This window comes from Paraburkholderia phytofirmans (assembly GCF_046028095.1).
Taxonomy (GTDB): domain Bacteria; phylum Pseudomonadota; class Gammaproteobacteria; order Burkholderiales; family Burkholderiaceae; genus Paraburkholderia; species Paraburkholderia phytofirmans_A.
Genome location: NZ_JAQQDJ010000006.1, coordinates 1 through 57307, shown reverse-complemented (window position 1 = coordinate 57307; position 57307 = coordinate 1). Strand labels below are relative to the sequence as shown.

Genomic DNA, 57307 nt, shown 5'->3' with positions numbered 1-57307 from the left:
CATCGCGTCGGTGGTGGCGTTCCTCGCCGGTCCGGACGCGGGCTGGGTCAATGGGCAGATTCTGCGTGCGAACGGCGGCATTGCTTGAGGCGTTTGACTCGCATCGCTCCGGGCAGGCTATGAAGGCCGCCCCACTCTCATCGAATCGGAGAAGAAAAATGCAGAAGAAGATCATTCTCGTAACGGGCGCCGGTACGGGTATCGGCAAACTCAGCGCACAGTCTCTCGCCGAAGCCGGACATATCGTCTACGCGACGATGCGCGACGTCGAAGGACGCAATAAGCCGCGCGCCGACGAAATGCGCGAGCTCGCCAAAGCAAAGGGCATCAAGTTGCATCCGCTCGAACTCGACGTGTTGTCGCAAGCATCGGCCGATGCCGCGGCGGCGACGATCGTCCGCGAACAGGGACGGCTCGACGTGGTGATGCAGAACGCCGGCCATCTGGTGGTCGGGCCGAGCGAAGCCTTCACGCCCGAAGAAATGGTGAAGGTGTTCGATACCAACCTGTTCGGCGCGCAACGCGTGAATCGCGCCGTGCTGCCTTATCTGCGTCAGCAGGAAGCGGGCTTGATGCTGTGGGTCAGCAGCTCGACGAGCAAGGGCGGCTTTCCTCCCTTCCTCGGCCCGTATGGCGCCGCGAAAGCGGCGATGGATTCGCTGGCGGTTTCGCTCGCGTATGAGATCGCGCGCTTCGGCATCGAGACCTCGATCGTGGTGCCGGGCGCGTTCACACGCGGCACCGCTCACTTTCCGAGCGCGGGCAAGCCGGCCGATACCGAACGGGCCGCAGCCTACGCACGCTACGACGGTGTGATGGATCAGATCGGCGCTCGCTTGTCCGAACTGACGCCCGACGACGCCGATCCGCAAGCCGTGGCCGATGAAATCGTGCGGATCGTCGGCCTGCCTTCAGGCGAGCGGCCGATGCGTTCGGTGATCGACTTTGTCGGCGATGGCGCGCGCGAGGTGCTCGAAGTATCGGAGCGTGTGCGGATCGAATTTGCCAGGCGAATCGGCATGGGCGATTTGCTGGAAGCGCGGGTTCGGCGTTGAACGTGACGACGGCGAGGCACCACGCAGTGAGAGCCATCACGCTGATCGCATGCGCTGTTCTGCTGCCGGTTCTCATCGGCGCATGCGATGCCCAGACTCAAACTTCCGACGCGTCCAACGCGTCCGGCGCATCCGTCACGACGAGGAGCACGACCATGAAACCTTCGGTTACGTACCTTCATTTGCTGAAGCACACGCCGTTCTTTACGAGCCTGACGACGGATCAGCTACGCTGGGTGATCGGCCATTCGCATGAATGGGAAGCGCAGGCCGGCACGGTCGTCGCGCAATGCAACGACAGCGCGACAACTGCCGGGGATCAACCGATGTGGATTCTGCTGGACGGCGGCTGGCAAGTTGAAGCTGGTCAGCACGTTTATCCGGCGGACCACGCAAGCGCGGGCAAGTGGTTCAGCGCGGGAGCAGCGGCGACGACAAGCGCCGCGTGCCGCCTCGTCACCACCGAGCACAGCTACGTGATGAAAATCGAACGCGCCGACTTCGACGCCATGCTCGCGCAAGGTTTCGCGTTCGGCCCGCATCTCGATGCCGGCCGCCGCTACTACAACGAACTATTCGCCGCCCCGGCCGAACTCGCGAAATGAGTCCGAGCCGGAGCGCGTGTCGAGCAGTGTGCTTTCACATGAAAGCGCGCTCACACCGCCTTCGGATTGCGCTCCACGAACCCTTCCTGATGCCAGTACGGATAAGCGGGACGCACGGCGCTCGCCGCGTCGAGCTTGGCCACCTGCTCGGGCGTCAGATTCCAGCCCACCGCGCCGAGGTTCTGCCGCAACTGTTCCTCGTTACGCGCGCCGATCAGCACGGTCGACACCGTCGGCCGCTGCAGCAGCCAGTTCAGCGCGATCTGCGGCACGGTCTTGCCCGTTTCGGCGGCGATCTCATCGATGGCATCGAGCACGCGGAACAGATACTCGTCCGGCACCGGCGGCCCCATGTCGGCGGTTTTATGCAGGCGGCTCGAATCGGGCAGCGGCTGGCCGCGCTTGATCTTGCCGGTCAGGCGCCCCCAGCCGAGCGGACTCCACACCACCGCGCCCACGCCCTGATCGACGCCGAGCGGCATCAGCTCCCACTCGTAATCGCGGCCGACCAGCGAGTAGTAGGTCTGATTCGCGACGTAGCGCGGATAGCCGTAGCGGTCCGCCACGTCCTGCGATTTCATCAGATGCCAGCCGGAGAAATTCGACACGCCGGTGTAGCGGATCTTGCCCGCGCGCACCAGATCGTCGAGCGTGGACATGACTTCGACGACCGGCGTTCTGGCGTCGAAACCGTGCAGTTGAAACAGGTCGATGTAATCGGTTTGCAAGCGCTTGAGCGCCGAGTCAACGGCCTGGATCAGATGGAAGCGCGACGAGCCGACGCTGTTCGGGCCGTCGTCGAAACGGAAGGTCGCCTTGGTCGAGATGATCGCCTTGTCGCGCTTGCCCTTGAGCGCTTCGCCGAGCACCGACTCGGACGCGCCGCTCGAATAGATGTCCGCGGTGTCGAACATGGTGACGCCCGCATCGAAGCAGATGTCGAGCAGACGCCGCGCCTCGACGACGTCGGTCGCGCCCCAGGCCTGGAAGAACTCGCCCTTGCCGCCGAACGTGCCCGTGCCGAAACTCAGCACCGGCACCTTGAAACCGGATGCACCCAGATGTCTGTATTCCATTGATGACTCTCCATGGCTTAGCCGTCGATAAACGGACGTTTAGTCTACGCGCGTCCGCGAGATTGCGTCGGCCAGCGCGCAGGGATTGTGGCGGCTGCGAACGAGGTCTTTATCGTGTATGCGCTGCGCCCGTAACCATTGCGTTCAGCGCATCACGCGCGGCCATCATCACACTGTCCCAATCGCCGAGCGCCGCTTGCCTGAACAACCGGGCCCGCGGATACCACGGCGTATCCGTGCGTTCCAGCATCCACCGCCAGCAGGTGTCGAAGCGGTTCAGAATCCAGACCGGTTTGTCGAGCGCGCCAGCCAGATGCGCGGTGGACGTGTCCACGGAAATCACCAGATCGAGGTTCGCCACCAATGCCGCGGTGTCGGCGAAGTCGTCGAGTTCTTCCGTGTAATCGATCACAGGTTCGCCGCGCGCGGCGCTTTCGAGTTGCTGTGCCGCCGGTCCCTTTTGCAAGCTGAAGAACTGCACGTTCGGCACGTCGAGAAGCGGCGCGAGTCGTGCGAATGCGATCGAACGGCGCGCATCGTTCTTGCGAAGTTCGGCGACATGCGGACGGTTTCCGCCTGCCCACACGAGTCCGACTTTGAGGCGCGCGTCCGCTTGCGCGTGAAGCCGCTCGCGCCATTGGCGAGCCGCTTCGGCGTCCGCGTAGAGATAAGGCGTTGCCGATGGAATGCTGTCGAGGCCGGTCTTGAATGCGAGCGGCAAACTCAGCAGCGGACAGTGACAATCGAACGATGGCAGCGTTTGCCCGGTTTCGATCAACTGATCCACACCGTCGAGCGTGGCCATGAGACGCATCAATTCGCGCGGCACTTCGAGCACGACCTTCGCGCCGAGTTTCGACACCAGCGCGGCATAGCGGCAAAACTGCAGCGTGTCGCCGAGGCCCTGCTCCGCGTGCAACAGAATCGTCTTGCCGTCGATCGAAAAATCGCCGAGCCAAAGCGGTTGCGCAAAACTGCGCCGGCTCGCCTTGATGCGGCTGCGCTCCCAGCGCCATTCATATTTTTGCCAGCCGGCTTCGAGCTGTCCCATTTGCAGCAGGCACAGTGATTCATTCCAATGTGTTTCCGCGGCATCAGGATTCACGGCCAGAGCGCGTTCGTAACTCACGAGCGCTTGCGCGTGCTGGCTGAGATCGATCTGCGTGAGGCCGAGGTTGTTCCAGGCATCGGCGAATGCCGGCGCCAATTCCAGCGCGCGACGGTAGCAGCGTTCCGCTTCTTCCGGCTGGTTCAGGTCGCTGAATGCATTGCCGCGATTGCTCCACGCGTCGGGATAATTCGGTTGCAGCGCGAGCGCGTGATCGCAGCTTGCGAGCGCATCGGCGGGACGGCCCAGATCGCGCAGCACGCACGCACGATTGTTCCAGGCTTGCGCGAAATCCGGGTTCAACGCAAGCGCGCGATCGAAGCTGCCGAGCGCATCGAGCGGCCGGTTCAGGCCGGCTTGCGCGTTGCCGCGGTTGTTCAGTGCGTCGGGGAATTTGGGCTGCAAGGCGAGCGCCCGATCGGTGCTCGCGAGGGCTTCGTCGAAACGCTGCAGGACGTTCAACGCATAGGCGAGATTGGAATGAAGCGGCGCCTGTTTCGCGTTGACGGCAAGCGCTTTTCTGAGTAACTCGACGCCCTCTTGCACGCGGCCCGCTTGCAGCGCCAACGCGCCGAGCAATTGCAGCGCGTCGAAATGACGGGGCTTGAGTTCGAGAATCTCGCGGTAGAGTTCTTCGGCCTCGGCGAATGCGCCGTTCTGCTGAAGCGCGACGGCTTGCCGAAGCATGTGGTCCAACTGTTGCGGCAAATTGGCGGGCTTGCTCATGCGGAGAGCTTTGATCGAATGCGCGTGAAAACCGTGGGAGCTTTCGAGTTGCGGAGCGCCGCGCAAGACCCGGCGCGCAGCGGACTCGAAAGAGCGAAGCCGATTATCGCCGAAAACCACGCATCGGGAGGGCCGCGCGTCACGCCGCAACGTGACGCGCGTTCAACCGCTTACTGCGCGGCCGGCAGATGCTTACGCTTGGCGAGATCCTGCGCCATTGCGTAGTGTTCCTGGATCGTCGGCAATGCCTTCTTCGCCGCGTCCTTCAACTGCTCGTCGCGGCCCGACGCGATTTCCGCCTGGAATGCCGACAGCGCTTTCTGTTCGCCGGCGAGCGCGACCTGTTCGATATAGGCCTTGTCGAATTCGGCGCCACGCAGGTTGTTGATGCTCGCGAGCACCGCCGCGTCGGGATCGTTCTTCGGCACATCGACGCCGCGCGGGCTCGCCGCGCGCAGTGCGTCCGAGATTTTCGCGTTGTCGGTCGAGACGCGCTCGGCGAAGGCCTTGACGTCGCGGTCGGTCGAGCGCGAGGTCGCGATGCGCGCGGCGTCGCGTTGCGTCGCGACGGCCTTGGTGCCGTCCGCGATGAACGTCTGGTCGGCGGCATGCAGACGGCCGGCGTCTGCCGCGGCCGCTGCCGGCGCCGCCAGCGTAGTTTGAGCGTTGGCCGCGCCGGCGACGACGAGCAGTCCAGCCATGCAGGCGCTGGCGATGGTGGCGAGAGGCAAGCGGATCATACGTTCTCCTTGAGGTGGAAGCGAAACGACGGCGATGCGTGTGCGCCTCAGGCGTCGGGCCGACTGCGCGCTTTCCTTGCAGTCAGCTTGCGGGCCGCTGACGGCGCCACGCTTTAATCGCTGTGAATTCTAGGAGCCGTGCCCTGCGGCATGTGATACGACGCTGTCGCTTCTGTAACGTTAGGTAACCTTCATATGAATGCCTTGACATGCCTGTATTGCGGCCCATGTGCTCGCGCCGACTCATGCCCTCAATATCGGTTGCGTGTTAACCAGAGCATGCGAGGAAAACAGTGCGGAATCGCTGAACTTTCCGTCCGCCGCGCCGATAACAGAAAGGTAGGGCGCGCGCCAGGATCGAACGACACGGTTGGGTGGCGCATCACACGCACCGTAATCCTGGAGAGATTCGATGGCAGTAGACAACCGCGCGAACGATGAACGCAGCAACCTGACGAGTTCCAACAAGTTCGAGTTGCTGCTGTACCGCCTGGGCTCGGTGCCCGGTAGCGACGCGCACGAGCTTTATGGCATCAACGTCTTCAAGGTGCGGGAAATCTCGACGATGCCCACGGTGACGCCGATTGCCGGTTCGTCGCCGTTCGTGATGGGCGCCGTGGATATTCGCGGGCAGATCATTCCGGTGATCGACTTGCCGCGGTTGATGGGGTGTGAGCCGTCGCGCGGACTGAATATTTTGCTGGTGACGGAGTTTGCGCGGTCGACTCAGGCGTTCGCGGTCGAGGAGGTCGACGATATCGTGCGGCTGGAGTGGAATCAGGTTTTGTCCGCCGAAGGTGCGGCTGGGGGCAATCTTGTGACCAGCATTGCGCGGATCGATGGGAATACCGGGGATTCGCGGTTGGCGCAAGTGATCGATGTCGAGCAGGTGCTGCGGGATGTGTTTCCGTCACAGCATCCTAGTGTGGATCCGACTTCCGTTGGAGATGCGTTAGGGATTCCGCGTGGGGCGAAGATTCTTGCTGCTGATGATTCTGGGTTTGCCCGGAAGCTTATCGAGCAGGCTTTGAGTGCTATTGGCGCGGATTATGTGATGACCAAGACTGGGGAAGAGGCATGGAATACCTTACAGCAGGTTGCGCGTGAGGCGCAGGCTAATGGGACTCGTGTTAAGGATAGGATTGCGCTTGTTTTGACGGATCTTGAGATGCCTGAGATGGATGGGTTTATGCTCACTCGGCAGATCAAGGCTGATGAGCGGACTCGGGATATTCCAGTCATTATTCATTCTTCTCTCACTGGCGCTGCTAATGAGGCGCATGTGAAGAATGCCGGGGCTAATGGGTATGTGGCGAAGTTTGCCGCTTCGGAGTTGGCGGATGCTATTCGGAATGCGATTGGGGTTTTGCCTTCGGCGGTTGCTGCTTGAGTGGGTTTTTTCTGGGGTTCTTTGTTTGTTGGCCTTTCCTTGAATTCGTGGGGGTCTATTAGCGTCGCCCCTATGCGGGGCGGCACTTACTTTCTTTGCCGCCGTGCAAAGAAAGTAAGCAAAGAAAGCGGCTTTGCACCGCTAGCTCATAAGCGGGTCCCTCGCACAGCCGCGGTAGTGGTGCATCTGGAATCTGTGTTCTCGCACATTCCGCTCTCGTGACACAGCAGTCATTCTTCCGGCGGCGCTGCGCGCGCCGCTGCGGTCGTTCATTCTATGGTGGCTTGCGGTGCGCGGTTGAGCGCGACCGAGTACGTTATTCGGCTCGTTTGGATGCCCATTGTGTTCAACATCCTCGGTGCGTGGAACGTCGCGAGTTTCGCTCGTTGTTCCGGTGTGCCGATGTCCAGCAACGCTAGCAGTTCCGTTACCACCGCATACAGTACGGCGACGTTGCCGTCCTCGATTTTTATCGCGAGGCCCAGCGCGCCTTGCGCGCCTGCCCTCTTTGTCTGCTCGGATGCTCGTACGCCTATCGCGTAGCTGCCGTCCGCGCCGACCTTGCCGACCAGCGCGCCGTCGAATGCCTCCATCAACTGCGTGCAGAAGCGGCCCTCGCCCGCTACCCATTCGGGATACGTTGTCATCGCGCGGTAGATTCGGGCGAGCGCTGACGTGCGCGATGTGACTGGCCGTGCGTTCGACGATACCTCGTCTTCCGCTGCGGCCAGCTTCGCGAACAGGCGGGCGAGGCGATCGAGCGGAAAAGCCGGCGTCGGTAGATTGCAGCCGTCGGTCGCCCATTGCACTGCTTCGTCAGGTAAGTCGCAGACGTCCGCAACCGTGTGTTTTACTCGCACCTGCAATGGATGGTCGGGTCGTTCATACCCCTCTATCGAAGCCCCGATCGATTGCGCGCCGGCCAGCATACCCGCGTGTTTGCCGGAGCAGTTGCTGCATACGCCGCCCCGCTTGAAGTCGCGTTTGAGCCAGTCGATATGGACGGCGTCGGATAACGGTGGATGGCCGCCGCAGCGCAAATCGGCTTCGCTCGCCTGCGCCTTGGCCAGCATCTGGCGCGTGCGCTCGATGTGGCGCGCCTCGCTGCTGTGCGAGCCGCACATCAGCGCAAGGTCCGCTTCGTCGAAACCGAAACGCTCCAGTGCGCCAGTCTCCAACACCGCCAACGCCTGCGCAGGCTTCGCCGCGGAACGCGCCAGCGTCATGCGTGACGGATCGCCGAATGAGGCCAGCAGCCGGCCACTCGCATCGACCACCGCGACGTGCGCCACATGCGTGTTCTCAATCGAAGCGCCACGATAGACAGTCGCCGCAATCGGCCCGGTTTCGCGCGTGCTCATGCTGGTTCTCCTCGTCACTGATCGAATCGATGGGACTGCATTGAATCATGAATTACGCGGGCAATTCCACTTTCGTCTCGCGCGCGGTGGCTCTCATCCGGCATCGAGCGTGTCGTGAAGATGCTCGGCGAGGTAGTCGATCAATGCCCTCACCTTCGGCGGCAAGAATCGATTCGGCGGATAGAGCAGCCACACCGAACCGACGTAAGCGCGCGCTTCGAGATTCCAGTTGTGCAGGACCTGCACGAGTTCGCCGCTCTGCAGTGATTCCGCGGCCGCGAATTCCGGTACGCACGCAATGCCGAAATCCTGCAGCGCGGCTTCGAGTCGCGCGCCGGCATGATTGGCGATGTAGCGGCCCTTCACGTCGACGCTCTGTGTCTCCGTGCCGCGGCGAAAGCGCCAGCGGTTGTCGTCGGCGGTCTCGCCCAGGTAGATGCAAGCGTGCTTCTGCAGATCGCGTGGCTGCGCCGGTGTGCCGCGCTCACGCAAATACGCCGGCGTCGCCACCAGCAGCCAGCGCACCGCGCCCAACCGGCGCCCCGCGAGTCCCTGCGGTGGATGCTCGGTCAGGCGGATCACCAGATCGACATCTTCGGCGAGCGGGTCGACGTCGTGATCGGTGAAGAGAAGCTGCAGGTCCACTTCGTCGTAAGCGCGCAGGAAGCCGGCAATCAGCGGGTGAATCACGGACCTCGCGAACTGGGTCGGCGCGCTCACGCTCACCTTGCCTTGCGGTCTGCCGGCCAGTTGCCCGGCGGCGTCGACCGCGCCCGACGCGGCGCTCACCATGTCTCGACAGAATCGCACCACCTGAGCGCCCGATTCCGTCACCCGCACCGTGCGCGTGGAGCGCTCGAGCAAACGTGTTGCCAGCGCGTCTTCGAGCCGCTTGATCTGACGGCTGACCGTCGACGGCGTGCTGCCGAGTTGCCGCGCCGCCACCGAGAAGTTGCCGGCGTCGACGACGCGCGCAAAAACCGCCATGTCCGGCAGCAAGGCAAAAAGCTCGGTTGGGGTCATCGTTCCGGGTCCATGAGTGTGGCCAGGCATTAATGCATTTGCGACATAAACGCTGTTCGCAGAGACCCGATTATCACGCGAGACGCAAAGTTCGACAATACGGCCTTATTCGCTCGAGGTCCGTCCATGTCGAAACAAGAACGCCTGCTCATGTTGTCCGATCTGATGCTGCTCGCCGTCGCCGTCGTGTGGGGCACCAGTTACGGCGTGGTCAAAAGCGCGCTGGTGTTTTATCCGGTGCTGGGCCTGCTCGCGCTGCGCTTCGGCATCACTTTCGTGATCCTGTCGCCTGCCCTGCGGCACCTGCGCGCCGCCGACGCCCGCACGCTGCGCGGCGTGCTGGCCTCGGGCGCGCTGCTGCTCGGTATCTTTCTCTGCGAGACCTTCGGCATCCTGATGACGCGTGCGGCTAACGCCGCGTTTCTGATCAGCTTGTGCGTGGTGTTGACGCCGCTCGTCGAATGGTTGCTGCTCAAGCGCAAGCCGAGCCGCGTCGAATGGCTGGCAGTGGCGCTTTCGCTGCTGGGCGCATGGCTGCTCGCCGGCGACGGTGAACTGAGCCTCAATCCCGGCGACGCGCTGATTCTGCTCGCCGCCGTGCTGCGCGCGTTGACGGTGTGTGTGACCAAACGCGTGATGCGCGATTCGGCGCTGCCGCCGCTGTCGGTGACTGCGGTTCAGTCTGGCGTGGTGGCATTCGGCAGCGCCGCGGCCGCCTGGCTGTTTGCGCCGCAGCAGTGGCAGCCCGTGCCCTCGATTGCTGAACATGCGGCGTTCTGGGGCTATGTCGGCTATCTGGTGATTGCGTGCACGCTGTTCGCGTTCTTCGCGCAGAACTTCGCGATCAGGCGCAGCAGCCCGACACGCGTCTCGCTGCTGATGGGCAGCGAACCGGCGTTCGGGGCATTGTTTGCGTGCATCTGGCTGGGCGAGCGAATTTCGGTGACCGCGTGGGTCGGCGGTGCATTGATCGTCGCGGCGTCGATTCTGGCGACCGTGCGATGGACCGCGTTGCGTGTGAGCGCCGCGCAGGCCTGAAGCAAGGTGTTGCGTCGATCAAGGGCTCGGCGCCAGTTCCTCTTCGCGCTCCAGCGAGCGCGTGCGTCTAAGTTCCGGGAAGAAGCGCATCCAGAGCAAGGCGACCGCGACGGTCGCCACGCCGCCCACCAGCACGGCCGGTTGGGCGCCCCACCACCCCGCCGTCACGCCGGATTCGAATTCGCCCAATTGATTCGACGTCCCGATGAAAAGCGAGTTGACCGCGCTGACGCGTCCCAGCATTTCGTCCGGTGTGCGCAGTTGCACGAGCGACAGACGCACGACCACGCTGATGGTGTCCGACGCGCCGAGCACCATCAGCGCGATGAGCGACACGAGAAATTGATGCGACAGGCCGAACACGACCGTGGCCGCGCCGAACGCAATCACGCCGCCGAACATCGCCGCGCCCGGCCGGTTGCGCAGCGGGAAATGCGCGAGCCAGACAGTGCCGGCGAGTGCGCCGATGGCGGTGCCCGAACGCAACAGCCCGAGACCGAGCGGCCCGGTGTGCAGAATATCGCGCGCGAAGATCGGCAACAGCGCGGTCGCGCCACCGAACAGCACGGCGAACAGATCGAGCGACAACGCGCCGAGAATCACCGGTTCGCGGCGAATGAAGGCAATGCCCGAGAACACCGATTCAAGCGTGACGGGTGCGCGGTTCGCCGGCTTTGTCTGTAGCGAGATGCCCGACACCGCTGCGGCCGCGGCCGCGAACGACAGCGTGCAGGCGAGATAGGCCGCGCCAGGGCCGATGCCGTAAAGCAGACCGCCGAGCGCCGGGCCCGCGATCTGCGCGGTCTGATTCGCCGAGGTAGCCCATGCCGTCGCTTTTGGCAGTTGCCCGCGCGGCACGACGCCCGGCAATAGCGAAGCCACCGCGGGCGATTCGAAGGCGCGCGCCGCACCGACGCATGCGGCCAGCACATAAATCACGGGTGCGCTGATCCAGCCGCTGAAAGTGCCGACAGCGAATAACAATGCAGCGACGCTTTCGAGGCTTTGACAGATGGCCGCGATACGGCGTCGGTCGTAACGATCGGCAACCTGGCCGACGACGAGCGTCAGCACGAACATCGGCAGAAATTGCGCGAGGCCGACGAGGCCGAGTGCGAAAGCGCTATGCGTGAGCGCGTAAATGTGCCAGCCCATTGCCACGGCGAGCATCTGGAACGACAGCGACGAGAGGATGCGGGTGCACCAGAAACGTTGAAACGCGGGGTGTTTCGGCAAACTAACGGATGAGGAGCCGGGCGGTTCGGCGGGCGCTGGAGGCATGGCGTTCGTGCTCTTGACTGGGCGGGCTTGGGCGGCCGCTAGTGTAGAGCAAGATGATTTATTTTGGTTTACGGCCTTGCGCGGCATGCGTCGCCGGCAGCGACGAAACGGCTCGTCGCCTTCAGGCGAGAACCGCCGGACGCGCCCGGGTGAATCGGGATTCGACGAGCAGGTACGAGAGGCTGCCGAGCGCCGCGGTCATCACGACGCCGGCCAGTACCGCAACCAGATACGCAAGCCTGATGTCCGTGAAATTGCGTTGCGCCAGCAGCGCGATGGTGGGATAGAACGGCACGTGCCAGATGTACAGGCTATAGCTCGCGCGCCCTATTGCAGCAAGCGGCTTGAATTCCAGCGCACGCACGATCGGCGAGCGCGGAGGCGAATGGATGACCCGGTAAATCATCAACGCGACTGACACGGCTAGCAGCGTATATCCGAACGTCTGGAGCCAGGCCAGGGTTTTGAATGGGACATCTGCACATGCCAACGCTATCCAGATCGCCATGAATATCGCCACGCCGAGCACGCCTGCCGCTGCGGACTGCCTTGAACGAAGATGGGAAGGCACCAGTGCCAGCAGGCAACCTACTGCAATCGAGTCGATCCGGCAAAGCGTGAAGGTATAGATGCCGTTGTCGGAAATCCCGGCAAAATGGCACACCACTCTGAACGATATCGCCACCAGCAGGAGCGCCACGGCTGGGCGAAAGTACGAATGGAAACGGGCGACGAGAATCGGGAACACGATATAGAAATGCCATTCCACCGCCAGCGTCCAGAAATGCGCCATGGTGAAATGTTGATCGGCCAGCGCGACCCGGTCGCCGAATAACGACTGCAGGCTGGCAGTGAATGTCCATAGCAGGTATTCGTTTTTCAAGACCTTGCTATGCGGGTCGATCAGCAGCACGACAAGCGTGAATATCAACAGGCTCGCGACATAGGCCGGCAGCAACCGGATTGCCCGGCGTTGGATGAATTTCGCGTAGGACGCGACTGAATTGACGGGCCGCTTTAATAGCGTCGTGGTGATGAGAAAGCCCGAGATCACGAAAAACACGTCCACGCCTATCCAGCCGGTCGACGCAATCCGCACGATGCCGGACCATGCGCCACCCAACTCTGAGAGGCGGCTGGAAAAATAGCTCGTGTAGTGGAACAGGACGACCAGCATCATCGAGATGGCTCGGAGCCCATCGAGGCCGGTCACGTAGCGCAAGGAGCTTGCGTCTCGGATGCTATGTGTTTCCATTTGCGCATTTTACAGATTACGGAATGTTTGCGGCGGGGAGGTTTGGCGCGGCCGGCAAGAAAACAAAAAGCCGTTGAATCCTTGGGGATTCAACGGCTTATCATTCGTTCCTGGCGGAGAGACGGGGATTCGAACCCCGGATAGGTTATTAACCTATACACGCTTTCCAGGCGTGCGACTTAAACCGCTCATCCATCTCTCCGGCGGGGAGCCGAATTATAGCAAACTTCGCGCGCCGCGCCATACCCATGCGTGAACCGGCCTAAGGATGCCGGATATAGTCCACCAGCGCCCGCGTATAAGCGTCCGGTTTCCGGTCGATCAGACTCACGCCGATCGCCACCAGAAACCCCGCCGGCACGCCGAATACGCCGGAGCTGATCGGCTCGATCCCGAACCACCTCGCGCCGGCAAAACCCGTCATCTGCGTGAAGAACGGGTACGTGGAGACAATGTAATAGATGCACACCACCAGCCCCGCCACCATGCCCGCCACCGCGCCGAGCCGCGTGGTGCGCTTCCAGAACACGCCCAGCACCAGCACCGGAAACAGACTCGAAGCCGCCAGCGAAAACGCCGCGCCCACCAGAAACAGAATGTTCCCCGTATTCAGCGACGCCACATACGACGCGAACAACGCCACCCCCAGCAACAGAATCTTCGAGATCGTCACGCGCCGCTGGCTCGACGCGTTCGGATCGACCATGTGGTAGTACACATCGTGCGACAAGGCATTGGCGATGGTGAGCAGCAAACCGTCCGCGGTGGAGAGCGCCGCGGCCAGAGCACCCGCCGCTATCAGCCCCGACATCACATACGGCAGCCCCGCAATCTCCGGCGCGGCAAGCACGACCATGTCGGGCTGCATCTGAATCTCGCTCCAACGCACGATGCCGTCGCCGTTCGTATCGGCAAGGCTGATCAGGCTCGGCTCGACCTTGCGCCACTGCATGAGCCACTGCGGTAAGTCGGAAAAGTGATGGCCGACCAGGTTGGTCAATATCTCGTACTTGATCAGCACCGCCAACACCGGCACCGTCAGATAGAACAGCGCGACGAAGAACAGCGTCCATCCGACGGAGCGTCGCGCCGACGCGACCGAAGTGGTCGTGTTATAGCGCGTCAGAATATGCGGCAGGCTCGCCGTGCCGAGCGACAGGCACAGCAGCAGCGAAAGAAAATTGCGTTCGTGGATGCGCCGGTCTTCATCACTCACGGCGGGGAACGGCTCATGCATCGGCACCGGTGCGGCGGCGCGCATCAGCATTTCATCGCGTCGCTGGGTCCAGACGATCTGCGCGGCGGCGGCATCGCGTGGAAACTGTTCGAGCGACCGCTCGCGCTCCTTGATCTCGCGCAGCGGGCCGTTATGGCGGCGTAGATCGGCGACTTCCTGCGTGAGACGCAGCTTCTCGTCGACGAACGATTGCGGCAACGTGTCGAGCCGCATCTGCATCAACGCGGCACGGCGGCGATAATCGTCGCGCACGGTCTGCTCGAGCGGCGCATCGCGCACCTGCTTCTCGAGGCCTTCCACACGCTCCATCAAGCGGCCGTAATTGAATTGCGGCACCCAGCCGAGGCCGTCCTTGTGCGCGATCATCGACACGGGAATCAGAATCGCCGCGATCAGGATGATGTACTGCGCGACCTGCGTCCACGTCACGGCACGCATGCCGCCGAGAAACGAACACACCAGAATGCCCGCCAGTCCGCAGAAGATGCCGACGGCAAAATCCACGCCGATAAACCGCGTCGCAATCAGCCCGACGCCTTGGATCTGCGCGACCAGATAAACGAACGAACACAGAATCGCCGCCAGCGCGGCAAGGCCGCGCACGGCGTTGCTCGAAAAACGCGTGCCGAGAAAATCGGGAATCGTGTAGCGCGCGAGCTTGCGCACATACGGCGCGAGTAGGAACGCGACGAGACAATAGCCGCCGGTCCAGCCCATCAGATACGCGAGACCGTCATATCCGGTCGCATAGATCGACCCGGCGAGGCCAATGAACGAGGCCGCCGAAAGCCAGTCGGCCGCCGTCGCCATGCCGTTGAATGCGGACGGCACGCGCCGCCCCGCCACATAGTATTCGACCAGATCGGAAGTGCGCGACAGCAGGCCGATCACCGCATACACCGCGATCGGCACGAACAGGAACACATAGCCGATCCACACGCCAGGACCGGTGGTGCGCTCGATGCGCCACATCACATAGATGAAAAGCAGGAAGCCGAGCGTGTAAAGGGCGTAGGAGCGGATCAGCCGGTTCGTGAGCTTCATCGGCTCAGTTTCCGCGCGCGACGGACGCGTCGGCGCCGACGCTAGCGCTGGCGTCGGCGTCAAAGGCGCGTTTCAGCTGCCGGTCGGCACGCTGCATCAGCACGATATACACGACGATGAGCGCCAGATAGATCAGGATCGCGCCCTGCGCGCCGAAGTAGAACGGCAGCCTGAAGCCGCCGATCCGCACCTGCGCCAGGGCTGGCGCCATCAGCGGCAACACGAACGACACGATGAAGCCCAAGGTCATCAACGTCGCAATCAACGCGAGGTTGAAGCGCCAGTACTTTTGATGCGCGCGCGCCATCGCTGGCGAGACCGCGGGCGGTTCAGGCAGGGGATTGAGCGTAGCGTGAGATGAGTGGTGCGGCGCGGCCATGCGCCTATGTATCAAAAAGCCACCGGGCAGGCAATCGGGATTGTCCGCCCAGTGGCTTCAATAACGCGGCTTCACGACCAGCAATCTGCGTGGGACCAAGGATCTTGGTTCGATGCGCCCTTGCTCGTCACACAGACTCATGCAAGCTTAAAGCGACTCGCCGAGCTGATCGAGAATCGCCGGGTTCTCCAGCGTCGATATGTCTTGCGTGATTTCCTCGCCCTTCGCGAGCGAGCGCAACAGGCGGCGCATGATCTTGCCCGAACGCGTCTTCGGCAGGTTCTCGCCGAAGCGGATGTCCTTCGGCTTGGCGATCGGACCGATCTCCTTGCCGACCCAGTTGCGCAGTTCGTTGGCCAGCTTCACTGCTTCTTCGCCTTCCGGACGCGCGCGTTTCAGCACGACGAACGCGCACACGGCTTCACCGGTCGTCGCATCGGGGCGCCCCACCACAGCGGCTTCCGCGACGAGCGGGTTCGACACCAGCGCCGACTCGATTTCCATCGTGCCGAGCCGGTGGCCCGACACGTTGAGCACGTCGTCGATGCGGCCCATGATCGTAAAGTAGCCCGTGTCCTTGTCGCGCACCGCGCCGTCGCCGGCGAGATAGAGCTTGCCGCCGAGTTCCTCGGGGAAGTAGCTCTTCTTGTAGCGGTCCGGATCGCCCCACACGTTGCGCAGCATCGACGGCCACGGACGCTTCACCACCAGAATGCCGCCCTGCCCGTTCGGCACGTCCTGACCGGTTTCATCGACGACCGCGGCCATGATGCCCGGCAGCGGCAACGTGCATGAACCCGGCACCAGAGGCGTCGCACCCGGCAGCGGCGTGATCATGTGGCCGCCGGTTTCGGTTTGCCACCACGTATCGACGATCGGGCAACGGCTGCCGCCGACGTTCTCGTAATACCAGATCCACGCTTCCGGGTTGATCGGCTCGCCGACCGTGCCGATGATGCGCAACGTGGACAGGTCGTAGCTCTTCGGATGCACTTTCTCGTCGGCGTCAGCGGCCTTGATCAGCGAGCGGATCGCGGTCGGCGCCGTGTAGAACAGCGAGACCTTGTGCTTGGCGATCATGTCCCAGAAGCGGCCGGCGTTCGGATACGTAGGCACGCCTTCGAACACGACCTGCGTGCCGCCGAGCGTCAACGGACCATACGTGATGTAGCTATGGCCGGTGATCCAGCCGATGTCGGCGGTACACCAGAACACATCCGAGGGCTTCCAGTCGAAGGTCCACTTCAGCGTTTGCGCGGCCCACAGCAGATAACCGCCGGTGCTGTGCTGCACGCCCTTCGGCTTGCCGGTCGAACCGGACGTGTACAGGATGAACAACGGATGCTCGGCGCCGACCCACTCAGGCGCGCATTGATCCGACTCGGCCTGCGTGAGTTCGTGCATCCACAGATCGCGGCCTTCGTTCCATGCGACCTTGCCGCCGGTGCGCTGATAGACGATCACGCTCGTGACTGCTTCGCAACCGCCCATTGCCAGCGCTTCGTCGGCGATGTTTTTCAGCGGCAAGGCTTTACCGCCGCGCATCTGTTCGTCGGACGTAACGAGCGCGACCGCGCCCACGTCCACCAGCCGCTCATTGAGCGACTTCGACGAGAAGCCGCCGAACACAACCGAATGTGTCGCGCCGATCCGTGCGCATGCCTGCATCGCGACGATGCCTTCGATCGACATCGGCATATAGATCACCACGCGGTCGCCCTTCTTCACGCCGCGCTTCTTCAGCGCGTTCGCGAAGCGCGACACACGTTGCAGCAGATCCTGATAGGTGACGTTGGTGACGGTGCCGTCGTCGGCTTCGAAAATGACCGCGACGCGCTCGCCGTTGCCGGCCTCGACGTGACGGTCGATGCTGTTGTACGACGCGTTGATCTGGCCGTCTTCGAACCACGTGTAGAACGGCGCGCTCGATTCGTCGAGCACTTTGGTGAAGGGCGTGTTCCAGCTCAGCGTCTCGCGTGCGAGGCGCCCCCAGAAACCTTCGTAATCGCGTTCGGCCTCGGCAGCCAGCGCGCGGTACGCGTCCATTCCGGAGATCGCGGCACCTGCCGCTGATTCAGCGGAGGGAGGGAAAACACGGCGTTCGTGAAGAACCGATTCAATCGCAGACATCGACAACCCCTTGGTGAAGATGAAACGTAAAACCTGTGCCGGCGCGCCTGTCGCGCGCCCTCTGTCTTGTTGACGCCGCAACGAGCGGCGCTGTCTCCAAACCTCGCGCTTCGATCTCCGATCAATGCGCCGCGGCTCATCCGTCTGCATGTATCGTTCATGCGGCACCGCAACATGAGTGCATGCCAAACGACGTTCCGCTCTCACGCTCAAACATAAACGCCGCAACTTACCGGCCACTTACGCACAAAGCGCCGGACTGCCAGCGAAAACCCTAACGCGGCTCATGCGAATCCAGCGTCGAGTGATGAATGCAGCCGAAGCAACGCATGCTACGCGCTCCGTGACGATCATGTGTCTGAATCCACGCATGGCTCGAGCGAGGGGCGCCTTTACGCTGCCTCGCACGGCCTCTTACAATGCTAACTGAACTAGCCGTCTGGATTCCAGCTTGAATCGTTACTCCCTGCTTCTCATCACCTCGATGCTGCTGGTCGGCAGCAATGTCGGAATTGGTAAATCGATCGTCGAGTTCCTCCCCGTCCCTCTGTTCGCGCTGCTGCGCTTCGTGATCGCGATGGCAGTACTGTGGCCGCTTCTGCGCGTGTCCAGACTGCGCCGCGTGAAGCGCGACGAATGGTTCAACCTGTTCTTGCAAGCCCTGTTCGGCACGTTCGGGTTTACGCTGCTGATGCTCGGCGGCGTGCAACGCACGAGCGCGGTCGCGGCCGGCGTCATCACGAGCACGATTCCCGCGGTCGTCGCATTGCTCTCGTGGCTCATCCTCAAAGAGCGTCCGAACGGTCGGGCACTCGCGTCGATCGCACTGGCGATCGTCGGCGTGGTCGTCATCAATCTCGCGCACGTGGATCAGAACTCGGGCGGCGAGACGTCGTTCGCGGGCAACCTGATGGTGCTCGGCGCGGTGTGCTGCGAATCGCTTTACATCATCCTGTCACGGCGTCTCACGCAAACGCTCGCGCCGATCGACATCTGCGCGTACACGCATCTCTTCGGCCTTCTGCTGATGCTGCCGCTCGGCGCGAGCGCGCTGCTCGACTTCGACTATCGCGCTGTGCCGCTCAGTGTCTGGACGCTGGTGCTGTGGTACGGACTATCGGCCAGCATCTTTTCGTTCTGGTTGTGGATGAAGGGCATCCGTCATGTGCCGGGCAGTCTCGCGGACGTGTTCAGCGCCGTGCTGCCCGTGGCGGCCGCGATCTACGGCATCGCATTTCTCGGCGAGCGGCCCACCTTCGCGCACGGTATCGCGCTCGCCTGCGTGGTCACGGGGATCGGGCTGGCGAGCCTGAAGGTCAGACCGGTGCCGCCGGTGGCGTCGTGAGCGTTTAAGGCCTGGCCGCCAGCCGCCATCCGCGGGGTGGGTGGCCAAGCGCGCCGCCTGCCGAAGCGCCGCCACCCTGCCCGCCGCACCGCAGCAAATCCACCCGACGCTGTACAATAGCGCGCCTGCTACGAGCTTTTCCGGTCTCTCTTGGCCGTGCACCGTGCCGTCCGCGCCGGGTTTGCGTACCTGATCCGCCGCGTATTTACCACGCGTGTGCCGCATGTTTGCCATGTATGTGCCATGTATATGCCGCGTATGTGCATGCCGCGCCGGTGCATTTAGTCCGCGCATTTAGTCCATGTTCCGTCACCTGCGTTTCGTCTGACTCTTGCCCATGTCCGCTCCGCGATCCGACTCCGCCCATCAGCGCCGCCCGATGCGCCCGATTCCTTCCATCATCTTCATGAGCCGCTGGCTGCAGCTGCCGCTCTATCTGGGCCTGATCGTGGCCCAGGCCGTCTACGTCGTGCTGTTCCTCAAGGAAGTCTGGCATCTGGTCACGGCCTCCATGACGCTCGACGAAACCAACATCATGCTGGTCGTGCTCGGTCTGATCGACGTGGTCATGATCTCGAACCTGCTGATCATGGTGATCATCGGCGGGTATGAAACGTTCGTGTCGCGCCTGGGCGTCGAGGGTCATCCGGACGAACCGGAATGGCTCGACCACGTGAATGCCGGCGTGCTCAAAGTCAAACTGTCGATGGCGCTGATCAGCATCTCGTCGATCCATCTGCTGAAGACCTTCATCAGCCCCGACCAGAATTCGACGCATACGATCATGTGGCAGGTGATCATCCACGTCGCGTTCCTCGTCTCGGCGCTCGTGATGGCGCTGGTCGATCGCCTGACCACGCATACGCATCCCAAACATTTCGAAGAGCCCGCCGTCTTGCACGCCGTGGGCTCCGTTAAAGGTTCCACTCCCCTGAAGGCGCACGACTGACCCGCCCTGCCCGGCGAGTCCGACAACAAGCGCCACCGTCCCCACTGAGCTAGCCATGACCGTCATCAAACAGGAAGATCTGATTCAGAGCATTGCTGATTCGCTTCAGTACATCAGCTACTACCATCCGCTCGACTACATCCAGGCACTCGGCCGCGCCTACGAGCTCGAACAGAGCCCCGCCGCGAAAGACGCCATCGCGCAGATTCTCACCAACAGCCGCATGTGCGCCGAAGGCAAGCGCCCGATCTGCCAGGACACCGGCATCGTCACGGTGTTCGTGAAGGTCGGCATGGACGTGCGTTGGGACGGCGCGACCATGGGCGTCACCGACATGATCAACGAAGGCGTGCGCCGCGGTTACCTGAACCCGGACAACGTGCTGCGCGCGTCGATCGTGAGCCCGCCGGAAGGTGGCCGCAAGAACACGAAGGACAACACGCCCGCCGTGATCCACTACGAGATCGTGCCGGGCGACAAGGTCGACGTGCAGGTCGCGGCCAAGGGTGGCGGCTCGGAAAACAAGTCGAAGTTCGCGATGCTGAATCCGTCGGACTCGATCGTCGACTGGATTCTCAAGACCGTGCCGACCATGGGCGCGGGCTGGTGCCCGCCGGGCATGCTCGGCATCGGCATCGGCGGCACCGCTGAGAAAGCGATGGTGATGGCGAAAGAATCGCTGATGGATCCGATCGACATTCAGGACGTGATCGCACGCGGCCCGAAGGACTGGATCGAAGAGCTGCGCGTGGAACTGCACGAGAAGGTCAACGCGCTCGGCATCGGCGCGCAAGGTCTCGGCGGTCTCGCCACCGTGCTCGACGTGAAGATCATGGCCGCGCCGACGCACGCCGCGTCCAAGCCGGTCGCGATCATCCCGAACTGCGCGGCTACGCGTCACGCGCACTTCACGCTGGATGGTTCGGGCGTTGCCAAGCTCGAAGCGCCGTCGCTCGACGCATGGCCGAAGGTGCAGTGGGAACCGGACACCGAAAAGAGCAAGCGCGTCGATCTGAACACGCTCACGCCGGAAGAAGTCGCCGCTTGGACGCCGGGCCAGACGCTGCTGCTGTCGGGCAAGATGCTGACGGGCCGCGACGCGGCTCACAAGCGCATCGCCGATATGCTGGCCAAGGGCGAGAAGCTGCCGGTCGATTTCACGAACCGCGTGATCTACTACGTCGGCCCGGTCGATCCGGTGCGCGATGAAGCCGTCGGTCCCGCGGGCCCGACCACGGCAACGCGCATGGACAAGTTCACCGAGACGATGCTGTCGCAGACCGGCTTGATCTCGATGATCGGCAAAGCGGAACGAGGCCCGGTCGCCATCGAGGCGATCAAGAAGCACAAGGCCGCGTATCTGATGGCCGTGGGTGGCGCGGCGTACCTCGTGTCGAAGGCGATTCGCAGCGCGAAGGTTCTCGCGTTCGAAGACCTCGGCATGGAAGCGATCTACGAGTTCGACGTGCAGGACATGCCGGTGACGGTAGCCGTCGATTCGAACGGCACTTCCGTTCACCAAACCGGCCCGAAGGAATGGCGAGCAAAGATCGGCAAGATTCCGGTCGCGACGGTTTGAACTATTGACATCCGCTGAATAATTCAAAGCCGGGGCGTTAAACCCCGGCTTTTTTTATGATGAAATGAGAACGGTACGCATCACGCGAAAAACCCTCTGAAATCAAGCGAAAATCTGCTTTTTTGCCTTGGCTTTTTGCGGTTCGCCGTTTATTGTTCTGGGAAATTCAAAGCCCCTATAAGGACACACCATGCAAGGCGACAAAAAGGTCATCGAATATCTCAACTCGCAGTTGAAGAACGAACTGACCGCCATCAATCAGTACTTCCTGCATGCGCGCATGTACAAGCACTGGGGTCTGGAGAAACTCGGCAAGCACGAATACGACGAATCGATCGGCGAGATGAAGCACGCCGACTGGCTCATCGAACGCATTTTCATGCTCGACGGTCTGCCGAATCTGCAAGACCTGCACAAATTGCTGATCGGTGAGGAAACGAAAGAAATCCTCGAATGCGATTTGAAGCTCGAACAGATTTCGCAGAGCACCTGTAAAGAAGCGATCGCGTATTGCGAAACGGTGCGCGATTTCATCTCGCGTGAAATCTTCACGAAGATTCTCGACGACACCGAAGAGCATATCGACTGGCTCGAAACGCAAATCGACCTGATCGACAAGGTCGGCATTCAGAACTACCAGCAATCCGCAATGGGATCCGTCGAGTCCTGACCGACCCGCACTGCACCCACCCGCGCGCCGTTCATGGCTCAGTTTATTTGCGATGACCCACGCCGCGCGGGCGATATACTTGCGCACCTTCCCGTTTTTCCGAGTGTCCCTTGAGCGCCGTGCCGCACGCGTCCTCGCCGTCTATGCCCGCAGAATCCTCCTCCGCGAATACAGGAATGTTCACGTCTGGCGCCGGAACGCGCGCACCGGTCGGCATTTTCGATTCGGGGCTGGGCGGATTGTCGGTGTTGCGGGCGGTTCGGGCGCAACTGCCTGACGAGGCGATCCTGTATGTCGCCGACTCGCTGTATGCGCCCTATGGCGAACGCGACGACGACTTCATCGCCGACCGCACGCTTGCGATCGGCGAATGGCTCGTCAAGCAAGGCGCGAAGGCGCTGGTCGTCGCCTGCAATACGGCCACCGCGCAGTCGATCGCGCTGGTTCGCGAAAAGCTGCCGATTCCTTTGGTCGGCGTCGAACCCGGCGTCAAGCCCGCCGCGCTGCAATCGAAAACCCGGGTCGCCGGCGTGCTCGCTACACAAGTGACACTGCGCAGCACCCGCTTCCAGACGCTGCTCGAACGCTACGCCGCGGATTGCCGCTTTCTCTGCCAGCCGGGCCACGGGCTCGTGCAGGCCGTGGAACGCTGCGACGTCGGCTCCGCCGAGTTGCGCGCGCTGCTGCGCGGCTACCTGCAGCCCATGCTCGACGCGGGCGCGGATACGCTGGTGCTCGGCTGCACGCACTACCCGTTTCTCGATGCGGCGATTCGCGACATCGTCGGCGACCGGCTGATGCTGATCGACACGAGCGTCGCCATTGCGCGGCAACTGGAACGCGTGCTCGACCAACATGGTTTGCGCGCGGCGCCGCAGACTGCGGCCACCGTTCCGCCCCGCTTTTTTTCCACGGGCGACGGCACCCACCAGCAGCAATTGGCCGCGACCCTGCTGCATATCGACGCGACGGTCGAAACGGTGTCGATCCCCTCGCGCCGCACGGCAGCACCAGACTCCCAAGCGGCATAAAGCGCCGCCCAAGCGCCGTTTTTGACGTCCCAACGGGGGCTTCGGCAGGGTTTTCAGGCCATTTCGCGCGCCGCCCGCCAACTACGCCCGCCACCGCCCCATAGACGAAACCCTTCTAAGAGTCTGGTTTTGTTACAAAAAATCACGCTGGACGCTTGCCAAACGACCCAAACAAAATGATAATAATTCGCATTAACGTTAGCTATGACGCCCGCCATGATTGTCTGTGTCTGCAAGTCTGTTTCTGACCGAAAGATCCGTGCTTCGATCGAGGAAGGCATGGATTCGTTCGACGAGCTCCAGTTCGAGCTCGGCGTCGCATCCTGCTGTGGCAAGTGCGCCGATTCCGTGCGCGACGTCATGATGAAAAGCGGCGTCTGCGCAAGCCGCTGTGGTTTCGAGCATCACCCGCAAGCTGTACCGCTGACGTTTTACGAACGCAAGGCGGCCTAAGCCAGCTTTTCAAGGCGCGGCTCGCTCCGCGCCTCGGGCGTTGCGCGCCCAATGCCGTTCTCGCTGTTCAAGCGTTATCCCACTGCCGTCAGCAAGCCAGTATTCGTACCAGCCAGCTACCCGCTCACCCGTCACAGGAGTTCGAGATGGAATTGCTGATTGGTTTCGTGACTACTTTGTTCATTTCGCTGCTGATTTTTCGAACATGACGATGTCCTGTCTGACGCGCTGCATCGACAGCGCGGCGCCACGCTAACATGCCGGCCTCGCCTACCGTTTCAGCCGGCGCCATGCCGGCTTCGTCTACCCGACCGAACTCCCGCGTCCTGACCGCAACCGCGGTGGTTGCAGCGATTCACGTCGCGCTGCTTGCCGTGGTGATGACCTTGCGTCATGAGCCCGTGCAGCCCGTGCTCGAATCGCGCGTCATGACCGCGCAGTTGCTGCCGCCGGCGCCGGTTGCCGCGCCGGTCGCGATTCAATCGATCGCGCCGCCGCCACCCACGCCTACGCCGCCGGTTCGTACCAAGCCGAAGGTCCAGCCGAAACCGACTCCGACGCCCAAGCCGACGCCTACGCCGCTACCGGTGGCCGCCGCGCCGTCGCCGACGCCCGTCGCCGCACCCGATCCGACGCCGCCCGCGCCTGCCGCACCGGTTGCGCCGCCCGCCCCTGCTGCTCCGGCGATCGGCCGTCAGACGATGGAAATCAGCGCGCCCAAAGACATTTCGCACCTCTCGTGCAATATCGCCAAACCGGAATATCCGCCGCTTTCCAGACGCCGCGGCGAGACTGGCTCGGTGATCGTGAGTCTCGTGGTCGGCGCAACGGGCAAGCTCGAAAACATCGCTCTGAAAAAGAGCAGCGGCTTCAGCCGCCTCGACGACGCCGCGCTCGACGCACTGCGCGCGAGCGCCTGCCAACCCTATCTTGAGAACGGGCAGCCAGTACGGGTCCCGACCACCCAGCGTTACGACTTCAATCTGAACGATTGAGGCAGCTTTTAAAAAAAAGGAATTGCAATGCAAAACTACGGACTGGCGCACGTCTGGGCGCAAGGGGATTTCGTGACGCGCGGCATCGCGCTCGCGCTGTTGATCATGTCGGTGATGTCGTGGAGCGTGATCGTCATCAAAGGCTGGAATGTGATGCGCCTGAACCGCCTCACGAAGAATGCCGAACAGGCGTTCTGGCATTCGGACGATCTCGCCGACGGCGTGAAGAAGCTCGGCGCCGGTTCGTCGACGCCGCAGGACAACCCGTTCCTCGCGCTGGCTCTGTCGGGCCAGGAAGCGGCCGATCACCATCATCAGACGCAGCCGCATCTGCATGACCGTATGGATGTGTCGGACTGGGTCACGCGCTGCCTGAAAGACACGATGGACGAAAGCGTCGCGCGCATGCAGAGCGGTCTCGCGATTCTCGCGTCGATCGGCAGCACGGCACCGTTCGTCGGCCTGTTCGGCACGGTGTGGGGCATCTATCACGCGCTGCTGGCCATCGGCGCGAGCGGCCAGTCGTCGATCGATCAGGTCGCCGGTCCGGTCGGCGAAGCGCTGATCATGACCGCGTTCGGCCTGTTCGTCGCGATTCCGGCGGTGCTCGGCTACAACGCGCTGACGCGCGCCAACAAGGCCGTGGTCGCCAAACTGAGCCGCTTTGCGCATGGCCTGCATGCATTCTTCGTGACGGGCGCGCGCCTGTCGTCGTCCAAGCGCGGCGACGGCCTGCGTCTCGCCGCACGCGCGAACTGATCGACGAGGCACTCCGATGGCAATGAGCCCCTTCGCCGGCGACGATGACGACGGCCTGATGAACGAAATCAACATGACGCCGCTCGTCGACGTGATGTTGGTTCTCCTGATCGTCTTCATGGTGACGATTCCGGTGATTCGTCACGCGGTCAAAATCGATCTGCCGCACGCAAGCAGTCAGAAAGAAGACACCAAGCCGGCGCAAGTTACGGTCGCGGTCGACGCGGACGGCAACGTCACGTGGGACGACAAAAAGGTCGACGAAGCCGCGCTGAGCGCGAAGATCGCGCAAGCCGCGCAAGCGAACCCGCAACCCGAACTGCATCTGGACGCGGACCGCAAGGTTCCGTACGAGAAAGTGGCGCAGGTGATGGCGGCCGCACAAGCCGGCGGCCTCACGAAGATCGGCTTCGTGACCCAACCGAAAAGCAAGTAATGTGCTGAATAGCCCTTGAAACAGGGGCCAAAAAGTAAAAGGCCTTCATCGTCAGATGAAGGCCTTTTTTTGTGCGCACTCGGCGCCTTCGGGCGGCGGGATCATTTGCCATCGGTCGAAGATTGATAGCTACTCGAATCACCGCATGCGACAGCCGTGATCGACACGGACAGCGCGGTCAGCCCTATCAGGCCGGCTATGATAGCGGCCATGAGTTTCCGCATAAGAGACTCCTTAGCGAAGGGATTTCACTATAGGCCCGCGAGCCCGCGCAATCAAGCAAACGGCCATTGAAAGTACTCATGACAAGCCACGCTTAAATGCTAAAAGCGATGCCACGGCCCGTAAGACGTGCTATGACGCGATCGCGAACATCGGCTGCGCGGTCGCGGCCTTTTCCTCGCGCGCGGGACACTCGCCCATGATGTGTTTGCCGTTGTCGGGGTCGAGCATCTCGACCAGATAATCGACAAAGGCGCGCACGGCCGGCACCATTCCCTGCCGCGACACGAATACGGCGTACAACTGCGGCGTCGGAAAGGTCCAGCCCGGCATCACCGGCGACAATTGCCCGGCTCGTAGCGCGGGGCCGTACATCATCTCCGGCAGCGCCGCGATACCGACACCGGCGAGCACCGCTTCGCGGATCGTCATCAGATCGGCGGTCACGAGGCGCGGCTCGTGTTCGTGCGCATGACGCGTGCCGTCGGGCGCGATCAGGTTGTAGACGTGGCGTCCGTCGCCGGTCGGCACGTCGAGCGTTTCGAAACCGTTCAGGTCGGCCGGCAGCAACGGCGGCGCGTTCTGCTGCAACAGGCTCGGCGCGCCGACCAGCATCTGCTGCGTGCGCCACAGCGGCCGCACCACGATGTTGGCGTTTTCGGGCGGATCGGAACGCACGCGCAGCGCGACGTCGATCGAATCCTCGAACAGATCGACTACGCGGTTCGTCACGCGCATCACCACGCGCACTTCCGGATAGCGATGCATGAATTCGGGCAGGATCTGCGACAGGATGGTCTGCGAGATCGTGACCGGCACGCTGACGCGCACCGTACCGCGCGGCGACGAGCGCAGTTGCTGGACGACGTTGACGGCCGCCTGCGCCTCGCTCAGCATCGCCTGACAATGCTGATAGAACAGTTGACCGGCTTCGGTCAACGCCAGCTTGCGGGTGGAGCGCTGCAGCAGCCGCACGCCGAGCGACGCCTCAAGCTCGGTCAGCCGGCGCGACAGGCGCGACTTGGAAATCCCCAGCACGCGCTCGGCGGCCGAAAAGCCGCCATGTTCGACGACCTGCGAAAAATACATCAGGTCATTCAGATTGTGTGAATCGATCTTCATCTCATCGTTCCAGTAATAGAACAATCCATTGCGTGAGGACGGCTGGCACCCCCGAAAACGGTCCCTATAATAGCTCCATGTTTCAAAAATAACGCTATTCCCGATTTTTTGAGGTGACTTTGATGAGCACGACCCGCACGATCGAACGCACTTTTCCGGCCGTTCGCACGACCGAGGGTGGCGGCTTTATCGTCCACCGCCCGTTTCCGACCCGCCTGTTGATGGACTTCGATCCGTTCCTGCTGCTCGACGAAATGGGCCCGATCGACTACGCGCCGGGCGAGGCGAAAGGCGCGCCCGATCATCCGCATCGCGGCTTCGAAACGGTTACGTACGCGCTCGAGGGCGAGTTCGGCCACAAGGATTCGGCGGGCCACTCCGGTACCCTGCGCGCCGGCGACGTGCAGTGGATGACCGCGGGCGCGGGCGTCGTGCACAGCGAGATGCCGGACCCGTCGTTCGTCCGCACGGGCGGACGCGTGCACGGCATACAGCTGTGGGTGAATCTGCCGCGCCGCGACAAGATGATCGCGCCGCGCTACCAGGAAATCCCGTCGGCGAGCATTCCCGTGGCGACGTCCGCGGACGGCAAGGTGCGCGTCAAGGTGATCGCCGGCGAAGCGCTTGGCGTCAAAGCGGCAATCGAAACGCGTACGCCGATTCTGTATCAGCATTTCTCGCTGCAACCGGGGGCTACGATCCAGCAACCGGTGCCGGCCGACTATCGCGTGTTTGCGTACAGCTTGTCCGGCATGGGCTTCTATGGCGAAGGCGAAGCGCGTCAAGAAATCGACGCGCAGAAAATGGTCGTGTTTCAGAACGATGGCGACTCCGTGACGCTCACGGCCGGCGCGGAGCCACTGGAGGTGCTGCTACTGGGCGGCGTGCCGCTGAAGGAGCCCGTGGTGCGTTACGGCCCGTTCGTAATGAACACGGAAGACGAGATCCGCCAGGCTGTCGTCGACTACCAGGCCGGGCGCATGGGTGCGATCACGCACTGAATCGCCAGGGGCGCGGCGCGATCCGTTTGCATCGCAACCCAGGGCGCGAAGGCCGGTAAATTCGTTCACAATAGCAATTCAGGCCGCGCGCCACGCCGTTCACTTATAACGGGCCGTGGCGCGCGGCAATTTCCGTCCCTGTTCAGGAGCGCGCATGGCAGAGTCCACCGTCACCGCCCACATCGGCTCGACGAATTTCCAGGTTCTTTTCGACGACGGCAAGCACACATGGCTTGCCGACGAACCCGAGTCGCTCGGCGGCGGTGATCGCGGGCCGACGCCCGTTTCGCTGTTGCTGTCGAGCCTCGGCGCGTGCACGTCGATTACGCTGAAGATGTACGCTCAGCGCAAGGACTGGCCGCTCGCCGACGTGCGCGTGACGCTCTCACTCGAAACCAGCGACGCGGGTACGACCATCGACCGCAAGATCGTGCTCGAAGGCGATCTGTCCGACGAGCAGCGGGAACGGCTTTTGCAAATAGCCAATGCATGCCCGGTTCACAAGATCCTCACGCATTCGATCACGATCCGTTCGGGACTCGCCGTCGCTTAAACGCATTCATAGGAAGCCGTCGTTTTGAATTTCGAACACCTTATCCAGATCAACGACCCGTTGAATCCGTTTGTCGAATCGATGACTCGCGAGCAATTGTGGGAAGGTCTCGTGCTGCGCGCGGAACAGCCGCAGCTGTTCGTGATCGGGCTCGACAGTTGCACGATCCTTTCGCGCCAGGGCAACGTACTCGAACGGGAATTGCACTACGGCCAGGCCACGGTGCGCGATCGCGTCACGCTCGCGGAAAGCCAGAGCGTGCGCTACGACATTCTGCCGACGGCCGACTACGTTGGCGGCTCGCTCACCATGACCATCGAGCAACCGGACGAGCTGCAGTTGTTCCTGCGCTTCGAATACGCGACCACGCTGCCCGAGTCGACCGACCCTGATGCGCATCAGACGCAGGAGATCGTGAAGTCGGCGTATCGGGAGAACGATATCGATACCGTTCGGCTGATTCGCCAGTTTGTGCAGGCAAAGCAGGAGCCCGGCTCGTTGCATTGAACATCGCGCGGGCGCCCTGCCCGCCATAGAGCGCAAGACCGTCGAGCGGCCAGGCGGTCCTTCTCCAGACTCTCTTCCGCCTTTTAGCCTCTCTGACTATCGAAATTCAAATCCGATCAATTTCTCTTTCTTGTAAATGGGAATAGTTATCATTTAGAATTAATCCATCGAATCGACCAACAGCAAAAACGAATGACCGATCTCACGCGCCCTTCCACACTCAGCCTGCGCCGTCCGGCGGCCGCGCTGACCAGCCGTCCGAAAACGTCGACGGCAACGGTAACCGGCCAGAAGCCTGGCGCGGATCGCACCAACGGTTCGGGCGAGAAGTCGGAGCGGGTCGTTCAAAGCGACGCCTTGCTGCAGGGACATAGCCACGTCAGCATCGTGCATAACGGCGAGACTTACCAGCTGCGGGCCACGCGCTTAGGCAAGCTGATCCTGACGAAGTAGGAACGAATAGCAGTTAGTACCGGGTATTGTGGGGACCACCTCCCAGAGAGGTGTTGGGCAGTAGCCAGCCACGACGGCTTGCACGTGAGAACTAGACCCCTTCGTGCAGACACCAAGCCAGCCGTCGCAGCAAGCCAGGCCGCTTTTTTGGTTCTCACTCGATACGGCGACACCTTCAACGTGCGTCGATCATGCGGAAAATGAAAAAGCCGTGGGATGATTTCATCTCCACGGCTTTTTGTTTGGCCAGGCGCGGACTAGTGCAACCGCGTCAAAAGCGTCGAGTACGTTACTTCGAAGCCCAGCCCCAGAACATCAGCCACCACGCGCTATCGACCACGGCCAGCGCCGCGGCGAACCACACCATCGCGAGGCCGCGTTGAACGAAACGCTCGCTATAGCGACGCGTCACGAGCCAGGCGAGCCATGCGCTCCACAGGTTGGCAATCGCCAGAATCGCGATGCGCAGATCCGACGCCCACCACAACGACACATGCTCCGCGCGCAGCAGCGACAGCGTGGTCGCCGACAGGCCGAGAAACACGCCTGCGCCGGCAATCGGAATCAGCCCTTGCGTCAAATGATGCAGACGCACGCCATTGAAGCGTCCCAGCATGCGCGTCGCGCCCATCAGCAGCACCAGCAGCACGGTGCCGTACACCAGCGCCGTAGCGAGGATGTAGCCGATCACCATCGTGCCGTCGAGCCACGAAAATACGTCGTTCTGCTCTGGGTAATGCGTGAACAAAAACCACGGCGCGTTGGTGTCGAGCGGCCACGTGATGTCGTGATCGACCAGCCAGTTCGCGAGGAAAATCTTCAGATCGACGAACCAGCGCGATGCGGTCCAGTGGAACGCGCCAATCGCGATGCCGAGCAGGCCGTAAAGGATCAACGCGGTGTCCCACGGGTTGGCCTGCTTGTCGCCCAACTGCACCACTTCCGACGACGGCGCGCGCCACGTCAACGCAATCGCGTCGCGGTGGCCGCTACAACGGCCGCACATATGGCAGTCCGATGCGCCCTTCATATTGCGCAACGGCACGAGCGGCGCGCAATTGATCGGAATCACGCGATGCCCATGCTCGCCGTTCTTGTACGAACGGCGCCATGCCTCTTCATCGACTTTGTAGTGGAACGGCGCGAGCCGCGCCAGAAGCGAAAAAACCCCGTTGACGGGGCAGAGGTATTTGCACCAGACGCGCTTCTCGCGTCCGTATAACAAGCCGATGATCATCGCCGCGAAGGTCGAGCCGCCTAACACCAGCAGCACGGCTTTCGGATACTGGTAGACGCTCACCATCTGACCGTAGATGGTGGTGATGCCGAACGCGACGAACGGCCAGCCGCCCCAGCGCATCCAGCGCGGAATCGCCCAGCCTCGGCCGTATTTGCTGGCGAATTCGGCGAGCGCGCCTTCGGGACACAGTACGCCGCACCAGACGCGGCCGAGCATGACCATCGAGAGCAACACGAACGGCCACCAGATACCCCAGAACACGAACTGCGCGGCGAGCGTCAGGTTGTTCCACAGGTGCGCCGCGTCGTCCGGCAGCGGCATCACTGCCGGCACCAGAATCAGAAACGCGTACACCGCCACCACGACCCACTGAATGCCGCGAATCGCGGCACCGTGACGCTGCATCCACTGCCCGGCCGCCGCGAGGCGGCCAGGGCGGGTCATGACCGTGCTCATGCCGTGCGCCCAGCGGCTTGCCGCGCCGGCTTGCGATTCGCCCGGCGCAGCAGCAGATACACCACGCCCCAGTACGCCGCATAGGCGATCAGATTCATCAACGCCGGGTGAGCGCGATAGCCGGTGAGCGTGGCGACCAGCGAACCGAAGGTGCTCGAATCGTCGAGGATCGCCGACGAATTCCACATCTGGTCGACGACGGTCGGCAGGATTTCCTTGTCGATCAGCTTGTCCACACCGGTCTGGAACAGACCCGCGCCGAGAAACAGCAGCATGATTTCCGTGATGCGGAAAAAGAGCCGCCACGAGAAGATCTTGCCGCCCAGTTGCAGCACGTAGAAGGTCAGGAACGCGAGCGCCAGGCCGATCACGACCGCGAGCATCTGGCTGGCGTCCACGTGACCCGACTGGCCGAAGCCGAGGCCGTACAGAAAGATCACCGTCTCGCTGCCTTCACGCGCGATCGCCAACGCCACCAGCAACGCGACGCCCCACCAGTTCGAATCGCGCTGGCTCTTTTGCAGCGACTGTTCCATGTCGCGCTTGAGCGTGCGGCCGTGCTGCTTCATCCACAACACCATCTGCACGATCAGCACGCAGGCGACCAGCACCATCGCGGTCTGGAAATAATCCTGCGCGTCGCCGGAGAGCACTTCGGTGAAACCCACCAGCGCGGCGCCGAGCGCCACCGCCGCAATCAAACCGGCTGCCACGCCGCCCCACAGGTACGGCAAACCGCGGCGCGCGTCATCGTCGCCATTTTTCAGCCACGCGTACAGGATGCCGACGACAAGCAACGCTTCGACACTTTCCCGCCACACGATGAATAGAATCTGACCCATCAAGCTCTCCCTTCTTCTGGTCTGGCGAGCGCGCGACCCGTCAGGGTTCTGCGCTCGCGTCCCAAGTCACTACTTCGCGACGATGACGCCCTGCGCCTGCTGGTGAAAATCGTCGAAAAACTTGTACTCGCCCGGCTCGAGCGGCGCGATCACGACGAACGAATCCGCGCCCGGCGCCAATACTTTTTCCTTACGCAACTGCACGCTTTCGAATTCGGCCGCGCCTTTGCCCGTGTTGCGCACTTCGATCTTGATGCGCTGCCCCGCCGGCACTTCGATGCGGGCCGGATTCAGCTTGCCGTCGTTCATTTCCAGCTTGAAGGTCGGCAGGTCGGCGGCCTGCGCCGCGCTTGCCAGCAAAATCGTGGCGGCGAAGATCGCGATCTTTCGGTTGATTCTCATTAGCCCTTCCGGAAAACGCGGCGCGTTGGCGGTCAATCGCCAACGCGCCGTCTGCTGCACTGGCTCGTTCAGCCTCATTCGGCCATTCATCCAGCCATTGGTTCAGCCATTGGTTCAGCCATCCACTCACGCGCGGCCACGCGGCAAAAGCGTGCTCACGCGTGATGATGCACGACGATCAGTAGCCGCCCTTCTTGCCGATGCCGGCGTACGCGAAGTCGTATTCGAGGGTGATCGGCTTGAACCACGGACCCACGCCGGTTTCCTTGTCGACGTGACGGCCGAAAGCCATATGGCCCGATTGCATCGGCGCCTCGACAACCATCTTCAGGTGATACTTGCCCGGGCCTTGCAGCTTGACGTTGTCGCCGTAGTGCGGGCCGTCGTTGGCGACCATCGGCATCAGGTCGCCCTTCTGCGTCTGAGTCGAACCGGCTTTCGTCAGTTCGTAGTGCACTTGCAGATACGGCATCCAGTCGCCTTCGGCGAAACCGGTCGGGTTGTTCTTGACCGCGTGAATGTCGGCTTCCAGGTGGATGTCCGAATCCGAGGCTTTGCGCATCATGCCTTCGGGTTCCATCGTGATCGGCTGCAGATAGACCGCATTGATTTCCATGCCGCCATGAATCTGCTGCTTGCCGATCGGATATTCCGCCGCCGCTGCCGAGAAAGCCGCGACTGCAGCCACCGCTGCTGCGCCACCACGCACAAATGAAGAAATCCGCATTGAAACTCCTTATTTTTATCAGACTGGAATCGAACCCATTGGAACAGTGCGTCGCGCATGCCGTGAGATGCAGCGGCCGCGGCGCTTGCACGCCGCGATCGGTCGCCGGCGGGCGGCATTACGAACGTTAATGCGAACCATTCTCAATATTGGTCGAGTTTATCATCGATCGCATGGGAGAACAAATGAGAACGCGCGGCAAGCCTTGTAGCAGCAGGGTCTTAAGGCGGACTTAAGGAAGCGCTGGGGAGGAAGTGATGCGATGCCGGGCGAGTGCCCCGCATCGACCCACGGGCGCGGCACATCCCGCACCGCAAAGCGCGCGGAAGACTTAATCGACGCCCGACACGTGATCGCCGACGTTCGCGCCGAACACGCGCTGGCGCAGCAACGCGAGCTGGTCGCGGGTCTGCGCGGCCTTCTCGAACTCGAGGTTTTTGGCGTGCTCCATCATCTGCTTTTCGAGGCGCTTGAGTTCCTTGGCAAGCTGCTTCTCGGACATGTCCTCGAATTTCGCGCGCGCCTGCTGTTCCTTCAGTTCGGCGCGGGCGTCGTCGACGTTGTACACGCCGTCGATAATGTCGCGAATACGCTTGACCACCCCGCGCGGCGTAATGCCGTTCTCGAGGTTGAAGGCGATCTGCTTGTTGCGCCGCCGCTCGGTTTCGTCGATGGCGCGGCGCATCGAGTCCGTGATCTTGTCGCCGTAGAGGATCGCCTTGCCGTTCACGTTCCGCGCCGCCCGGCCGATGGTCTGGATCAGCGAGCGCTCGGCGCGCAGAAAGCCTTCCTTGTCCGCGTCGAGAATCGCGACCAGCGATACTTCCGGAATATCCAGCCCTTCGCGCAACAGGTTGATCCCGACCAGCACGTCGAAGGTGCCCAGACGCAGATCGCGGATGATTTCCACCCGCTCCACGGTGTCGATGTCGCTGTGCAGATAGCGCACCTTGACGCCGTGGTCGGCCAGAAACTCGGTCAACTGTTCGGCCATGCGCTTGGTCAGCACCGTGACCAGCACGCGGTCACCCGCCTTGACGCGGTCGTTGATCTCGCCGAGCACATCGTCGACCTGGCTGCGCGCCGGGCGCACCTCGATTTCCGGATCGACGAGGCCGGTTGGACGCACCAGTTGCTCAGCCACCTGCCCTGCCGTCTTCTGCTCGTAATCGGCCGGCGTGGCCGACACGAACACCACCTGACGCATCTTGCGCTCGAACTCGTTGAATTTGAGCGGCCGGTTGTCGAGCGCCGACGGCAGGCGGAAACCGTAGTCGACCAGATTTTCCTTACGCGCGCGGTCGCCGTTGTACATGCCGTTCAGCTGGCCGATCAGCACATGCGATTCGTCGAGCAGCATGAGCGCGTCCGACGGCAGATAGTCGACCAGCGTAGGCGGCGGCTCGCCGGGCGCCGCGCCCGAGAAGTGCCGCGAGTAGTTCTCGATGCCCTTGCAGAAGCCGAGTTCCTGCAGCATTTCCAGGTCGAAGCGCGTGCGCTGTTCGAGCCGCTGCGCTTCAACGAGCTTTCCGCCGCTATAGAAGAATTCGAGCCGCTCGCGCAGTTCGGCCTTGATCGTTTCGACCGCGCGCACCACGGTATCGCGCGGTGTCACATAGTGCGACGACGGATACACCGTGAAGCGCGGAATCTTCTGACGCACGCGGCCCGTGAGCGGATCGAACAGTTGCAGGGTTTCGATTTCGTCGTCGAACAACTCGATGCGCACCGCCATCTCGGCGTGCTCGGCCGGGAAGATATCGATCGTGTCGCCGCGCACGCGGAACGAGCCGCGCTGGAAGTCGGCCTCGTTGCGGTTGTACTGCATGGCGATCAGCCGAGCGATGATGTCGCGCTGGCCGAGCTTGTCGCCGGTGCGCAGCGTCAGAATCATCTTGTGATATTCAGACGGGTTGCCGATACCGTAAATGGCCGACACGGTCGCCACGATCACCACGTCGCGCCGCTCCATCAGACTCTTGGTGGCCGACAGCCGCATCTGCTCGATGTGCTCGTTGATCGACGAGTCCTTCTCGATGAACAGATCGCGCTGCGGCACGTACGCTTCCGGCTGGTAGTAGTCGTAGTACGAGACGAAGTACTCGACCGCATTGCGCGGGAAGAATTCGCGGAACTCCGAATAGAGCTGCGCGGCGAGCGTCTTGTTCGGCGCGAACACAATGGCCGGGCGGCCGAGCCGCGCGATCGTATTGGCCATCGTGAAGGTCTTGCCGGAGCCGGTCACACCGAGCAGCGTCTGGAACGAGAGGCCATCTTCGACGCCTTCGACGAGCGTGTCGATCGCCGTGGGCTGATCGCCGGCGGGCGGATACGGCTGGTAGAGCTGGAACGGCGAGCCTTCGAACCGGACGAATTTGGATTCGTCCAGCGTTTCGTCGGCTTCAGTCAGATGTTGTTCGGACATTGGGGGCGGTACCGGGCCTTGGGGGCAAAGAACTATTCTAACGGGTTGCGGGAATCGAAGATCGAGCGGGTCTGCGTAGGGTTTTGGGGGAGTCGCGTGGGCCGGTTCGGATGCAATGGTGTGGCCCTTTGGGCACAGTCGCGTGGCATTGGCTCACGGCGACCGAACTGCCGCAACGAGCCCTGATTCCGCCCGCTGCGGGCCGCTTTCCGGCTATCTCCCGGCGGCTTGGCGAATAGTGCCGCTGTTGACAAGTGGCGCTGGAGTGCCTGTTTTTCAAGCAAAAAATTCCCTACGAGCGGCGTTGGCGTCCGAAAAATGGGCGCGAATTCGTTACAATGCGAAGCTGCGCTCGGTTGCCGCTGTCCGCCGCCCGCCCACGTTTTCGCGTCGGGCACCGCTGGTCCGGCCGGCCGCGATCGGAGCCGCCCTCTTCTCACTACTGCTGCTGCCCACCCATCATGTCTCTGTTCTCCGCCGTCGAACTTGCTCCCCGCGACCCGATTCTGGGCCTGAACGAAGCCTTCAACGCCGATACGCGCACCACCAAGGTCAACCTTGGCGTCGGCGTGTACTTCAACGAAGAAGGCAAGATTCCGCTGCTGCGCGCCGTGCGCGACGCCGAAAAGGCTCGCGTCGAAGCCGCGCTGCCGCGCGGGTATCTGCCGATCGAAGGCATTGCCGCTTACGACGCCGCCGTGCAGAAACTGCTGCTCGGCAACGACTCGCCGCTGATCGCAGCGGGCCGCGTCGTGACGGCGCAGGCATTGGGCGGCACGGGCGCGTTGAAGATCGGCGCGGACTTCCTGAAGCGCCTGAATCCGAACGCGAAGGTCGCGATCAGCGATCCGAGCTGGGAAAACCACCGTGCGCTGTTCGAAAGCGCAGGCTTCGAAGTCGTCTCGTATCCGTACTACGACGCGCACACCCACGGCGTGAATTTCGATGCCATGTTGAGCGCGCTGAATAGCTATGCAGCAGGCACCGTCGTCGTGCTGCACGCGTGCTGCCATAACCCGACCGGCGTGGATCTGAGCGTCGAGCAATGGAAGCAGATTGTCGAAGTCGTCAAGGCGCGCGACCTGGTGCCGTTCCTCGACATCGCGTACCAAGGTTTCGGCGACAACATCGAAGCGGACGCTGCGGCCGTGCGTCTCTTCGCAGCGTCGGAATTGAACGTGTTCGTGTCGTCGTCGTTCTCGAAGTCGTTCTCGCTGTACGGCGAGCGCGTCGGCGCGCTGTCGGTCATCACGGCGAGCAAGGAAGAAGCCGCTCGCGTGCTGTCGCAACTCAAGCGCGTGATCCGCACGAACTACTCGAACCCGCCGACGCACGGCGGCTCGGTGGTCGCGGCCGTGCTCGCGTCGCCGGAACTGCGCGCCACGTGGGAAACCGAACTGGCCGAAATGCGCGACCGTATCCGCGCCATGCGCAACGGTCTGGTCGAACGCCTGAAGGCAAGCGGCGTGGATCGCGATTTCAGCTTCGTGAACGCGCAACGCGGCATGTTCTCGTACTCGGGTCTGACGGCGCCGCAAGTGGACCGTCTGCGTGAAGAGTTCGGCATCTACGCGGTGAGCACGGGTCGCATTTGCGTGGCTGCGCTGAATACGCGCAACCTCGACGTTGTGGCCAACGCGGTCGCTCACGTGTTGAAGTAAGGTATTGGCGGGCGCGGGGTTTCGTTGCACGCGCTCTGCTGGAATTGGTTGTGGAAACGGCGCCCTTTTTAGGGCGCCGTTTTTGTTTATGGCCCGATGCAGTTTGCAACGTGCTTGTTGCTTGTTGCTCGACCAAAAGCCGCCTTCGATACTGCAAGGACTGCCACAATTGCCGCGACCCACTTCGGTCACACGCTACTCAGGCTCGTGACTCGTTCAGCGCGCATCCCGATGGATATCGTGCGTGACAAAGCCCGCGTCGTTATCCGGCATCTCAAGCCAACCGGGTTGCGCGAGCGAATGGCGGATGTCCTCCAAACCGCTTTGCCAATGTTCGCGCATCGTCGACAGGCCGAACTGAAAGTCCTTGTAGTGACCTTCGTATTCCTTGTGCCGGTAGATCAGATGGACCACGTTGTAGCGCTTCGAACACGACAGATCTTCGGCCAGCTTGCACCACGGGTCGTCACGCTGATCGGACGGCACGCGATCCAGCACCTCGCGCAACACATGCCGGAAACGCTGCGACCGCTGCAGCATATCGGTCACGAGACGCGTGCGGCTCGAATACTGAATGTCTTTCATGCGCCCTTGCACGTCGGTGATGTTGTCCGGCACCGGTCCGATCGCGCTCCAGAGATCGACCTGGAAGGCGAGCGTGTCGCGACGCGGCGTGGACTGGATCACCTCATAGAGCGGCGTGTTCGACATCAAGCCGCCGTCCCAGTAGTACTGACCGTCGATCTCGACCGCCGCGAAACCGGGCGGCAACGCGCCTGAAGCCATGAAATGCTCGGGCCTGAGCGTTGTGTGCGTGTTATCGAAGTACGCAAAATTCCCCGTGCCGCAATTGACCGCTCCCACCGAGACGCGCATTTCCTTCGAATTGATCCGGTCGAAATCGCAGAACGCTTCGAGCGTGGCCTTCAACGGCGTGGTGTCGTAATAGCTGGCCAATTGCGGCGGCCCGGACACCGTGGGCAACGGCGGTGGGAAGCGCGGCACAAAAAAGCCCTTCTGCCCCTCGACGATGGCGCCCACGGCCTGCGTTGCCGTAAAGGCCTTGCGTATGGCGTCGCTGGAATTGAAGAGCGCGTGCTCGATAAACGCGGGCAGCGGCGGCCCGAAGGCCGGCTGGCAAATCGTCTCCCAGAATTGCAGCAGCCGTTCAACGCGCTTTTCGGGCGGATTGCCGGCGATGATTGCCGTATTCAACGCGCCGATCGAAATGCCGGCCAGCCAGTTCGGTTCGATGCCCGCTTCGTAGAGTCCCTGAAAGACACCGGCCTGATAGGCGCCCAAGGCGCCGCCGCCTTGCAGCATCAGGGCGACGGTTTCGTACTTGGGCACGTGGAGGTGCCGGCCGGGATGCGCGGCAGGCGCCGGACCGGCGCCCTCGCCTTCCCCGTCGCCAGGCGCGCCGACGCGCGCCCGCTTTAGATTGCGTTGCGCCATAGGCCCCCCCTTATTGCATGTACCAGCCGTGGCTCACAATAAAAGACTGGCCGGTCAGCGCCGCCGTCGGGAAGGTGGACAGGAACAGCACCGTTTGCGCGACGTCTTCCACCGTGGTGAAGACACCGTCGACCGTGCCGCCCAGCATGACGCGCTTGACCACGTCTTCCTCGCTGATGCCCAGCTCCTTGGCCTGCTCGGGAATCTGCTTGTCGACGAGCGGCGTGCGCACGAAACCCGGACACACGACATGCGAGCGCACGTTGTGCTTTGCACCTTCTTTAGCGAGCACGCGCGAGAGGCCCAGCAGTGCATGCTTGGCTGTGACGTAAGCTGATTTGAGCGGCGACGCTTCGTGCGAGTGGACCGAGCCCATGTAGATTACGATGCCGCCGCGATCGTCCTTGTACATGTGCTTGAGCGCGGCCTTGGTGGTCAGGAAGGCGCCGTCCACGTGGATCGCCTGCATCTTCTTCCAATCCGAAAACGAATAGTTTTCGATCGGATTGACGATCTGGATGCCGGCGTTGGAAATGAGGATATCGACCGAGCCGAGTTCCGCAGCCACTTTGTCGATGCCCTGATTGACGGCGTCTTCGTTCGTGACGTCCATCGCCACGCCGATTGCCTTGCCGCCGCCCTTTTTGATTTCTTCAGCGACGGCGTTCGCGCCGTCCTGATTCAGGTCGGCGATCGCGACAGCCGCGCCTGCTGCGGAAAGAGTCAGCGCAATCTGCTTGCCGATGCCGCTTGCGGCGCCCGTAACAACCGCAACCTTGCCATTCAGATTCGTGTTCGTTGACGACATCCATAACCTCCATGCAGTTGATGAGCAATGAGACCACGGGCCGCGGGCGGCGTGAAGTCAGCCGGACGACATAGGCCGTCTGGCTGAATGCTGCACTGCGGCCAACGCTGCTATTGTGCATGAACCGCGTGAACTGCATCGGTAAACTGCGCATCGAAGCGTATCTCTTTAAACTGGACGTTTCGGCGGGATTCCGGTGGCATCACCAACAAGGAGGAATGCATGAATTATCGACGTCTGGGCCGTTCCGGCCTGCAAGTCAGCGAACTGTCCATCGGCTCGTGGGTCACCTACGGCAATCAGGTGGACAACAACGCGGCGCGCGAATCGCTCGCGGCCGCGCGTGACGCGGGAGTCAACTTCTTCGACAACGCCGAGGTGTATGCCGGCGGCAAATCCGAAGAAATCATGGGCCAGGCGCTCAAGGAACTGGCGTGGCCGCGCGTGAGCTACGTGGTGTCGACGAAATTCTTCTGGGGACTCGCGGAAGCGCCGAACCAGTACCACACGCTGAATCGCAAATATCTGCTGAACGCGATCGACGCGTCGCTCAAACGGCTGCAGCTCGATTATGTCGATCTGGTGTTCTGTCATCGTCCGGACCCGAACACGCCGGTGGAGGAAACCGTCTGGGCCATGAGCGACATGATCACTCGCGGCAAGGCGCTGTACTGGGGCACCTCCGAATGGAGCGCCGATGAAATCCGCGCCGCTTACGACATCGCGGAGCGGCATCATCTGCACAAGCCGGTCATGGAGCAGCCGCAGTACAACCTGTTCCATCGCAAGCGCGTCGAAGAGGAATACAAGCGGCTTTACGAGGATATCGGCCTCGGGCTGACTACCTGGAGCCCGCTTGCGTCCGGCTTGCTGACCGGCAAATACCGTGACGGCGTGCCGGCCGACAGCCGCGCGCAATTGCAGGGTTACGACTGGCTACGCAAGCAGGTCACCGACGCCGGCAAGAACAACGTGGTCGGCAAGCTCGGCGAAGTGGCGGACGAGTTGCGCTGCACGATCGGTCAACTCGCTATCGGCTGGATTCTGAAGAACCCGAATGTCAGTACCGTGATAACGGGGGCGTCGCGGGTCGAACAGATCGGCGAGAACATGAAGTCCGCCGACGTGGCCGCGCGGATCACGCCGGAAATCAAAACGCGAATCGAGGAAATCATCGGCGACGCGCACGACTGAGCGGACTCGGTGAGCGCGTAACATGGCCGTGGCGACATCGCGGCCATGGCCGCGTTACGCGTGCGGCCCGCTGCCATGCACGGTGAGCAACGCGGCGTCGCGTACAATACGCGACCGCGCTGCACACCGGCGCTGTGTGTCCATTGTGCAGCCGCATTGCATCCGCATCGCCGAATCCGCCTTGGAGCGGCACGCCCTCTTTCAGCGTCTCCTCATCATGCTCAGCTACCGCCACGCCTTTCATGCAGGCAATCACGCCGACGTTCTGAAACACGCCGTCGTATTGCAGCTTCTGCGCTACCTCGGCCAGAAGGACAAGTCCTACTGGTATATCGACACGCATGCGGGCGCCGGGGTCTACTCGCTGAAGGAAGGTTATGCGACCAAAACCGGCGAGTTCCAGACCGGCATCGGCAAACTGTGGGGGCGCAACGACCTGCCGCCGATGTTCGCCGACTACGTCGACGAAGTGAGCGCGCTCAATCCGGACGGCCAGTTGCGTTTCTATCCCGGCTCGCCGTATATCGCGTGGCGGCAGATGCGCGAACAGGACCGCATGCGCCTGTTCGAATTGCACACCACTGAAATCGACGTGCTGCGCCACAATTTCCGCGACGCGGGCCGCCGCGCGATGCTGTATGCGGGCGACGGCTTCGACGGCATTCTCGCGTTGTTGCCGCCGGCCCCACGCCGGGCGTTGGTGCTGCTCGATCCATCGTATGAGGACAAGCGTGACTACATGCGCACGCTGCGCTGTGTCGAAGAAAGCCTGAAGCGTTTTCCGACCGGCACTTATGCCGTCTGGTATCCGCAGGTGAGGCGCCCTGAGTCGCAGCGCTTCCCCGACCAGTTGAAGAAGTTGCAGGACAAGAACTGGCTGCACGTGAGCCTGACTGTCAGCAACCCGCCAGAGGATGGTTTTGGGCTCTTCGGCAGCGGCATGTTCATTTTGAACCCGCCGTATACGCTGGCGAAAACGCTGAAGGAGCAGATGCCCTGGCTCGTCAAGGCGCTTGGCGAAGACAAGGCCGCGCAGTTTAAGGTGGAGTATCGCGGCGACTGAGTTTCTTGTTGGGGGCTGCGAGCTTTTGCGGCCTCCGCGTGTACACAGTTCGCCGAGCCGGCTAGCGTTGTTTTCGCCAGCCACGCGCGCACGACGCGCGCGGCCCGTCCAGTTGCTCGGTCAGCCCAAGCCACCGACTACTTGAGCTGCGCGCCGGCCTTCCGGGCGAAGTCGTTGGTATACGTCGCGTTCAGGTCGATCTTTTTAGGATCGAGCCGGTTATCGAACGACGACAATGCGCGCAACGATGTCGCCGGGCCGTCCGCGGGCATCAAGCCGTCGGGCGAATAAGCGTCGCGCACGTTGTGAAACGCCTCCACATAAAGCGCCGAATCGTTGAGCAAATAGGCCGGCGGCACCATCTTCAGCAGATCGGCATCGCTCGCGCTCTGCAGCCAGTGATCCGCGCGCACGATGGCATTGGCGAGCGCCTGCGTCGTCTTCGGATACTTCTGGATGAAATTGTCCGAGGCATACAGCGTCGCCGCCGGCATTGTTCCGCCGAACACCTCCTGCGTGCCCTTCACCGTACGCGTATCGACCAGCACCTTGATCGCGCCGCTGCGCGCCAGCTTGGTCATCATCGGATCCACGTTGGAAAGCGCGTCGATCTGGCCGCCGCTTACCGCCGCGAGCACCGAGGCGCCGCTGCCCACGCCGATCGCCGAAATCTCGTTGCGCTGCACGCCGGCTTTACGCAAAGCCACGGTGAGTACGAGATCCGTCGACGAACCCGGCGCGCTCACGCCGACTTTCGCGCCTTTGAAGTCCGCCAGAGTCTTGAGCTGATCGGCCTTCGATTTCAGCACCGCGACGACGATTTGCGGCGCGCGCCCCATCAACGCGAACGCCCGGTAATGCTGCCCTTTCTCCTGCATGAACAGCGTGTGCTCGAACGCGCCGGCGCCCACGTCGGCGCTGCCGCCCACAACCGCTTCCAATGCTTTCGATCCGCCCGCGAAATCCTCGAGCGTGACGTCGAGGCCTTCGTCCTTGAAATAGCCCAACTGTTGCGCGGCGAGCACCGGCAGATAGTAGAGGCCCGGCAGGCCGCCGACGGCCATGGTCAGCGCGGGTTTTTCCGGTGTGTCTTTGGCAAGCGCGGCGCCCGGCAGCGCGGCGAGTGCAAGCAGCGTGACGCAGGCCCCGGCGGCCTGTCGCATCCAGTGAGTCGGCATTCGATGTCTCCTTGTTCTGTTTTTCGTTCGATGCGGTCGTGCCGGGCTTGATGTGTGGTCCTAGTCGCTGGCGAGAGACCGCGCGCGATGATTGTCGTCGGACGGTTGCGCCCGCGCCATGCGCCCAAACCCGAATGGCGCACGCGACGCGTCGGCGCATGAGTTGTAGATTCCTTGTCTGTGGTCGCGCCCAAGGCCGCGCTGTTGTCGTTGGTCGAAGAGGGGAAATTGGGTCAATTGACTGCACGCTCAGGCGGGGACCCGCGCGTCGGCGAGTTGCTATGCACGGACAGGCATTGACTGAGAAGGGAAAGCACTGCGGGGAGCAGTGGCGTCGCCAGCACTTGCCAAGTGCCGAGGCGCTGGACCGCGTTGCGATTGCGGCGGCGAACAGCCGCCACCTGTGGCGACCGGATCTGAGGCGGAGAGCGAGCGCCTATTGCGGCCGAGGCGCCGGACGAGGCTGCGGTTGCGGCGGCAACGTACCTCCCCCTGTGGGCAACTGTATATAAGGCGCCACGACGATCGGGATCGACGAATTCGGCGCCAGTTCGGCCGGCGTCGCGATGGGCTGCGCTTCGACGATCGGCTGATGTGAAAGCGGCGCGGTCTGCAGCACGGTTCCACTCTGGCCGTCGTTGATGCCGTTCTGCGAGTCGAGAATCACCGGCTTGCGCGCGCTGGCCGACGCGGCACAAGCGGTCGACATGGCAAGGACCGTGATCAGCGAGGCCGCAATGGTCACGGCCAGGATGGATTTGAGCGGACGGACAGGTGGCATGGGCGGACCGGTTGAGTTTGGGAAAGCCGGATTTCGCGGAAAACGCTTTACCTTACCGCGACGGTCGCCGCGAGGCTAGTCGATATTCGCCACACGTAGCGTTCAGGCGCCGTCCGACTGAAATACTCGCAGTCCAGATGTGACAAAGCCCCGCATGGACGGGGCTTGACGCTTTTACTGCTGTGGCCGCGCGATGAACGCTGCCGGGTCAAACGCGATGCCGATGAAACTTACAGCGAGTAGCCGTTGGTTTCGAGCGAGCGGATGCGCTGTTCGAGCTGGACGATGTCCGACGACGATGCCAGGTAGGCTTCGCGACGGGTGCGTTCAGCGGTTTCAAACCAGGTGCTTAGCTTTTCAAGTACGTATGCAAACATGATGTTCTCCAAGGATCAGATTGAATCCCCGGTGGATTGGGCATCAGGGATTTCCCGTAAAAGGGTTAACCCGGATTATAGCCCTATAGTGCAACCTTGCTAGTGAAATGCCCGCATGACGTGCATTCCGATTTGGAATGGTGCACGCGCGTGGTGCGGTCAAGTGACTGATTTAATTCAATTTGAGATCGGTTTTTCGCTTCAATCGATGTCACCCTATATTTTTACGCCCAATATTGGTGCAAACGCCACTGCGGTTGCGATAAACCTAAGCACATGGTTGCACCTTCAGCAAAACACAATCTCAAATCGGATGACAATCCTGCCCCGAAACCAGATCAGTGTCGGCGAGGCGCTCGATGATGGGACAGTCAGGACGGTCGTCGCCGTGACAATGGTCGGCGAGGTGCGCCAACGTGTCGCGCATGTCGGTCAGTTCGGCGATGCGGCGATCGAGTTCCGCGACGTGCTCCAGCGCAATGGTCTTCACCTCGGCGCTAGCCCGCGAGCGATCGTGCCACAGCGCAAGCAGCCGTCGAATATCCTCGATCAAAAAACCAAGCCGGCGCGCCTGGCGGATGAAGCGCAGCGAGTGAACCTCTTGCGGACCGTATACGCGATAGTTGGCGCTGGTACGCGATTTCGCCGCCAGCAAGCCGACACTCTCGTAGTAGCGGATCATTTTCGCCGTGAGGCCCGACGCGCGGGCCGCTTCACCGATATTCATAGCCGTTTCTCCAGTTGGTGCGTCGATCGTACACCTTCCCATGATGGGAAGGTCATCCACTGAATTGCGGATCGGCAGGCATAATTCAACCGTCGCACTATCCATTTTCCCGAGGCAATCCCGATGACGATCGAATTCCAGGTAGAAGGCATGAGCTGCCAGCATTGCGTGACGGCGGTCACGAACGCCATCCGCGAACACGATATCGGCGCGCAAGTCCGCGTGGATCTCGCATCCGGGCGCGTCGCCGTGGAATCGGCGCAACCGGCCGAGACGCTGAAGGCTGCCATCGACGAAGCCGGCTACACCGTGACGGGCATCACAAGCGGCACGACCAGCGGCTCACCCGGCGCAGCCCGTTAAGCGAGTTCATCATGTTCAAAGTTGCCGTCATTGGTGCCTCCGGGCTGCTTGGCCGCGCGCTCGTCGACGAACTGGCGCAGCAGAGCGATTGGCAAGTCGTCGCCACGGCATTCAGCCGGCCGGCGCCGGGGATGGTCACGCTGGATATCCGCGACGCGTTGGCGGTCGAGCAGTTCGTCGAGCGCGAAGCGCCGGACGCGCTGGTGATTGCCGCGGCGGAGCGTCGGCCGGACGTGTGCGAGCACGATCCCGCGCTGGCTCGCGCGCTGAATGTCGATGCGGTGCGCACCCTTGCCACGGCGGCGAACCGGCGCGGCGCATGGACGCTATCGATCTCTACCGACTACGTGTTCGACGGCACGCACCCGCCCTACCAGCACGATTCCGTGCCCGCGCCGCTCAACGCCTATGGGCACAGCAAGCTCGAAGGCGAGCGCGCGCTGACTGAATCGACCGACCTTGGCTGCGTGTTGCGTCTGCCGCTGCTGTACGGGCCGATCGTCAGTTGGGCGGAGTCGGCCGTGACGAGTCTCGTGCCTGCGATCGCCGGGTCGGCGGCGCCGGGGAGCAAACCCGCCGTCATGGATGCATGGGCGATCCGTTACCCCACCTTCACGCCGGACGTCGCGTTCGTGATCCGGCAGATGCTCGAACGGCATGCGCAAGGCGACGCGATCCGCGGCATCGTGCAATGGTCCGGCGACGAACCGATGAACAAATACGAGATCGCCGTGCGCCTCGCCGAGGCGCTGCAACTCGACGCGCATCTGACGCCGCAAGCTACGCCCACCGATTCGACGCCTCGGCCGCATAACTGCCACCTGGCGTCGACCCGCCTCGAGGCGCTCGGCATAGGCCGGCGCACGCCGTTCGATACGGCGATTCGGCAAGTGTTAGCGGCGTTTCCGTGGCGCGGCGCCGCGCAAGCGTAGAACGTTGTGTCTGGCAGGTAAGGCTGAGCGCGGCAAGTCGCCCGTGTTGCTATTCGACCGATGCGCGCCGGCACGACGGCCTTACGTCGTCCCAGCGAGCTTGGCTGCCATAGGCATCCCTCAATGAAAATCGCGGCTCGCCGTGGCCAGTTCACCCAGCCATTCGCTGTGATCCTCGAGGCGATGAGCGACGAGATGGATCACCTCGCCCTTGTTTTTCCGTTTCGCCGGGGCCTGATTCGCGCTCACTCCGTTGCCGGCATTGTCGCCGCCGGTCGCCACGCCGTCGTCGCGCTGCAAAACGCCGTAGACCGCCAGTAACGATGCGCCCAGCAAAACCTTGCGCTGCTTTTCCACCAGCGAGGGCCAGACGATCACATTGATCGAACCGGTCTCGTCTTCGATGGAAACGAACACCGTGCCGTTTGCCGTGCCCGGCCGCTGCCGCACGGTGACGATGCCGCACGCTCGCGCCAGCGTGCCGTGCTGACACGCGGCGAGTTCGGCGGCCGTGCGAAAACGATGCTTTGCAAGGCGTGCACGCAATAGCGCAAGCGGATGACGATTGAGCGTGAGGCCAAGGCTCGCGTAGTCGTCGACGATTTCGCGGCTTTCGGCTGCCTGCGGCAACATGAGCGGCGCTTCGGCGATCGGCGCGTCGCGCAGCAGTTTGGGCACCGTGTGCTGCGCCGTCACGGCCCACCACGCTTCGCGTCGATGTCCCGCGATACTGACCAGCGCGTTCGCCGCGGCAAGCGCTTCGAGATCGCGCCGCGTCAGGGCCGCGCGACGCGCCAGATCGTCGACATCGGTAAACGGCGCCTCGTTCCGTGCCGCCATGATGCGTTCGGCCGCCGCTTGCGAGAAGCCTTTGATCAGATGCATGCCGATGCGCACAGCGGGACCGCGCGCCCCATAAGTGTTCGACGGTTGAAACACGCGGGCAGTCAATCGCTGCGCCGCGCGCCGGACGGTCCTGCTCACCGTCAGACGCCGCAGCGAAAGATCGCGCAATTGCTGCGCGGATAGTACGGCTTGCTGACGATGCAAACAGGTTTCGTCCGCTGAGATCCGCTGCCCTTCATGACCACGCCTCTCGAATGTCGACTCCCAATCGCTCAAGGTCACGTCGGGCGGCAACACCTTGACGCCGTGACGCTTCGCATCCTGAACGAGTTGCGACGGCGAATAAAACCCCAACGGCTGACTGTTCAGCAAACCCGCCAGAAAAGCAGCCGGTTCATAGCGCTTCAACCATGCGCTAAGATAAACGAGCAGCGCGAAGCTCGCCGCGTGGCTCTCCGGAAAACCATATTCGCCGAAGCCTTCGATCTGTTTGCAGATGCGGTCGATGAACTCCTGCTCATAACCACGCTTGAGCATCCGCTCGTTCAAATCCTTCTGATACTTCGCGAGGTTGCCGCTGCGCCGCCATGCGGCCATCGCGCGCCGCAACTGATCGGCCTGCTCACCGGTATATTTCGCCGCAACCATCGCCAGATGCATGACCTGTTCCTGGAAAATCGGCACGCCGAGCGTACGTTCGAGTACGGGACGCAATTCATCCTTCGCGTAGTCGACCGCCTCGAGCCCCTGCTTGCGGCGCAGATAGGGATGCACCATGCCGCCCTGAATCGGCCCGGGCCGCACGATCGCCACTTCGATCACGAGATCGTAGTACTTGTTGGGCTTCAGGCGCGGCAGCATGCTTTGCTGCGCACGCGATTCGATCTGGAATACGCCGATCGTATCGGCATGGCCGCACATTTCGTAGACGGCGCGATCTTCGCGCGGAATATCCTGCACCCTGAACTTCGGAAAGCCGCGCCTCAAGGCGACGAATTCCAGCGCGCGCCGGATCGCCGACAACATGCCGAGCGCCAGCACGTCGACTTTCAGCAACTTGAGCGCGTCGATATCGTCCTTGTCCCACTCGATCACGCTGCGGTCTTTCATCGTCGCGTTCTCGATCGGCACGAGTCGCGACAGTTTGTCTTTCGCGATCACAAAGCCGCCGACGTGTTGCGACAGATGACGCGGGAAAGCGCGCAACTCCTTCGTGAGACGAATCAGATTCTTCGTGATGTGCGAATTGGCGTCGAAGCCCGCTTCGGCCAGATATTTGGCGACTGCATCCGTGCCGTCCCACCATTGTTGCGATTTGCTGATCCGCTCGATCAACGACACCTCGAGACCCAGCGCCTTGCCGACGTCCTTAAGTGCACTACGCGCGTGATACGTAATCAGCGACGCAGTCAGCGCCGCCCGATGACGGCCGTACTTCGTGTAGATATATTGAATGACCTCTTCGCGCCGCTGATGTTCGAAGTCGACATCGATATCAGGCGGCTCGTTGCGCGCGCGAGAGATGAAACGCTCGATCAGCATGTTCATGTGCACCGGATCGATTTCCGTCACATGCAGGCAATAACAAACGATCGAATTCGCCGCTGAACCTCGCCCCTGACACAGAATGTTTCTGGAGCGCGCGAAACTCACGATATCGTGCACCGTCAGAAAATACTTTTCGTATTTGAGATCGGCGATCAGCCCCAACTCCTTTTCGATCTGACCGATTCGCTTCAGGTCCATGCCCTTGGGCCAGCGCTCCATCGCGCCGGCCATAACCAGCTTGCGCAGATAACTCGACGGCGACTCGCCGGCGGGCACGAGTTCCTCGGGGTACTCGTACTTGAGTTCGTCGAGCGAAAAACGGCATAGCGCGGCGATACGCAGCGTTTCTTCCAGCGTATCGCGCGGATACAGTTTGCCAAGCCGCACACGCGTACGCATGTGCCGCTCCGCGTTCGCCTCGAGCGCATGGCCGCATTGCGATAGCGGCGTGACGAGGCCGATGGCGGTCATCGTGTCCTGCAACGGCTTGCGCGATCGGGCATGCATGAGAACGCCGCCTGCCGCGACCAGCGGCAAACCGCTCGCTTTTGAAATCATGCGCAAGGCGTCGATCTGAAGATCGTCGCTGCCCGTTTGCCAGAGTTCGAGCGCGATCCACGCCCGTTGTGCAGCGAACGAGGCGAGCCAATGCGCGCAACGCAGCGTATGCGAGAGCGTCGCCGAGCGCTGCGGCACGAGCATCAGGACGCAATCGGGTAAGGTTTTTAGATGCTCAAGATGGGGGAGCGAATCGGTGAAGTCGGATGGGCTAAGGCGATAGCGGCCCTTGTCCGCTCGTGATCGAGCCAGCGTGATCAGCTCGGAAAGATTGCCGTAACCGTTGCGGTTGGTTGCTAGCGCAACGAGGGTGCAGAAAGGCTCGCCGGCATCATCGGTCAGATTGAGTTCGCTGCCGATGATCAGGTGAGGGAAGGGTTTTAGTACCTCGGCTTCCGCGGTTTCCTGTTGCGCGGTTTCCTGTTGCGCGGTTTCCTGTTGCGCGGTTTCCTGTTGCGCGGTTTCCTTTTGCGACGCTTCGATTTTTGTCGCGTCGTCCGAAGGCGCTTCCAATTGCGCGGCTTTTGCCTTGTCCTCGCGCTCTTTCTGCTGACGCTCCCGCTCCGTTTTGATTTCCTTCAACGCCGTGTGAGCGCGCACGACGCCAGCCAGCGAGCATTCGTCGGTGATGGCGAGCGCGCTGTAGCCGCGCGACATCGCCTGCTCGACGAGCTCATGGGGGTGCGATGCGCCTCGCAGAAACGAGAAATTAGTCAGGCAATGCAATTCCGCATACGCCGGCAACTGAGTGGCGAGTGGCTGCTGCGCGAGGAATGACGGCTGGGTTAGTGGCATGATGGTCAGCCGAACAAACCCTGCAAATACCACTCGCCGTTAAGGCGTTCGCGGTATACCCAGAACATGTGACCGCGGTCGTCGGCCGCGACGTAGTAATCGCGCTCCACCCGGTTGCCATCCCACCACCCTGCTTCGATCCGTTCCGTACGTGTGAGCATTTTCAGCGGCCGACGATAGATGGGCCGCTGGTCGCGCATCATCAGGCGCAGCGGTTTGTCGAGCATCCAGACCGGGCGAGGCTGCGACGGCAACGCACTGTCGGGTAGATCGAGCGAGGTTTGGGCATCGGCCGGTTGGGAGTCGGATAGGCGATTGTTTTTTGCGTTGGCTGTTTCGTTTAGCTGTTGGGCTGCTTGTGTCGCTAGTGCCACTCGCGCAAGCGCATCGCCGTCTGCGCGCCCCTCCTCCGCCGATGCGGCGTGCTGCAATGCATCGGTCAGCCAGGCGTTGTCTGCTTTAATTTTTGTCCGGGCTTTCGCCGGCGAACGCCTCTTGCGCGAAAACGCTTGCGCCTCGTAGGCTTCGACGCGCATTGCCCGCTCGGGACGATGATCGTCCTGCACCGACATCTGCAGCACATTCTCCGGCCCCAATCGCGCGCTCAGTCGTTCGAGCAGACGCGCAATCGAATCGCCATCGGATTCGGGCATGGGAAACAAGGTGTCCGACTGCCCGGCATATTCGCCGATTTGATCCGCAACCAGCTTCAACTCGATGACCGGTGCCGCCAGCACGGTCTGATTCAATTTTTCCCGCAGCAACCAGATCAGATGCTCGGCATCGCGCGACGGTATGGCCCACGCGACCTTCAGGCTCGATGTCTTCGGCGCATGACGGGACGCCAATTCATGCTCGAGCAGCAACGTATAGCCGCTGAGCGCCGCGTGATGCGCGCTCAGCCAGCCGGCCAGCTGCACGATCAGCCGACGCGCGGCGAACAGCAAGGCATCCGCGTTGTCGACCCGCGAGGGCAATTCCAGTTGCGCATGAAACGACGCCGGCGCACGAAACGATTCGCGTGGATCCGGGCGCGTGCCATACGCCTGGGCCAGCAGATCCAGAATGCCGCTGCCGAAACGTCGCACGACACCGGAGCGCGGCAATTGACGCAAATCGGCCAGCGTCGTGCAGCCGACGTGCGCAAGCGCATCGCGATGCGCTTGCGTGACCGGCAGCAGCGATACCGATAAACCATCGAGGACACGCGCAAGCGACGTCTCCTTGACCACGTGCCAGCGATTCTTCTGCCGAACGGCGCGAGCCTGCGCCAATAGCCATGCTCCCCACGCAGTCGGCGCGCAGGCGATGCGCGCCGTATAGCCGAATTCCGCCACCGTGGCAGACACCCGCGACAACAACGCGCGCAAGCCGCCGAACAACCTCAACCCGGAGCCGACTTCCAGCAACAGGGTATGTGCTTCGGCAAGCGACACTTTCGGCGTGTACGTCAGCAATGCAAGCGCTATGGCTTCGAATGCCTGAGTTTCGCGGGCGGCATCGGCGGCAAGCAGTTCGAGCCCCGGCGCCAACGCCAAGGCGTACGAACGCGAATGACCCGCGTGTACGCCGGCGCGCAGTGCGTCGAGATCCGGCATCAGGATGTGGGCGTGATCGGCTAGAGCGTAACAACGCCCTTCGACGATGTCTTCGGCATCGTGAAGCTGGCTTGTCTCGTCGCGCGATTCACGCCGATTCGGCTTCGCGAGCGAACCATCCGGGAGCGGCGCGAGAGGCTTCACCGCTTCCAGCGACAAGAGTGGCAATGTGACTGCGATCCACAGCATGTTTAATCTCTGGCCCTTGATGGCCACCGACTCCGTTTTCCGGCAACAAGACACTTTGTAAAGGCAAAACGAGACGAAGAGGCTCGGCTAGCGGCGGCCCGCGACGCTTGAAGATGTCGATCGACAAACCAATCTCCTGCAGCCATTGACGACGGTTGATCGTCTGCGCATTGGCCGGCAAGAGCGGCTCGCAGATCATTCGCAATGGCGCCGGGGAAGATTGCGTGGCGGCCTCGACAGGCCGGATTAAAAATGCCAGCGATGCCGACTCCTGAGCCGCCACTTGCAGACGCCTGACCTTGTCGGCGCGCGCATTCGGCAGCCAAACCAGGACCGCGCCGATGCCATCCTGTTTCAAGGCCTGAGCAGCGGCCCACAATGCCTGGTCTTCACTCGATCGGACCCATAAAACTCGCTCGACATCGACACCCCAAGCTCTCAATGCGGCAGCGCATGGCTGATACGGAGGCGCCACGAGCATGACATGCCGCTTGGCGTGCTTCGTCAGATGACAAAGCGCAGGGGCAAGCAGACGTACTTCACCCACTCCACCGTGCTCGATCAACAATTCCGTCAGACCGCCAGCTGACCAGCCTTGCCCCGGCAACAAACAATCCAGCGCGGCATAGCCGCTGGAAATCACACGCGAGTCTGCCTCGGCAAGCTCATTGCCCTGCCACACCTGACGCCGTAATTGGGACGACAGGGCGGACGTCGCAAGCTGAATCGCTGCTGCCATAGACACGCTCTTGAATTAGGGAATGCTCCGCCCTGCCCGGCATCGAGCAAGCATGGGGTGACGAGTTTTCACTGTATATTTATACAGTATTTTGGAGTGAATGTTAAGACGCAGGTATGCTGCCCGACTGTCGCTGTCGCAGGAGGGGCTTGAGGAAGGGATGAATGCTTTTTTAGGACGTAAGCGTCATGGCAGCACCGTCTAGACAGGTCTGCGAGATAGCCAATGTGGTTCCCATCAGAATATGGTGGGAACCACATTGATGTTGAGGCTTCAGGCTGAACTCTTCGGGAAATGCGATATCAACCAGGACAGTTGGGGTGCGACGGCCCACGGCACAGTTCGTTGATGCGGTCGATCGGATGCTCGGCGATGTGGGTGAGAACGTGATGCAGATACGCTTTGGGATCGATGCCGCTGAGTTTGGCCGTGCCGAGAGGCTGAAATTACGGCAGCACGTTCGCCTTCAGAATCCGCGCCGGCGAACAGATAGTTGCGGCGCCCGATTGCAACGCCGCGCAGGGCACGTTCGACGGGCAGATTGTCGATCTCGATTCGACCGTCATCGCAGTAGCGCGTGAGCGCCTCCCAGCGGTTAAGGGCATACAGGATTGCCTGCTCGTATCTGACTTGCGCGAGAGCGTGGCGAGCATCTCGCCCAGCCATGTATGAAGCCGGGCGAGCAAGGGTCTCGCCGTGTCTGGCGGTAGGCCCGACGTTCATCAGGTGGCTTGCCCCGGATCTTCTCCTCAATGCTGTATAGCGCGCCGATACGCTCGAGCGTTTCGGTGTCGAAGGCATTCGTTCGCGACACATGCAGTTCGCAGATCTGACGTCTGGCATGGGCCCAGCACGCTGCTTCGACGACACGCCCGGTTTCATAGATCATCGCCCGGTAACCGCCATAGGGACCGGCCTGCAGCGTTCCGGCAAATGATGCGAGGTGCCGCTGCGGATGAATGCCCTTGCGGTCCGGTGTATAGGCAAACCATACCGCGGCCGGTGTGATATCGCCCGAAGCCCGGTCGTCGCGGACATAGACCCGCAGTCACCCGGTTCTGGTCGTGGCGTCACCCGGCGCGAGCACGGGCACGGGCACGGGCACGGGCCCGTATATCGTCGCGTGCAGGTTCGAAGCCGTCATCACGTGTCGCCGGATTGCTTCGACGAGCGGTCGCAGCAACGCTGCACATGGCCAAACACCGAGCCAGCGTTGAACGCTCAAGCTCGACGCCTTCACGGGCATAGATAACTGACTGCCCGCAAAGTGGTAAATGATCGGCGAACTTCGCCACGAGCACATGCGCCGGCAATCCGGGCCTGCCAGACTACGCTCGATGGGGGCCCCGGCACGCTCGCCTGAGCGATGTGATCACAACAGGTGCATGCGAATTTGGGTCGCACATGACGGACCACGCTGAAGCTCTTCGGCACTTCCAGTTGCTCGGAGATGTCCTCGCCGATCTGCTTCATCACGGCGCCGCAGTGCGTGCAGACCCCGGCCGACTCAGGGAGGTGTGTGCGTGCCGCGTGGCAGATGGTCGGGTAGCGGTTTGCGCTGCGGCCGTTCGCGCGCAGCGGGTGGTGTCTTCGGGATCAAACAGGCGCTGCGCCTTCGTCGGCCTGCAGATCCTCCTCGCAGAGTTCAAGCTGCTCGCTCTGGCGATCGAGCTTCTCCGACTTGCGGCCGATCTGCATGCGCCGCAGCTTTGCAATCAGAAGGTCGAGGTGCTCGGCTTCCGCAGCGCGAGGGGCAAGCGCTGCCTTCTGCGAATCGACCGTCTCTTGCGGGTGTGCGACCTGCGCGTCGCGTTCATACAGCCTTGCATCGTAAGCGCGCAGAAATGGGCGTCTAGCACTCAGCGATCTGGCCGTGCACGCTATGTCCACTGATTTGAACTGACCCCGCAAAGTTAGACACTTTTGCAGGGAGTCTTGTGGGCAAGTATTCGGAAGAGACGAAGCTCGTGGTCGTCGAGGATTATTGTTCGGGAACGGCGGGGCTCAAAGTCGTTGCTCGCCGCCACGACGTGAATGTTGCGTCACTACGCAAATGGGTGGCTGGTTATCGTTCGCATGGTGCTGCAGGCGTCAGGGAAAAGGTGCGGGTTACCTATAGCTTAAAATTCAAGCTGTCGGTGTTGCGACGCATGCGTGACGAGCGCCTTTCCTGTCGGCAGGCCGCCGCGCTGTTTGACATTCGCAACTTCAATATTATCGCTACATGGGAGCGCAACTACGATCAGGGCGGACTGGAGGCCTTGTCTCCGCACGCTTCCTTAAGCCGCAAGAAGATGACAAAGCATCAGACCACAGAATCCCCGATCGGACTCAACTCGGTCAGGCGTAGCCATTTAACCGTCCAACTTCTGGGGGTCAGTCCAATTTTCAGTGGACACCTTATGACAGAACAACACTCAGATACGTCGTGCCTGAAGGTCGTCACCGTGGGCAAAGACGGCAAACGCCGTTTGACAGGCAAACGAAACAGCGGCTGGTCGAGGCCTGCCTCGAGCCAGGGGCGTCAGTAGCGGGGCTCGCACTCAGACACGGAGTCAATGCGAACCTGCTGCACAAATGGATCAAGCTACACCAGCAACGGCTTGCTATTGCTTCAACGCAGTCGCCGACGGCAGAGCTGGCATTCGTGCCGGTCGTCAGGGTCAGCAGCGAACAGGCGCTCGTCGAGCTCGAGAGCAAACCTGCGATGTCTTTTCCGCCGGAGACGACGACTAGTATGCCGACGGATCGAGCGGCCTCGTCGACGGTGACAGTCCTGATGCCCAACGGCATCACGCTCTAGCTCGAATGCATCGGCAACAACGCGGCGCTGCTATCGGCAATGATCGAAACGCTGGGACGGTGCAATGTTTCGACTGGACGATGAGCTGAAGGTCTACGTGCATCGCGACGCCGTCGATTTCCGCAAGAGCATCAACGGCCTGGCAGCCATCGTCGAGCAATCGATGAAGCTCGATCCATTCGCGCGCGCAGTGTACGTCTTCAGCAATCAGCGGCGCGACCGTATCAAGATGCTGCTGTGGGACCATAACGGCTTCTGGCTTCTCATGAAGCGGCTCGAGCAGGACCGCTTCGTCTGGCCGCGCCAGGAAGCGGTGCTCAAGCTACGAACGGAGCAACTTCACTGGTTGCTTGACGGCATCGACCTCGAAGCAATGCGCGCGCATCCGACACGCTATTATCAGCGCGTGACCTTAAACGCGAACCAGCATCGCTGGTCGCATCTGACGATGCCGCCACCATCTTCATCCCCCACCGACGAGCTGCAGTGCTACGCGCAGAACTCGCTGCCATGAAGAGCGAGTTGCGTGTGGTGACAGTCGAACGTGACTTGCTGCGCGAGAAGCTCAAAAGGCCTATCAGCGACAACTGCTTGCCGCAAAGCGCGAGGTGCGCGGCGTTGAGCAGCGCCATCTGTTCCTGAACGAAGCAGAGGCGCTTGCAACGGGATGCGAGCCGGCGCAGGAAACGGAGGCGGAGCCGAGCATCGAGGTCGGCGCGCACGAACGCAAGAAGCGCGGGCGCAAACCGTTGGACGCTATGCTGCCTCGCGAGATCGTGCGTCATGAATTGCCCGAATCAGAACGCGTGTGCGCACACGACGGCTACGCACTGGTCGAGATCGGTGCCGAGATCAGCGAGCAACTTGATATCGTGCCGCAGCAGGTTCACGTCATTCAACACCAGCGAATCAAATACGCGTGCCCTTGTTGTGACCTCGGCATCAAGGTGACGCCAGCACCATCCCGTGTCATCCCGAAGGGGTACTCACCGAATCGGCACTTGCATGGGTGGTTGTGAGTAAATTCGCTGATGCGCTGCCGCTGTATCGCATCGCCGCGTTACTGCACCGGTTCGGTGGCGATCTCTCACGGGGCACGCTGGCAGCCAGCGCAGTGCGCGTCGGCACGGCCGTGCAGCCGCTTATCAATCTGATGCGCGATCACCTGCTTGAGGCCGACATCATCTACGGTGATGAAACGACTGTGCAGGTACTGAAAGAGCCAGGCCGTGCCGCACAACGCAAGAGTTACATGTGGGGACAGATGAGCGGCACTGGTCCGCCCGTCCGGTTGTTCAGTTACAGCCCGACGCGCAGCGCGGCACAGGCCGCGGCGCTCTATGCTGGCATCAAACCCGGCGCGGCGTTGATGACTGACGGTTATGAGCCATACAACGATGTCGCGGACACCAATCAATTGGAGCATCTGGGCTGCTGGGCGCATGCGCCGCTACATGATCGAGGCGGAAGAGAACCTGCCGAAGGCGCAGCGTGGTCGCGAACATCCCGTCAGCGAATTCATTCGGTTGATCGGGCAGCTCTTCGCGATCGAATCGCGCTGCCAGAATATGACGCCAGCGGATCGGTTGCCCGTGAGACAGCGCGAGAGTCGCGTGACCCTCGAGCAAATCGAGGAACTGCTCCTGCGCCAGTTGCACGCTGTGTTGCCACAAAGCGCCTTCGGCAAAGCGCTGCACTACTTGCAGGGCCAGTGGCCGAAGCTCGTTCGATACGTCGAGAGCGGCGCGTGGCCGATCTCCAACAATGCTTGCGAGAACGCGATCAGGCCGTTCACGGTCGGGCGAAAAAACTGGCTCTTCTACGACACAGTCGCCGGCGCGAATGCCGCAGCCAACGTGTATTCGCTGATCGAAACGTGTAAGGCAAACAGCGTCGAACCGTACGGCCATCTCGTCGCGCTGTTCAAGGCAATCCCGCTCGCACACAGCGTCGACGACTATGACGCCCTGTTGCCGTGGCGGGTCGTCGCCTCAACAGACTGACGCACACCCGGGCGCCTCGCGCAAGCCACGTCGTCTAATGAGCGCTTACTCTGGAACTGACGGGCTACGCAAAC

Annotated in this window: 50 protein-coding genes, 1 tRNA gene and 3 pseudogenes (1 of these 54 cut by a window edge); 27 read left to right on the top strand and 27 right to left on the bottom strand. The window is 62.1% G+C overall.

Annotated features, from left to right (window positions below):
* From PQR54_RS18590 to PQR54_RS18580, 3 genes are all read left to right on the top strand, one after another.
* Positions 1 to 88: the end of an SDR family oxidoreductase gene (locus tag PQR54_RS18590; RefSeq protein WP_408248192.1), read on the top strand. It extends 656 nt beyond the left edge of the window; only the last 88 of its 744 coding nucleotides appear in the window; the start codon falls outside the window, past its left edge; its stop codon occupies positions 86 to 88.
* 70 nt (positions 89 to 158) lie between these two features.
* Positions 159 to 1055, top strand: coding sequence for an SDR family oxidoreductase (locus PQR54_RS18585; protein ID WP_408248190.1), 897 nt, complete (start codon positions 159 to 161; stop codon positions 1053 to 1055).
* Positions 1056 to 1210: 155 nt separating this feature from the next.
* The gene (locus PQR54_RS18580; RefSeq protein ID WP_408248188.1) at positions 1211 to 1660 is read left to right on the top strand and encodes a hypothetical protein; all 450 of its coding nucleotides are present in this window, start codon (positions 1211 to 1213) and stop codon (positions 1658 to 1660) included.
* 50 nt (positions 1661 to 1710) lie between these two features.
* Here the strand turns inward: PQR54_RS18580 and PQR54_RS18575 are convergent, their stop codons facing one another.
* The 3 genes from PQR54_RS18575 to PQR54_RS18565 form a co-directional block, all read right to left on the bottom strand.
* Positions 1711 to 2736 carry an aldo/keto reductase gene (locus tag PQR54_RS18575; RefSeq protein WP_408248186.1) on the bottom strand — a complete coding sequence of 342 codons (1026 nt, stop codon included), beginning with the start codon at positions 2734 to 2736 and terminating at the stop codon, positions 1711 to 1713.
* Between the two features lie 109 nt (positions 2737 to 2845).
* Complete coding sequence (locus tag PQR54_RS18570; protein WP_408248184.1) at positions 2846 to 4570, bottom strand: tetratricopeptide repeat protein; 1725 nt, start codon at positions 4568 to 4570, stop codon at positions 2846 to 2848.
* 170 nt (positions 4571 to 4740) lie between these two features.
* Entirely contained in the window at positions 4741 to 5310 is a 570-nt protein-coding gene (locus PQR54_RS18565) for a DUF4142 domain-containing protein (RefSeq protein ID WP_408248182.1), read from the bottom strand.
* A gap of 412 nt (positions 5311 to 5722) precedes the next feature.
* On the opposite strand from PQR54_RS18565, the gene PQR54_RS18560 reads away from it, so the two are divergent.
* A complete protein-coding gene (locus tag PQR54_RS18560) occupies positions 5723 to 6700 on the top strand; it encodes a chemotaxis protein (protein ID WP_408248180.1) in 978 nt (325 codons plus the stop codon).
* 269 nt (positions 6701 to 6969) lie between these two features.
* Here PQR54_RS18560 and PQR54_RS18555 read toward each other — a convergent pair whose 3' ends face one another.
* Positions 6970 to 8061, bottom strand: a complete 1092-nt coding sequence (locus PQR54_RS18555; protein ID WP_408248178.1) for an asparaginase — start codon at positions 8059 to 8061, stop codon at positions 6970 to 6972.
* Between the two features lie 93 nt (positions 8062 to 8154).
* Complete coding sequence (locus PQR54_RS18550; protein ID WP_408248176.1) at positions 8155 to 9084, bottom strand: LysR family transcriptional regulator; 930 nt, start codon at positions 9082 to 9084, stop codon at positions 8155 to 8157.
* Between the two features lie 126 nt (positions 9085 to 9210).
* On the opposite strand from PQR54_RS18550, the gene PQR54_RS18545 reads away from it, so the two are divergent.
* Entirely contained in the window at positions 9211 to 10122 is a 912-nt protein-coding gene (locus PQR54_RS18545) for a DMT family transporter (RefSeq protein ID WP_408248174.1), read from the top strand.
* A gap of 18 nt (positions 10123 to 10140) precedes the next feature.
* Here PQR54_RS18545 and PQR54_RS18540 read toward each other — a convergent pair whose 3' ends face one another.
* From PQR54_RS18540 to acs, 6 genes are all read right to left on the bottom strand, one after another.
* Positions 10141 to 11403, bottom strand: a complete 1263-nt coding sequence (locus PQR54_RS18540; RefSeq protein ID WP_408248172.1) for an MFS transporter — start codon at positions 11401 to 11403, stop codon at positions 10141 to 10143.
* 121 nt (positions 11404 to 11524) lie between these two features.
* Positions 11525 to 12658 carry an acyltransferase family protein gene (locus tag PQR54_RS18535; protein ID WP_408248169.1) on the bottom strand — a complete coding sequence of 378 codons (1134 nt, stop codon included), beginning with the start codon at positions 12656 to 12658 and terminating at the stop codon, positions 11525 to 11527.
* A 111-nt stretch (positions 12659 to 12769) separates the two neighbouring features.
* Positions 12770 to 12860, bottom strand: a tRNA-Ser gene (locus PQR54_RS18530).
* A 60-nt stretch (positions 12861 to 12920) separates the two neighbouring features.
* Complete coding sequence (locus tag PQR54_RS18525) at positions 12921 to 14939, bottom strand: sodium:solute symporter family protein (RefSeq protein WP_408248166.1); 2019 nt, start codon at positions 14937 to 14939, stop codon at positions 12921 to 12923.
* A gap of 4 nt (positions 14940 to 14943) precedes the next feature.
* Positions 14944 to 15318 carry a DUF4212 domain-containing protein gene (locus tag PQR54_RS18520; RefSeq protein ID WP_408248164.1) on the bottom strand — a complete coding sequence of 125 codons (375 nt, stop codon included), beginning with the start codon at positions 15316 to 15318 and terminating at the stop codon, positions 14944 to 14946.
* 147 nt (positions 15319 to 15465) lie between these two features.
* On the bottom strand, positions 15466 to 17448 hold the full coding sequence (acs, locus tag PQR54_RS18515; RefSeq protein ID WP_408248161.1) for an acetate--CoA ligase: 1983 nt from the start codon (positions 17446 to 17448) through the stop codon (positions 15466 to 15468).
* A 451-nt stretch (positions 17449 to 17899) separates the two neighbouring features.
* Between acs and PQR54_RS18510 the strand changes: the two genes are divergently transcribed.
* From PQR54_RS18510 to PQR54_RS18470, 9 genes are all read left to right on the top strand, one after another.
* The gene (locus tag PQR54_RS18510; protein ID WP_408248159.1) at positions 17900 to 18793 is read left to right on the top strand and encodes a DMT family transporter; all 894 of its coding nucleotides are present in this window, start codon (positions 17900 to 17902) and stop codon (positions 18791 to 18793) included.
* Between the two features lie 337 nt (positions 18794 to 19130).
* The gene (locus tag PQR54_RS18505) at positions 19131 to 19742 is read left to right on the top strand and encodes a TIGR00645 family protein (RefSeq protein WP_408248156.1); all 612 of its coding nucleotides are present in this window, start codon (positions 19131 to 19133) and stop codon (positions 19740 to 19742) included.
* Between the two features lie 55 nt (positions 19743 to 19797).
* Positions 19798 to 21321 carry a fumarate hydratase gene (locus tag PQR54_RS18500; RefSeq protein ID WP_408248153.1) on the top strand — a complete coding sequence of 508 codons (1524 nt, stop codon included), beginning with the start codon at positions 19798 to 19800 and terminating at the stop codon, positions 21319 to 21321.
* A 190-nt stretch (positions 21322 to 21511) separates the two neighbouring features.
* Complete coding sequence (bfr, locus tag PQR54_RS18495) at positions 21512 to 21991, top strand: bacterioferritin (protein ID WP_408219661.1); 480 nt, start codon at positions 21512 to 21514, stop codon at positions 21989 to 21991.
* A 143-nt stretch (positions 21992 to 22134) separates the two neighbouring features.
* Positions 22135 to 23022 carry a glutamate racemase gene (murI, locus tag PQR54_RS18490; protein WP_408248150.1) on the top strand — a complete coding sequence of 296 codons (888 nt, stop codon included), beginning with the start codon at positions 22135 to 22137 and terminating at the stop codon, positions 23020 to 23022.
* Positions 23023 to 23238: 216 nt separating this feature from the next.
* Positions 23239 to 23475, top strand: a complete 237-nt coding sequence (locus tag PQR54_RS18485) for a (2Fe-2S)-binding protein (protein ID WP_012432441.1) — start codon at positions 23239 to 23241, stop codon at positions 23473 to 23475.
* 257 nt (positions 23476 to 23732) lie between these two features.
* Positions 23733 to 24470, top strand: coding sequence for an energy transducer TonB (locus PQR54_RS18480; protein ID WP_408248148.1), 738 nt, complete (start codon positions 23733 to 23735; stop codon positions 24468 to 24470).
* 27 nt (positions 24471 to 24497) lie between these two features.
* Entirely contained in the window at positions 24498 to 25229 is a 732-nt protein-coding gene (locus PQR54_RS18475) for a MotA/TolQ/ExbB proton channel family protein (protein ID WP_408248145.1), read from the top strand.
* A 16-nt stretch (positions 25230 to 25245) separates the two neighbouring features.
* Positions 25246 to 25665 (top strand): ExbD/TolR family protein, encoded by a 420-nt coding sequence (locus PQR54_RS18470; RefSeq protein ID WP_012432438.1) that lies wholly within the window; start codon positions 25246 to 25248, stop codon positions 25663 to 25665.
* Between the two features lie 354 nt (positions 25666 to 26019).
* On the opposite strand, the gene PQR54_RS18465 is transcribed toward PQR54_RS18470, so the two are convergent.
* Complete coding sequence (locus PQR54_RS18465) at positions 26020 to 27009, bottom strand: LysR family transcriptional regulator (RefSeq protein ID WP_408248142.1); 990 nt, start codon at positions 27007 to 27009, stop codon at positions 26020 to 26022.
* A 122-nt stretch (positions 27010 to 27131) separates the two neighbouring features.
* Between PQR54_RS18465 and PQR54_RS18460 the strand changes: the two genes are divergently transcribed.
* The 4 genes from PQR54_RS18460 (at position 27132) to hemP (ending at position 29523) form a co-directional block, all read left to right on the top strand.
* Positions 27132 to 28010: a pirin family protein gene (locus PQR54_RS18460; RefSeq protein WP_408248139.1), complete on the top strand. Its 879-nt coding sequence runs from the start codon at positions 27132 to 27134 to the stop codon at positions 28008 to 28010.
* 154 nt (positions 28011 to 28164) lie between these two features.
* Complete coding sequence (locus tag PQR54_RS18455; RefSeq protein WP_408248136.1) at positions 28165 to 28563, top strand: OsmC family protein; 399 nt, start codon at positions 28165 to 28167, stop codon at positions 28561 to 28563.
* Positions 28564 to 28587: 24 nt separating this feature from the next.
* Positions 28588 to 29070 carry an SRPBCC family protein gene (locus PQR54_RS18450; RefSeq protein WP_408248133.1) on the top strand — a complete coding sequence of 161 codons (483 nt, stop codon included), beginning with the start codon at positions 28588 to 28590 and terminating at the stop codon, positions 29068 to 29070.
* Positions 29071 to 29262: 192 nt separating this feature from the next.
* Positions 29263 to 29523 (top strand): hemin uptake protein HemP, encoded by a 261-nt coding sequence (gene hemP / locus PQR54_RS18445; RefSeq protein WP_408248130.1) that lies wholly within the window; start codon positions 29263 to 29265, stop codon positions 29521 to 29523.
* A 289-nt stretch (positions 29524 to 29812) separates the two neighbouring features.
* Here the strand turns inward: hemP and PQR54_RS18440 are convergent, their stop codons facing one another.
* From PQR54_RS18440 to uvrB, 5 genes are all read right to left on the bottom strand, one after another.
* Positions 29813 to 31219, bottom strand: a complete 1407-nt coding sequence (locus PQR54_RS18440) for a 4Fe-4S binding protein (RefSeq protein WP_408248128.1) — start codon at positions 31217 to 31219, stop codon at positions 29813 to 29815.
* Positions 31216 to 32061: an FTR1 family iron permease gene (locus PQR54_RS18435; protein ID WP_408248126.1), complete on the bottom strand. Its 846-nt coding sequence runs from the start codon at positions 32059 to 32061 to the stop codon at positions 31216 to 31218. Before PQR54_RS18435 ends, PQR54_RS18440 begins: the two co-directional genes overlap by 4 nt.
* 69 nt (positions 32062 to 32130) lie before the next feature.
* Entirely contained in the window at positions 32131 to 32463 is a 333-nt protein-coding gene (locus PQR54_RS18430) for a cupredoxin domain-containing protein (protein WP_408248123.1), read from the bottom strand.
* Positions 32464 to 32641: 178 nt separating this feature from the next.
* Complete coding sequence (locus PQR54_RS18425) at positions 32642 to 33190, bottom strand: iron transporter (RefSeq protein ID WP_134456621.1); 549 nt, start codon at positions 33188 to 33190, stop codon at positions 32642 to 32644.
* A 331-nt stretch (positions 33191 to 33521) separates the two neighbouring features.
* Positions 33522 to 35615: an excinuclease ABC subunit UvrB gene (uvrB, locus tag PQR54_RS18420; protein WP_408248120.1), complete on the bottom strand. Its 2094-nt coding sequence runs from the start codon at positions 35613 to 35615 to the stop codon at positions 33522 to 33524.
* Between the two features lie 461 nt (positions 35616 to 36076).
* On the opposite strand from uvrB, the gene PQR54_RS18415 reads away from it, so the two are divergent.
* A complete protein-coding gene (locus PQR54_RS18415; RefSeq protein ID WP_408248118.1) occupies positions 36077 to 37276 on the top strand; it encodes an amino acid aminotransferase in 1200 nt (399 codons plus the stop codon).
* Between the two features lie 216 nt (positions 37277 to 37492).
* Here PQR54_RS18415 and PQR54_RS18410 read toward each other — a convergent pair whose 3' ends face one another.
* Together PQR54_RS18410 and PQR54_RS18405 are read right to left on the bottom strand one after the other, a co-directional pair.
* On the bottom strand, positions 37493 to 38731 hold the full coding sequence (locus PQR54_RS18410; RefSeq protein ID WP_408248115.1) for a DUF3734 domain-containing protein: 1239 nt from the start codon (positions 38729 to 38731) through the stop codon (positions 37493 to 37495).
* Between the two features lie 10 nt (positions 38732 to 38741).
* The gene (locus tag PQR54_RS18405) at positions 38742 to 39539 is read right to left on the bottom strand and encodes a 3-hydroxybutyrate dehydrogenase (RefSeq protein WP_168793197.1); all 798 of its coding nucleotides are present in this window, start codon (positions 39537 to 39539) and stop codon (positions 38742 to 38744) included.
* Between the two features lie 222 nt (positions 39540 to 39761).
* Here PQR54_RS18405 and PQR54_RS18400 point away from each other — a divergent pair, with 222 nt between their 5' ends.
* A complete protein-coding gene (locus PQR54_RS18400; protein ID WP_408248112.1) occupies positions 39762 to 40733 on the top strand; it encodes a potassium channel beta subunit family protein in 972 nt (323 codons plus the stop codon).
* 217 nt (positions 40734 to 40950) lie between these two features.
* The gene (locus PQR54_RS18395) at positions 40951 to 41796 is read left to right on the top strand and encodes a 23S rRNA (adenine(2030)-N(6))-methyltransferase RlmJ (RefSeq protein WP_408248671.1); all 846 of its coding nucleotides are present in this window, start codon (positions 40951 to 40953) and stop codon (positions 41794 to 41796) included.
* A 137-nt stretch (positions 41797 to 41933) separates the two neighbouring features.
* On the opposite strand, the gene PQR54_RS18390 is transcribed toward PQR54_RS18395, so the two are convergent.
* The 4 genes from PQR54_RS18390 to cueR all read right to left on the bottom strand — a co-directional run bounded on the left by PQR54_RS18390 (position 41934) and on the right by cueR (position 44859).
* Positions 41934 to 42974 (bottom strand): ABC transporter substrate-binding protein, encoded by a 1041-nt coding sequence (locus tag PQR54_RS18390; RefSeq protein WP_408248110.1) that lies wholly within the window; start codon positions 42972 to 42974, stop codon positions 41934 to 41936.
* Between the two features lie 436 nt (positions 42975 to 43410).
* Positions 43411 to 43755, bottom strand: a complete 345-nt coding sequence (locus tag PQR54_RS18385) for a hypothetical protein (protein ID WP_408248108.1) — start codon at positions 43753 to 43755, stop codon at positions 43411 to 43413.
* Between the two features lie 230 nt (positions 43756 to 43985).
* Positions 43986 to 44132, bottom strand: a complete 147-nt coding sequence (locus tag PQR54_RS18380; RefSeq protein WP_012432419.1) for a DUF3563 family protein — start codon at positions 44130 to 44132, stop codon at positions 43986 to 43988.
* A 304-nt stretch (positions 44133 to 44436) separates the two neighbouring features.
* Positions 44437 to 44859, bottom strand: a complete 423-nt coding sequence (gene cueR, locus PQR54_RS18375; protein WP_408248669.1) for a Cu(I)-responsive transcriptional regulator — start codon at positions 44857 to 44859, stop codon at positions 44437 to 44439.
* A 123-nt stretch (positions 44860 to 44982) separates the two neighbouring features.
* Here cueR and PQR54_RS18370 point away from each other — a divergent pair, with 123 nt between their 5' ends.
* Both PQR54_RS18370 and PQR54_RS18365 read left to right on the top strand, forming a co-directional pair.
* Entirely contained in the window at positions 44983 to 45222 is a 240-nt protein-coding gene (locus PQR54_RS18370) for a heavy-metal-associated domain-containing protein (RefSeq protein WP_408248106.1), read from the top strand.
* An 11-nt stretch (positions 45223 to 45233) separates the two neighbouring features.
* Positions 45234 to 46154, top strand: a complete 921-nt coding sequence (locus PQR54_RS18365; RefSeq protein ID WP_408248104.1) for a dTDP-4-dehydrorhamnose reductase family protein — start codon at positions 45234 to 45236, stop codon at positions 46152 to 46154.
* A gap of 120 nt (positions 46155 to 46274) precedes the next feature.
* Here PQR54_RS18365 and PQR54_RS18360 read toward each other — a convergent pair whose 3' ends face one another.
* The 4 genes and pseudogenes from PQR54_RS18360 to tnpC (PQR54_RS18345) all read right to left on the bottom strand — a co-directional run bounded on the left by PQR54_RS18360 (position 46275) and on the right by tnpC (PQR54_RS18345) (position 54269).
* Entirely contained in the window at positions 46275 to 49901 is a 3627-nt protein-coding gene (locus PQR54_RS18360; protein WP_408248102.1) for an error-prone DNA polymerase, read from the bottom strand.
* Between the two features lie 5 nt (positions 49902 to 49906).
* Positions 49907 to 51688 carry a Y-family DNA polymerase gene (locus tag PQR54_RS18355; RefSeq protein WP_408248099.1) on the bottom strand — a complete coding sequence of 594 codons (1782 nt, stop codon included), beginning with the start codon at positions 51686 to 51688 and terminating at the stop codon, positions 49907 to 49909.
* The gene (imuA, locus tag PQR54_RS18350) at positions 51588 to 52427 is read right to left on the bottom strand and encodes a translesion DNA synthesis-associated protein ImuA (RefSeq protein WP_408248096.1); all 840 of its coding nucleotides are present in this window, start codon (positions 52425 to 52427) and stop codon (positions 51588 to 51590) included. Before imuA ends, PQR54_RS18355 begins: the two co-directional genes overlap by 101 nt.
* 273 nt (positions 52428 to 52700) lie before the next feature.
* Positions 52701 to 54269, bottom strand: a pseudogene (gene tnpC / locus PQR54_RS18345) (IS66 family transposase).
* Positions 54270 to 54364: 95 nt separating this feature from the next.
* Between tnpC (PQR54_RS18345) and PQR54_RS18340 the strand changes: the two are divergent.
* The 4 genes and pseudogenes from PQR54_RS18340 to tnpC (PQR54_RS18325) all read left to right on the top strand — a co-directional run.
* Positions 54365 to 54694 (top strand): annotated as a pseudogene (locus PQR54_RS18340) (transposase); the annotation flags it as partial.
* A 161-nt stretch (positions 54695 to 54855) separates the two neighbouring features.
* A complete protein-coding gene (gene tnpA / locus PQR54_RS18335) occupies positions 54856 to 55230 on the top strand; it encodes an IS66-like element accessory protein TnpA (protein WP_408248094.1) in 375 nt (124 codons plus the stop codon).
* Between the two features lie 97 nt (positions 55231 to 55327).
* Positions 55328 to 55744, top strand: a complete 417-nt coding sequence (gene tnpB, locus PQR54_RS18330; protein WP_408248091.1) for an IS66 family insertion sequence element accessory protein TnpB — start codon at positions 55328 to 55330, stop codon at positions 55742 to 55744.
* Positions 55690 to 57233: pseudogene (gene tnpC / locus PQR54_RS18325) on the top strand (IS66 family transposase). Before tnpB ends, tnpC (PQR54_RS18325) begins: the two are co-directional and overlap by 55 nt.
* The last annotated feature ends 74 nt before the right edge of the window (positions 57234 to 57307 follow it).

What these genes read in the sequence shown, in the direction of transcription:
- PQR54_RS18585 (WP_408248190.1), top strand. Translation starts at nt 159, where the DNA reads ATGCAGAAGAAGATCATTCTCGTAACGGGCGCCGGTACGGGTATCGGC.
- PQR54_RS18580 (WP_408248188.1), top strand. Translation starts at nt 1,211, where the DNA reads ATGAAACCTTCGGTTACGTACCTTCATTTGCTGAAGCACACGCCGTTC.
- PQR54_RS18575 (WP_408248186.1), bottom strand. Translation starts at nt 2,736, where the DNA reads ATGGAATACAGACATCTGGGTGCATCCGGTTTCAAGGTGCCGGTGCTG.
- PQR54_RS18570 (WP_408248184.1), bottom strand. Translation starts at nt 4,570, where the DNA reads ATGAGCAAGCCCGCCAATTTGCCGCAACAGTTGGACCACATGCTTCGG.
- PQR54_RS18565 (WP_408248182.1), bottom strand. Translation starts at nt 5,310, where the DNA reads ATGATCCGCTTGCCTCTCGCCACCATCGCCAGCGCCTGCATGGCTGGA.
- PQR54_RS18560 (WP_408248180.1), top strand. Translation starts at nt 5,723, where the DNA reads ATGGCAGTAGACAACCGCGCGAACGATGAACGCAGCAACCTGACGAGT.
- PQR54_RS18555 (WP_408248178.1), bottom strand. Translation starts at nt 8,061, where the DNA reads ATGAGCACGCGCGAAACCGGGCCGATTGCGGCGACTGTCTATCGTGGC.
- PQR54_RS18550 (WP_408248176.1), bottom strand. Translation starts at nt 9,084, where the DNA reads ATGACCCCAACCGAGCTTTTTGCCTTGCTGCCGGACATGGCGGTTTTT.
- PQR54_RS18545 (WP_408248174.1), top strand. Translation starts at nt 9,211, where the DNA reads ATGTCGAAACAAGAACGCCTGCTCATGTTGTCCGATCTGATGCTGCTC.
- PQR54_RS18540 (WP_408248172.1), bottom strand. Translation starts at nt 11,403, where the DNA reads ATGCCTCCAGCGCCCGCCGAACCGCCCGGCTCCTCATCCGTTAGTTTG.
- PQR54_RS18535 (WP_408248169.1), bottom strand. Translation starts at nt 12,658, where the DNA reads ATGGAAACACATAGCATCCGAGACGCAAGCTCCTTGCGCTACGTGACC.
- PQR54_RS18525 (WP_408248166.1), bottom strand. Translation starts at nt 14,939, where the DNA reads ATGAAGCTCACGAACCGGCTGATCCGCTCCTACGCCCTTTACACGCTC.
- PQR54_RS18520 (WP_408248164.1), bottom strand. Translation starts at nt 15,318, where the DNA reads ATGGCCGCGCCGCACCACTCATCTCACGCTACGCTCAATCCCCTGCCT.
- acs (WP_408248161.1), bottom strand. Translation starts at nt 17,448, where the DNA reads ATGTCTGCGATTGAATCGGTTCTTCACGAACGCCGTGTTTTCCCTCCC.
- PQR54_RS18505 (WP_408248156.1), top strand. Translation starts at nt 19,131, where the DNA reads ATGTCCGCTCCGCGATCCGACTCCGCCCATCAGCGCCGCCCGATGCGC.
- PQR54_RS18500 (WP_408248153.1), top strand. Translation starts at nt 19,798, where the DNA reads ATGACCGTCATCAAACAGGAAGATCTGATTCAGAGCATTGCTGATTCG.
- bfr (WP_408219661.1), top strand. Translation starts at nt 21,512, where the DNA reads ATGCAAGGCGACAAAAAGGTCATCGAATATCTCAACTCGCAGTTGAAG.
- murI (WP_408248150.1), top strand. Translation starts at nt 22,135, where the DNA reads ATGCCCGCAGAATCCTCCTCCGCGAATACAGGAATGTTCACGTCTGGC.
- PQR54_RS18485 (WP_012432441.1), top strand. Translation starts at nt 23,239, where the DNA reads ATGATTGTCTGTGTCTGCAAGTCTGTTTCTGACCGAAAGATCCGTGCT.
- PQR54_RS18480 (WP_408248148.1), top strand. Translation starts at nt 23,733, where the DNA reads ATGCCGGCCTCGCCTACCGTTTCAGCCGGCGCCATGCCGGCTTCGTCT.
- PQR54_RS18475 (WP_408248145.1), top strand. Translation starts at nt 24,498, where the DNA reads ATGCAAAACTACGGACTGGCGCACGTCTGGGCGCAAGGGGATTTCGTG.
- PQR54_RS18470 (WP_012432438.1), top strand. Translation starts at nt 25,246, where the DNA reads ATGGCAATGAGCCCCTTCGCCGGCGACGATGACGACGGCCTGATGAAC.
- PQR54_RS18465 (WP_408248142.1), bottom strand. Translation starts at nt 27,009, where the DNA reads ATGAAGATCGATTCACACAATCTGAATGACCTGATGTATTTTTCGCAG.
- PQR54_RS18460 (WP_408248139.1), top strand. Translation starts at nt 27,132, where the DNA reads ATGAGCACGACCCGCACGATCGAACGCACTTTTCCGGCCGTTCGCACG.
- PQR54_RS18455 (WP_408248136.1), top strand. Translation starts at nt 28,165, where the DNA reads ATGGCAGAGTCCACCGTCACCGCCCACATCGGCTCGACGAATTTCCAG.
- hemP (WP_408248130.1), top strand. Translation starts at nt 29,263, where the DNA reads ATGACCGATCTCACGCGCCCTTCCACACTCAGCCTGCGCCGTCCGGCG.
- PQR54_RS18440 (WP_408248128.1), bottom strand. Translation starts at nt 31,219, where the DNA reads ATGAGCACGGTCATGACCCGCCCTGGCCGCCTCGCGGCGGCCGGGCAG.
- PQR54_RS18435 (WP_408248126.1), bottom strand. Translation starts at nt 32,061, where the DNA reads ATGGGTCAGATTCTATTCATCGTGTGGCGGGAAAGTGTCGAAGCGTTG.
- PQR54_RS18430 (WP_408248123.1), bottom strand. Translation starts at nt 32,463, where the DNA reads ATGAGAATCAACCGAAAGATCGCGATCTTCGCCGCCACGATTTTGCTG.
- PQR54_RS18425 (WP_134456621.1), bottom strand. Translation starts at nt 33,190, where the DNA reads ATGCGGATTTCTTCATTTGTGCGTGGTGGCGCAGCAGCGGTGGCTGCA.
- uvrB (WP_408248120.1), bottom strand. Translation starts at nt 35,615, where the DNA reads ATGTCCGAACAACATCTGACTGAAGCCGACGAAACGCTGGACGAATCC.
- PQR54_RS18415 (WP_408248118.1), top strand. Translation starts at nt 36,077, where the DNA reads ATGTCTCTGTTCTCCGCCGTCGAACTTGCTCCCCGCGACCCGATTCTG.
- PQR54_RS18410 (WP_408248115.1), bottom strand. Translation starts at nt 38,731, where the DNA reads ATGGCGCAACGCAATCTAAAGCGGGCGCGCGTCGGCGCGCCTGGCGAC.
- PQR54_RS18405 (WP_168793197.1), bottom strand. Translation starts at nt 39,539, where the DNA reads ATGTCGTCAACGAACACGAATCTGAATGGCAAGGTTGCGGTTGTTACG.
- PQR54_RS18400 (WP_408248112.1), top strand. Translation starts at nt 39,762, where the DNA reads ATGAATTATCGACGTCTGGGCCGTTCCGGCCTGCAAGTCAGCGAACTG.
- PQR54_RS18395 (WP_408248671.1), top strand. Translation starts at nt 40,951, where the DNA reads ATGCTCAGCTACCGCCACGCCTTTCATGCAGGCAATCACGCCGACGTT.
- PQR54_RS18390 (WP_408248110.1), bottom strand. Translation starts at nt 42,974, where the DNA reads ATGCCGACTCACTGGATGCGACAGGCCGCCGGGGCCTGCGTCACGCTG.
- PQR54_RS18385 (WP_408248108.1), bottom strand. Translation starts at nt 43,755, where the DNA reads ATGCCACCTGTCCGTCCGCTCAAATCCATCCTGGCCGTGACCATTGCG.
- PQR54_RS18380 (WP_012432419.1), bottom strand. Translation starts at nt 44,132, where the DNA reads ATGTTTGCATACGTACTTGAAAAGCTAAGCACCTGGTTTGAAACCGCT.
- cueR (WP_408248669.1), bottom strand. Translation starts at nt 44,859, where the DNA reads ATGAATATCGGTGAAGCGGCCCGCGCGTCGGGCCTCACGGCGAAAATG.
- PQR54_RS18370 (WP_408248106.1), top strand. Translation starts at nt 44,983, where the DNA reads ATGACGATCGAATTCCAGGTAGAAGGCATGAGCTGCCAGCATTGCGTG.
- PQR54_RS18365 (WP_408248104.1), top strand. Translation starts at nt 45,234, where the DNA reads ATGTTCAAAGTTGCCGTCATTGGTGCCTCCGGGCTGCTTGGCCGCGCG.
- PQR54_RS18360 (WP_408248102.1), bottom strand. Translation starts at nt 49,901, where the DNA reads ATGCCACTAACCCAGCCGTCATTCCTCGCGCAGCAGCCACTCGCCACT.
- PQR54_RS18355 (WP_408248099.1), bottom strand. Translation starts at nt 51,688, where the DNA reads ATGCTGTGGATCGCAGTCACATTGCCACTCTTGTCGCTGGAAGCGGTG.
- imuA (WP_408248096.1), bottom strand. Translation starts at nt 52,427, where the DNA reads ATGGCAGCAGCGATTCAGCTTGCGACGTCCGCCCTGTCGTCCCAATTA.